The organism is Bacillus sp. FSL L8-0654 (assembly GCF_038629965.1).
Taxonomy (GTDB): Bacteria; Bacillota; Bacilli; order Bacillales; family Bacillaceae; genus Bacillus; species Bacillus safensis.
Genome location: NZ_CP152026.1, coordinates 805,795 through 860,934, shown reverse-complemented (window position 1 = coordinate 860,934; position 55,140 = coordinate 805,795). Strand labels below are relative to the sequence as shown.

Here is a 55,140-nt window from a genome sequence, read left to right as displayed (position 1 = left end):
ATAATCTTCTGCTATTTCCTCGCCATAAGATTCAAAAAACAGTTTGACTCTATGCTTTATCTGGTCTGCATGGTCTAATGAAAGATAATTCACGACCTCCCCTGTTTCAGTGCGAAAAAATCTACTGAGAGGCACACATGTATAAAGGGTATATGCGATATCCCAAAGCCTTGGACCAGGAGCAGCTACATCAAAATCAATAATCCCTACTGGTTTTTTATCCTTGAAAATGATGTTGTACATCGCAAAATCATTATGGCAAACAACCTCTATGTTGTTAGGCGTATTGTCCATTCGTTCCCAATCATCTGAAATGGAGAAGTCCTGAACAGCATCATGATAAAGCCTTAACATGCTCGCTATTTCTTTTAAAACATCGTGAGTACACATGTATTCTTTTAAAGGATCATGACCTGCCACGCCATCAATAAAGGACAATACCTCTCTACCTTGTTCATCAACCCCTAAAAACTTTGGAGCATAGGAGAAATTCTTTTTTTCTAAATGCTTTAGCAGCTTTCGTATATTGATATTGTCTGACTTTACTTCTCGACGAACCGTATCTCCAGAACGAAATACGTTCGAGACATTGCCACCTGTCAATAACTCCTCATGATCATTTTGTTTTTTCATAAATTCTCCCCTCAAACTGGGTCACCATGTTGATGTCAGCTAAAGATGTGTATGTACCCACAAATATTCATTTAGTTACTCAAAGGTAGTACAACTGTTTTATGTGAATGTGCTGCTCCATTTTGTTTCCTTACATGGTTAAATGTATCTTATCAAATGTTGCAAATCATCTAAAGATTATTCTGCCAAAAGAAGTACATACTCATTATTTTCTAATAGGTTCCTATTTTTTATCTAAATAACTCATTTAAACCACAAAAAAACGTTTTACCACGAGGGTGAAACGTTAGGTTCATGGAAAAACCAATCATGAAAATTTTAAAAGATACCGGTGGCCGGGGTCGAACCAGCACTCCGTGATAAATTATTCTAAAAAGGCAAGGTATACCCTCTTAAAGTAAAGCCCCTGTTAATGAAAAGAATTAAAGTTCTTCCTGATATATTTCTGATTTTATCGGCTTTAAACTCAAAGGTATTTTAAACTCATGAATACTTTCAATATGATTAAAAAAATGATCGATATCGTCATAATCCATTGACCATTCTTCTACCACCTTTAACTTTTTTAACTCGCTTGTTGGTTTAAATAAAAATTCACAGTGTAGTTGTTCCATGTGAGAATAATCATCTTCTTCATAAACTGTAAACTGACGTACAAAGTCAAAATGAAATAGTTCCTCTCCTGTAAAATCATAGACACCACACTGAAATAAAATTTCTTTATCTTCTTCGCCCTCAACTGTCTCCTTTGAAAAAGCCTTAAATGTTTCCCAAACCTTTTTTATATCATCGTTATCTTCACTAATGCTATCTTTAAGATAACTTTCAGCATTTTTAACCGTAATCATTACAACACCTCTTGTGTACAATTTATCCAATCCTTCTTCAATTATCCTGCCCCTTTAGTTTAATAATAAGACAACCATCAATAAAGTAAAAGTTAATCTCCTTAATATGTTCCTCTTAGCTAATTCACCCTTTCAGCAGTGAACGCGATTTGAAATAATTTTGTCGTATGAAGAAGCAGCTAAAAAACAAATAAAAAACGCCCTCCTACAATTTGTAGAAAGACGTTTTAAACGTTGATATTCCTTAATTCTTCTGTAATTGACGACAATAAAGAATATCTAAAACTAGATACCGGTGGCCGGGGTCGAACCGGCACTCCGTGAGGAACACGATTTTGAGTCGTGCGCGTCTGCCAATTCCGCCACACCGGCATGATCATTAAAGAGCGCATCTTATATTAAAAAACATGGTGCCGAGGGCCGGACTTGAACCGGCACGGTAGTCACCTACCGCAGGATTTTAAGTCCTGTGTGTCTGCCAATTCCACCACCCCGGCAGTCTTTTCAAAAAAGGCGACACCCGGATTTGAACCGGGGATAAAGGTTTTGCAGACCTCTGCCTTACCACTTGGCTATGCCGCCATTATTGGAGCGGAAGACGGGATTCGAACCCGCGACCCCCACCTTGGCAAGGTGGTGTTCTACCACTGAACTACTTCCGCACATCAACTGGGCTAGCTGGATTCGAACCAACGCATGACGGAGTCAAAGTCCGTTGCCTTACCGCTTGGCTATAGCCCAATAATAAAATGGGGCGATTGATGGGAATCGAACCCACGAGTGCCAGAGCCACAATCTGGTGCGTTAACCACTTCGCCACAACCGCCATAGATGTTATGAATCATATTAAGAAAATTGGCAGGGGCAGTAGGAATCGAACCCACACCGGAGGTTTTGGAGACCTCTGTTCTACCTTTAAACTATGCCCCTATGAAAATAAAAAATGGTGGAGGGGGGCGGATTCGAACCGCCGAACCCGGAGGGAGCGGATTTACAGTCCGCCGCGTTTAGCCACTTCGCTACCCCTCCACTTTTGAAAAACAGTGCCGGCAAGAGGACTTGAACCCCCAACCTACTGATTACAAGTCAGTTGCTCTACCAGTTGAGCTACACCGGCAAATAGTGGTGGCTCGGGACGGAATCGAACCGCCGACACACGGATTTTCAGTCCGTTGCTCTACCAACTGAGCTACCGAGCCAAGTATTCTTTTGAAAAATGGCGGTCCGGACGGGACTCGAACCCGCGACCTCCTGCGTGACAGGCAGGCATTCTAACCAACTGAACTACCGGACCATTTTGGTTGCGGGGGCAGGATTTGAACCTGCGACCTTCGGGTTATGAGCCCGACGAGCTACCGAACTGCTCCACCCCGCGACGATATAAAAGATATGGTGGAGGATGACGGGCTCGAACCGCCGACCCTCTGCTTGTAAGGCAGATGCTCTCCCAGCTGAGCTAATCCTCCGAATAAAAAATGCTGGTGTATATTCTATAAAAATGGTGACCCGTACGGGATTCGAACCCGTGTTACCGCCGTGAAAGGGCGGTGTCTTAACCGCTTGACCAACGGGCCCTTTATTATGTAAATTGTGGCGGAGAGCAAGGGATTCGAACCCTTGAGACGGGGTTACCGCCTACACGATTTCCAATCGTGCTCCTTCGGCCACTCGGACAGCTCTCCAAATTGGCTCCGCAGGTAGGATTCGAACCTACGACCGATCGGTTAACAGCCGATAGCTCTACCACTGAGCTACTGCGGAATGAAGAAAGCCTGGCGATGTCCTACTCTCACAGGGGGAAACCCCCAACTACCATCGGCGCTGAAGAGCTTAACTTCCGTGTTCGGCATGGGAACGGGTGTGACCTCTTCGCCATCATCACCAGACAATTTAGTGACAAAAGATATTATACTATGTATTGAAAATAAATCAAGAGATATTTTAAAAATGTTCTCTCAAAACTAGATAACAATGTTCATGCTTCACATTAGAATATAGGTTAAGTCCTCGATCTATTAGTATCTGTCAGCTCCACGTGTCACCACGCTTCCACCTCAGACCTATCAACCTGATCATCTTTCAGGGATCTTACTTCCTTGCGGAATGGGAAATCTCATCTTGAGGGGGGCTTCATGCTTAGATGCTTTCAGCACTTATCCCGTCCGCACATAGCTACCCAGCGATGCCCTTGGCAGAACAACTGGTACACCAGCGGTGCGTCCATCCCGGTCCTCTCGTACTAAGGACAGCTCCTCTCAAATTTCCTGCGCCCGCGACGGATAGGGACCGAACTGTCTCACGACGTTCTGAACCCAGCTCGCGTACCGCTTTAATGGGCGAACAGCCCAACCCTTGGGACCGACTACAGCCCCAGGATGCGATGAGCCGACATCGAGGTGCCAAACCTCCCCGTCGATGTGGACTCTTGGGGGAGATAAGCCTGTTATCCCCGGGGTAGCTTTTATCCGTTGAGCGATGGCCCTTCCATGCGGAACCACCGGATCACTAAGCCCGACTTTCGTCCCTGCTCGACTTGTAGGTCTCGCAGTCAAGCTCCCTTGTGCCTTTACACTCTGCGAATGATTTCCAACCATTCTGAGGGAACCTTTGGGCGCCTCCGTTACATTTTAGGAGGCGACCGCCCCAGTCAAACTGCCCACCTGACACTGTCTCCCTGCCCGATAAGGGCAGCGGGTTAGAAGGTCAATACAGCCAGGGTAGTATCCCACCGATGCCTCCACCGAAGCTAGCGCTCCGGTTTCCAAGGCTCCTACCTATCCTGTACAAGCTGTACCAACATTCAATATCAGGCTGCAGTAAAGCTCCACGGGGTCTTTCCGTCCTGTCGCGGGTAACCTGCATCTTCACAGGTACTATAATTTCACCGAGTCTCTCGTTGAGACAGTGCCCAGATCGTTGCGCCTTTCGTGCGGGTCGGAACTTACCCGACAAGGAATTTCGCTACCTTAGGACCGTTATAGTTACGGCCGCCGTTTACTGGGGCTTCAATTCGCACCTTCGCTTACGCTAAGCGCTCCTCTTAACCTTCCAGCACCGGGCAGGCGTCAGCCCCTATACTTCGCCTTACGGCTTCGCAGAGACCTGTGTTTTTGCTAAACAGTCGCCTGGGCCTATTCACTGCGGCTTCTCGGGGCTTTAACACCCTAAGAAGCACCCCTTCTCCCGAAGTTACGGGGTCATTTTGCCGAGTTCCTTAACGAGAGTTCTCTCGATCACCTTAGGATTCTCTCCTCGCCTACCTGTGTCGGTTTGCGGTACGGGCACCTCTCACCTCGCTAGAGGCTTTTCTTGGCAGTGTGGAATCAGGAACTTCGCTACTAAATTTCGCTCGCCATCACAGCTCAGCCTTTACGGGAAACGGATTTGCCTATTTCCCAGCCTAACTGCTTGGACGCGGATATCCAATACCGCGCTTACCCTATCCTCCTGCGTCCCCCCATTGCTCAAATGGTGAGGAGGTGGTACAGGAATATCAACCTGTTGTCCATCGCCTACGCCTTTCGGCCTCGGCTTAGGTCCCGACTAACCCTGAGCGGACGAGCCTTCCTCAGGAAACCTTAGGCATTCGGTGGACGGGATTCTCACCCGTCTTTCGCTACTCATACCGGCATTCTCACTTCTAAGCGCTCCACCAGTCCTTCCGGTCTGGCTTCACAGCCCTTAGAACGCTCTCCTACCACTGTTCGTAAGAACAGTCCGCAGCTTCGGTGATACGTTTAGCCCCGGTACATTTTCGGCGCAGAGTCACTCGACCAGTGAGCTATTACGCACTCTTTAAATGGTGGCTGCTTCTAAGCCAACATCCTGGTTGTCTAAGCAACTCCACATCCTTTTCCACTTAACGTATACTTTGGGACCTTAGCTGGCGGTCTGGGCTGTTTCCCTTTCGACTACGGATCTTATCACTCGCAGTCTGACTCCCAAGGATAAGTCATCGGCATTCGGAGTTTGACTGAATTCGGTAACCCGGTAGGGGCCCCTAGTCCAATCAGTGCTCTACCTCCGAGACTCTTACCTTGAGGCTAGCCCTAAAGCTATTTCGGAGAGAACCAGCTATCTCCAGGTTCGATTGGCATTTCACCCCTACCCACACCTCATCCCCGCACTTTTCAACGTGCGTGGGTTCGGGCCTCCATTCAGTGTTACCTGAACTTCACCCTGGACATGGGTAGATCACCTGGTTTCGGGTCTACGACCACGTACTCATGCGCCCTATTCAGACTCGCTTTCGCTGCGGCTCCGCATCTTCTGCTTAACCTTGCACGGGATCGTAACTCGCCGGTTCATTCTACAAAAGGCACGCCATCACCCGTTAACGGGCTCTGACTACTTGTAGGCACACGGTTTCAGGATCTATTTCACTCCCCTTCCGGGGTGCTTTTCACCTTTCCCTCACGGTACTGGTTCACTATCGGTCACTAGGGAGTATTTAGCCTTGGGAGATGGTCCTCCCGGATTCCGACGGAATTTCACGTGTTCCGCCGTACTCAGGATCCACTCTGGAGAGAACAACATTTCAGTTACAGGGCTGTTACCTTCTTTGGCGGGCCTTTCCAGACCTCTTCGCTTATATCGTTCCTTTGTAACTCCGTATAGAGTGTCCTACAACCCCAAGAGGCAAGCCTCTTGGTTTGGGCTGTTCCCGTTTCGCTCGCCGCTACTCAGGGAATCGCATTTGCTTTCTCTTCCTCCGGGTACTTAGATGTTTCAGTTCCCCGGGTATGCCTTCTCATACTCTATGTATTCAAGTATGGATACTACTCCATTACGAGCAGTGGGTTTCCCCATTCGGAAATCTCCGGATCAAAGCTTGCTTACAGCTCCCCGAAGCATATCGGTGTTCGTCCCGTCCTTCATCGGCTCCTAGTGCCAAGGCATCCACCGTGCGCCCTTTCTAACTTAACCATTTCTTACTTTAGAAAGAATCACTATGTGTGATGAACTTTGCATTGCATTCAATGTGAATGTATTACTTATTGTTATCTAGTTTTCAAAGAACAATCCTGTCTCGCTAGAGACATGTTTTGAAGGAATGATCCTTCAAAACTAAACAAGACGAAAACGCACGCTGCTCCATATATCCTTAGAAAGGAGGTGATCCAGCCGCACCTTCCGATACGGCTACCTTGTTACGACTTCACCCCAATCATCTGCCCCACCTTCGGCGGCTGGCTCCATAAAGGTTACCTCACCGACTTCGGGTGTTGCAAACTCTCGTGGTGTGACGGGCGGTGTGTACAAGGCCCGGGAACGTATTCACCGCGGCATGCTGATCCGCGATTACTAGCGATTCCAGCTTCACGCAGTCGAGTTGCAGACTGCGATCCGAACTGAGAACAGATTTATGGGATTGGCTAAACCTTGCGGTCTTGCAGCCCTTTGTTCTGTCCATTGTAGCACGTGTGTAGCCCAGGTCATAAGGGGCATGATGATTTGACGTCATCCCCACCTTCCTCCGGTTTGTCACCGGCAGTCACCTTAGAGTGCCCAACTGAATGCTGGCAACTAAGATCAAGGGTTGCGCTCGTTGCGGGACTTAACCCAACATCTCACGACACGAGCTGACGACAACCATGCACCACCTGTCACTCTGTCCCCGAAGGGAAAGCCCTATCTCTAGGGTTGTCAGAGGATGTCAAGACCTGGTAAGGTTCTTCGCGTTGCTTCGAATTAAACCACATGCTCCACCGCTTGTGCGGGCCCCCGTCAATTCCTTTGAGTTTCAGTCTTGCGACCGTACTCCCCAGGCGGAGTGCTTAATGCGTTAGCTGCAGCACTAAGGGGCGGAAACCCCCTAACACTTAGCACTCATCGTTTACGGCGTGGACTACCAGGGTATCTAATCCTGTTCGCTCCCCACGCTTTCGCTCCTCAGCGTCAGTTACAGACCAGAGAGTCGCCTTCGCCACTGGTGTTCCTCCACATCTCTACGCATTTCACCGCTACACGTGGAATTCCACTCTCCTCTTCTGCACTCAAGTTTCCCAGTTTCCAATGACCCTCCCCGGTTGAGCCGGGGGCTTTCACATCAGACTTAAGAAACCGCCTGCGAGCCCTTTACGCCCAATAATTCCGGACAACGCTTGCCACCTACGTATTACCGCGGCTGCTGGCACGTAGTTAGCCGTGGCTTTCTGGTTAGGTACCGTCAAGGTGCGAGCAGTTACTCTCGCACTTGTTCTTCCCTAACAACAGAGCTTTACGATCCGAAAACCTTCATCACTCACGCGGCGTTGCTCCGTCAGACTTTCGTCCATTGCGGAAGATTCCCTACTGCTGCCTCCCGTAGGAGTCTGGGCCGTGTCTCAGTCCCAGTGTGGCCGATCACCCTCTCAGGTCGGCTACGCATCGTCGCCTTGGTGAGCCATTACCCCACCAACTAGCTAATGCGCCGCGGGTCCATCTGTAAGTGACAGCCGAAACCGTCTTTCATCCTTGAACCATGCGGTTCAAGGAACTATCCGGTATTAGCTCCGGTTTCCCGGAGTTATCCCAGTCTTACAGGCAGGTTACCCACGTGTTACTCACCCGTCCGCCGCTAACATCCGGGAGCAAGCTCCCTTCTGTCCGCTCGACTTGCATGTATTAGGCACGCCGCCAGCGTTCGTCCTGAGCCAGGATCAAACTCTCCGAGGTATGCAGGATGCATATCACACATGCGTTGCTACACGATGTAGCGAACTTAGCATGTGATCATTTCCTGTCTCGCCAGTTTGACTGACTACCTATGAAGTTTCATAGGATTTTTTTATAAAAACTCGAATTAACAGGTACGTTTTGTCTTGTTTAGTTTTCAAAGATCATCTTCGTTATCGCTCAGAGGCGACTTTCTTAATATAACATTTGAGCACCGTGTGCGTCAAGCGTTTTTTAGAATTTCTTTTTGTCAGCTTTTCTTTCAAAGCAACTCAGTTGCTCGTTAGCGACGTTTAATAATATACCATCATAATATTCATGCGTCAATATCTTTTTTCACAAAATATCCTCGATGATAGATTTTTTGTCCCTTTGTCTCAATCGCCTCCACTTGAACAATTCCTTTTTCCACAAAGAAATCAATCATAACACTAAGGTCAGGCGTGAAATACTTTAGATCAGGGTGTGCAAGAAGCTCACCAAAAAGCCATATATCCTTCTGTTCCATGACATGACGCAAATGAGCGGCACCAATTTCCGCTTTTGAATGGATCAAAAAATCATTTGCTAAAAATAAAAGTTCCAAACGCTTATGCAGACTTTCATGGCTTTCAATCAGTTCTGAATAAAGTTTGTATACTTCCGGCTCCATATGACGCACTTGGTTCCAAACGGTCACTTCTGGGTGGAAGCCTTTATCAATTACTTCAATACGTGCTAAGTGATGCAGGGCATGCACAATGGAATTATATGCATCAAGGAATTGATTTGACTCAAAAAATGCTTTTCCTTCTATATATCTGCGAATGAGCTTGCCATATTCTAAACCGATTTTGAGCTTGCGGTTTGAAAACGGGAATGTACTTAGTTCATCAATTAAGTTGAAGATATATTCATTTCGATCAAACAGGACTTTTCCATTCAAAATCCAATCGATGATACGGCGGTTAGTGCCGAGGGTAATCCATTCCTTCAGTTGATCATCTGTTACAACATTTAAAGAAGCTGTTTGGTGATCGGATTCATAGTGCTTGATAAATAACGGCTCTTCCGCTTCTTTTACGATGACCAAAAGTGCTGCATCAAAGTTATCCGTCTCAGAAGATACTTTATGTCTTCTTTCTACTATAATCACAGCTAATGTGTCTGGATGGCTTGCTCTCTCTTGATAAATAGGACGGAGAAGATTTTCCATAGTGATTCCTCCAATACTCGGGTGTAAGGTTCTTCTCTAATGCTATGTATTTCTCCTCATAGAATCAAAATTCCTTCAATACATGAAAAAAGATCATTGAATCATTATAAGCAATTTATTCACAAAACTCTATAACTAATTCAAACGGAAAGGTAAAATGTGCTATATTGGAGATAAGGGGGACTAGGGATGGCGAAATACTCCAGTAAGATTAATAAAATCAGAACATTTGCACTTAGTTTGGTTTTTGTTGGCTTTCTGATCATGTATATCGGTGTGTTCTTCAAGGAATCGATCTGGCTGTCGACTTTCTTTATGCTGCTCGGCGTCTTATCGATTGGATTAAGTACAGCCGTTTACTTTTGGATTGGTATGCTTTCTACGAAGGCAGTACGTGTCGTTTGTCCAGGCTGTGAGAAGGAAACAAAAGTGCTTGGACGGGTGGACATGTGCATGCATTGCAGGGAGCCGCTTACACTTGATCCAGCATTAGAAGGTAAAGAGTTTGATGAATCCTACAATCGAAAAAAGTCATAAAAATAAGCTGACCATTTAAACGGTCAGCTTTTTCATTAATGATTTTCTTTTTTCGCACATTCTTGACAAGTACCATAGATCTCCAAGCGATGATGACTGACTTTAAAGCCCGTCACATGGGATGCAAGCTGTTCAACTTCATCAAGGCCAGGATAGTGAAAGTCCACAATTTTTCCGCAGTTTTCACAAATCGCATGGTAGTGGTCAGATGTCGCAAAATCAAATCGGCTTGAGGAATCACCATACGTTAATTCCTTTACTAATCCAGATTCCCGGAAGACTCGTAAATTGTTGTAAACCGTTGCGACACTCATATTTGGAAATTTTCCTTCAAGTGCTTTATATATATCGTCCGCGGTTGGGTGTGTCATAGAATTTACGAGAAACTCCAAGATGGCATGGCGCTGCGGGGTAATTCGAACACCGGTTTCTTTTAGAGCATCTAAAGCGTCTTTTAGTTCGTGAGCAGCCATTTCATCATGCACCTCTCTTCAAAAATATTCTTATATTATAATCTTTATAAATAGTGTACCCCCAGAGCCGAAACTTTGTCAATTACAATCCTCTTTTTTACCTATTCTTCTTTACAAAAAAGACCGGCATGATTGCCGATCTCATCCTGTGAGGATATTAAGCGTGAGCTTTCAATTCCTCAAGCGCTTCCTCTACGTGGTCTTTTACCTTTACTTTTCGCCATTCTTTCACAAGCGTGCCTTCTTTATTAATCAGAAACGTTGAACGCTCGATTCCCATATATTCTTTGCCAAAGTTCTTTTTCAGCTTCCATACCCCAAAGGCTTCAGACAATTTCTGTTCATCGTCTACAAGAAGAAGAAACGGCAAATCGTGTTTTTCTTTAAATTTTTGGTGCTTGTCCTGACTGTCTGGGCTTACGCCGATAATGACAGCATCTAATTCTGCAAAGCTTTGATAGCGGTCGCGGAAATCACATGCTTCTGTTGTACAGCCTGGTGTCATATCTTTTGGATAGAAATAAAGAACAATATGTTTTCCTTTAAAATCAGAAAGCTTTACTTTCTCCCCATTGTCACCGGTTAATTCAATGTAAGGTACTTGCTGCCCTACTTCGATTGTCATGACACAATCCCTCCAACCTATTTTTTAATTAGCCTATCCAATTTTGAAAGGATATTCAACTAAGGACGCTTGCATCGGCATGTTAAAATAATGATAGACGACGTGATACGTTGAGATAGGAGGCTATTTATGAAATTCACAGAATCAGAAAAATTACATCAAGAGGCGCTGGAGCACATTGTTGGGGGTGTCAACAGCCCGTCTCGTTCATATAAGGCAGTAGGCGGCGGTTCACCCGTTGCGATGGAAAGAGGAGAAGGCGCTTATTTTTGGGATGTTGACGGAAACCGCTATATCGATTATCTGGCAGCATACGGTCCAATTATTACAGGACATGCCCACCCGCATATTACAAAAGCCATCACGAAAGCGGCTGAAACAGGTGTCCTTTACGGAACACCAACGAAGCATGAAGTCACTTTTGCTAAAATGCTGAAGGAAGCCATGCCTGCTTTAGACAAAGTTCGTTTTGTCAATTCAGGTACAGAAGCGGTGATGACAACAATTCGAGTGGCTCGCGCATATACAGGCAGAACAAAAATCATTAAGTTTGCCGGATGCTATCACGGCCACTCTGATCTTGTGCTAGTGGCTGCAGGCTCTGGTCCTTCCACTTTAGGAACACCCGATTCCGCGGGCGTACCAAAGAGTATCGCCAATGAAGTCATTACCGTTCCATTTAATGATATTGACAGCTATAAAGAAGCATTAGATCGCTGGGGAGATGAAGTAGCAGCTGTCCTTGTCGAACCAATTGTCGGGAACTTTGGCATCGTAGAACCTAAGGACGGTTTCCTGCAGCAGGTCAATGACCTCACACATGAAAAAGGCGCACTGGTGATTTATGATGAAGTCATTACCGCTTTCCGCTTTATGTATGGCGGTGCACAGGATTTGCTTCAAGTAAAACCTGACCTCACTGCATTAGGAAAAATTATTGGCGGCGGACTTCCTATCGGCGCTTACGGCGGTAAAAAAGAAATTATGGAACAAGTTGCCCCGCTTGGACCAGCCTATCAAGCTGGCACAATGGCAGGAAACCCTGCATCCATTCTTTCAGGTATTGCCTGCTTGGAATTGTTAAAAGAAGACGGCGTTTACGAGCGTCTTGATCAGCTTGGCGCTATGTTAGAAGAAGGCATTTTAGCCCATGCCAAAAAGCATCAAGTAGATATTACAGTGAATCGCTTAAAAGGAGCGCTCACAATTTATTTCACAACAGAAACGATTGTGAACTACGAGCAGGCTGAAAATACGGATGGCGAAATGTTTGCCCGTTTCTTCAAATTAATGCTCGCGCAAGGCATTAACCTCGCTCCTTCTAAATATGAAGCTTGGTTCTTAACGATCGCACATACTGAAAAAGATATTTCTGAGACGCTGCAAGCAGTAGATCATGCATTTGCACAGCTGAAACAATCATAATGAAGTCCCAAACAGGCGTAAAAACATGCGCCTGTTTTTTTATTTACCAGCTCTTGTTTGTCAAAAGCGTGCGAATCTGTTACATTTCTTCTCAATACCTTCTTTTGATGTTTTCATGAACTTTCAAAAATCACTTGAATATTTCGGAAGACCGCTGTATATTACTTAGTTGTTTCATCAAAATATGAATGATAAATGACGAGTGATCATCTATTATCGAAAAGAAAGGAATGCAGGGACAAAACCAATGAAACTTGGAGCCCGTATTTTAAAAACTGGTATTGCCATTGTACTCGCGCTTTACCTGGCAACATGGCTTGGGTTGCCAACGCCCGTCTTCGCGGGAATTGCAGCTGTATTTGCTATCCAGCCATCTATTTATCGATCTTTTTTAACCATTGTTGATCAAGTGCAAGCCAATATTATTGGAGCAGCGCTTGCCATTACGTTCGGTCTGCTTTTTGGCACAGGACCAGTCATTATCGGTTTAACCGCCGTCATGGTCATCGCCATTAATTTAAAGCTGAAGATTGAACACACGATTCCGATTGCACTTGTAACCGTCATCGCGATTTTAGAAAGTGCAGGGGATCATTTCCTTTCCTTTGCCCTAATCCGAACAGCTACTGTGGTGTTAGGAGTTCTTTCTTCATTTTTAGTGAATTTAATCTTCCTGCCGCCAAAATATGAAACAAAGCTTGTTCATCACATTATGGAAAATACGGAGGAGATTTTAAAATGGATCCGTCTGAGCTCCAGACAGTCTACTGATCATTCCACATTAAAGGATGACATCGATCAAATAAAAGAACGCATGATCAAATTAGATCATATTTACTTGCTATACAAAGAAGAACGAAGCTATTTAAAGAAAACCACGTATGTCAAATCAAGAAAGCTTGTTTTGTTCAGGCAGGCCATTATGACATCGAATCGCGCTCTGTATTTGCTGAAAAAGCTTCATAAATTAGAAAATGAAATTCATTTGATGCCAGAGCATTTCAGGGAAAGCTTAACGGATGAAATTGATTATTTATTGTATTGGCATGAGCGCACCTTGATGAAATTCGTCGGAAAAATGAAGCCGCAGGACGATGAATTTCAAAATGAATGCTCTCTTCGCCTTGAGACGTTAACGAAATCATTTATTCAGCATCAGCAAAACCAAGAAAACGACTTGCTCGATTACAATATGCTGAATGTCATGTCCAGCATCATCGAATACCGTGATGAATTAGAGCATTTAGATACATTGATTACAAGCTTCCAGACGTATCACCCAAAAGATAGTGAAATTGAGACAGAAGAAAAAGAAGCATAAACAGAAAAGACCGATTCCTAGAATCGGTCTTAAATTGTTGACAAAGAGCTAAAATGATCTTGATTTTAGCTCTTTGTCATCTTTTCAGCGTGACCTGAAAACCTTTGCAGTCTAGGAAGAACGAGGAGCGGAGCGAATTGGTATTCGTGAGCACCGGCACGCAGGACTGACACCGAATGCGAGGGTTTACCTGCGCGCTGAGACCGATTCTGAGAATCGGTCTTATTTTATTTTCTTCATTTTAGGATCTAGTGTATCTCTTAATCCATCCCCCATCAGGTTAAAGCCTAGAACCGTCAGCATGATCGCTATCCCTGGGAAGAATAATGTCCAAGGGGCTTGAACGAGATAAGGTCTCGCATCGGCGAGCATTTTCCCCCATTCTGGACTTGGCGCCTGTGCACCTAACCCTAAAAAGCCTAAAGCGGCTGCCTCAATAATTGCGGTTCCGATTGCTAGCGTTGCCTGTACGATGACTGGCACCATACTATTTGGCAGAATGTGACGCAGTACGATGCGGCGGTGTGACATCCCCACCGCCTTTGCTGCCAGCACGTATTCTTCTTGTTTAATACTCAGCACTTTTGAACGAACGAGCCGTCCAAAGGTTGGGACATTAATAATCGCAATGGCAATAAGGGCATTTTGTAAGGAGGGGCCTAGAATGGAGACAATAGCAATCGCTAATAGAATGCTAGGAAAAGCAAGTAAAATATCAAACAATCTAGAGATCACAGCATCTAGCACTCTTCCGCCATAGCCTGCTATCAATCCAAGCAGTGTGCCTAAAATGACAGACCCGAGGACCGAGAAGAAGCCGACCCATAAGGAAATCCGTGCTCCATGCACAACTCTTGAAAATATATCTCTGCCGAAATCATCCGTACCAAACCAGTGTGCAGCTGAAGGGGCACTAAATCGCTCACCGAGTGATTGTTCATTGATTCCATAAGGAGCAATGAGCGGTGCAAAGATTGCTAGGATCAGAAATAAAAAGACAATCACACTGCCAATGACCGCCAGCTTATGCTGAAAGAACTGCTTCATTGATTCAAGAATCAATGATTGAGAGCGTTCATCTTTTGGCTGAGGTGGTTCAAGCTCTTTTTGTGCTTCCATATTGTCACTCTCCCTCCCTAATATTTAATCCTTGGATCAATGACCGCATACAAGATGTCCACAACGAAATTGATCAGGACAAATATAAGCGCAACGACAAGAATACCTGTTTGAATGACTGGGTAATCGCGATAACTGATGGCGTCATATATATACCGTCCGATTCCCGGCCAAGCAAAAATGGTTTCTGTTAAAATCGCTCCACCAAGCAAGAGGCCCGTCTGAAGACCAATAATCGTCAAGACCGGAATGAGCGCATTTTTCAGGCCATGCTGATAAATGATAAAAAATGAACGTACTCCTTTTGCTTTTGCTGTTCGAATAAAGTCGGAATGAAGCACTTCCAGCATACTTGCCCTTGTAATTCTCGCAATAATCGCAGCAGGAATTGTTGCGAGTGCTGTACTTGGTAAGATCAAATGCTTGATGCTGTCAGCGAATTGATCAAACCGGCCTTGCAAAAGCGTGTCCAGTGTATGAATATACGTGATCGACTCGACTGGATTCCTTACATCTTCTCGGCCTGTTGTCGGCAAAATACCTAATTCGATCGAGAACAGCCACTGCCCCATTAAGCCTAACCAGAAAATCGGCATGGACACTCCGATGAGTGCAATAAACATCGCGGCATAATCAAAGAAAGAATGCTTAAACCAAGCACTAATGATTCCGGCATTCACTCCCACCACAATCGCCAGCACCATGGCAAAAAAGGTCAATTCTAACGTCGCAAATAAGTAGGGCTTCATTTCCTGGGCAATAGCCGCTCCTGTTCGAATGGAAGTTCCTAAATCCCCTTTTAAAAGGCCAAGCATATAATGACCGTATTGAACGTACCATGGCTGATCTAAACCGAGCTGGATCGTTAATTGTTCTACTGCCTCTTTCGTTGCCCGCTGTCCTAAGATGACCTGCGCTGGATTTCCAGGTATAAAACGAATAATTGAAAACACGACCAATGTCATTCCGATGAGTACTGGGATGAGCATTCCTGCCCGCTTCATACAATAAGCAAACAAACAGCTTTCACCGCCTTTTTCTTTGTTTGAATCAGGGAGATACAAGATCTCCCTGATTTGCTTATTCGAAATACACGTCAGTTAAAGCTTCTGAACCAGTTGGATGCGGCTGATAGCCTTTTAAATCATTAGAAGCGGCAAGCATTGGAATCGAATGCACCAATGGAATCCAAGGCGCTTCGTCATGAATGATTTCCTGCGCTTTTTTATACAGCTCATTTCGTTTCTTTTGATCTGTGTCTGTTTGCGCTTCAATTAAAATGTCATGCATTTTATCATTTTCGAAGAATGTATAGTTGTTACCGCCAATGCTGTCTTTGTCCAGCAGAGTGTAGATGAAATTATCAGGATCGCCATTGTCCCCTGTCCAGCCTAATAAGAACACATCTGCTTCCCCTTTACTTGCTTTATCTAAGTAGGTTGCCCAGTCATATGTCACAATTTCTGCTTTGACGCCGACCTTTTCAAAATTTGACTGAATGACTTCTGCTACCTTCATTCCATCTGGCATGTATGGACGCGGTACAGGCATTGCCCAAAGCTTGATGCGAAAGCCGTCAGGGAAGCCCGCTTGTTTTAATAGTTCTTTCGCTTTTTCTGGATCATACGGATATGGCTCAATGTCGTCATTGTAGCCTTCTAAAGCTGGCGGCAATGGATTTTTTGCTGGCTCAGCAAGTCCGCCATAAAATGACTCAATAATCGATTCTTTATCGACCGCATAATTGAGTGCCTGACGAACGAGCTTGTTATCAAGCGGCTTTCTTGTGACAGTCAGTCCGATATAGCCTACGTTCATCGATGGTCTTTCAATGAGCTGGAGTGCTTTGTCGGTTTTAATGCCATCTAAATCTGACGGATTCACGCCATCCATTAAGTCGATCTCGCCTGTTTTAAGGGCATTTAAACGAGCAGAGTTTTCTGGAATGGAGCGGAAGATGATTTGATTCAGCTTTGGCTTATCCTTCTGCCAATAATCCTCGTTTTTTTCTAACACGATACGGTCGTTTTGCTTCCACTCTTTAAACTTGAATGGTCCTGTCCCCACTGGATTTTCTCTAAATGAATCGCCGCTTTTTTCAACAGCCGCTGGACTTGCGATGCCAAATGGTGACATAGCAATGTTTTTGAGGAATGTCGCCTGCGGGCGCTTTAGCTGAAATTCAATTTCATGCTCGCCTTTGACGATGATGTCTTTAATGACATGCCCTTTATCTTTTTTATAGCCGCCAAACATACCATAGTAAGGAAACTTTTCTGCGTCTCCATTCATCCAGCGCTCAAAATTGAATTTCACTGCTTCTGCGTTAAAGTCTGTGCCATCGTGGAATTTCACACCTTTTCTTAAGTAGAACGTGTATGACTTTCCGTCCTTTGCAACATCCCATTCTGTTGCGAGGCCAGGATGGATGGTCGTGTCTTTCTCACCGTAATTCAAGAGCTTTTCAAATATATTCTCTGTGACCTTGAAGGTTTCGCCTTCTGTTGTGGTGATTGGATCTAGTGAAGTGGAATCTCCTCCTCTGCCAAATACGAGGGTATCTTTTGTTGCCTTTTCTTCTGATGTCGGTGAAGATGAGCATCCCCCTAAAAAGAGCGCCAGTGCCAGCACAAAAATGAAACTACTGAATAACCATGTCTTCTTCATTGTGTTCCTCCTTTTGATATAAATAACACGCGGCTGCGTGCCCCGGTGCCTCCTCATACAAAGCAGGAACTGCTTTCAGGCATTTCTCCCATCTTTTTGGACACCTTTTGTAGAAAGGACAGCTGCCGCGTTCCGTCATTGGGGTCTCTTCTGCTGCCACATCTTGCGCCTCTAGTACGTGATCCATATGTGGAATGGATTTCAGAAGCAGCGACGTATAAGGATGAAGCGGGCTGTGAAACACATCTTCGGCAGGCCCCATCTCGACAATGCGCCCAGCATACATGACGGCGATCCGGTCGCTCATATATCTGACAACCCCAAGGTCGTGAGAAATAAACAGATACGTCAGAGAAAACGTCTTTTGCAATTCAAGCATCAAATTCAAAATTTGCGCTTGAACGGATACATCCAAAGCCGAAACTGGTTCATCGGCAATGACAAGACTTGGGTGCGTAATAAGTGCTCTAGCAATACCGATACGCTGCCTTTGCCCGCCGCTGAATTGATGCGCATAACGTTCTCCGTAGGAAGGATCAAATCCAACAATGTGCAGCATCTCTTTTACCCGTTTCCGTCTTTCTGCTTTCGTCCCATGCTGATGGACAATCAGCGGTTCCTCTAAAATATCTTTGATTTTCATTCTTGGATTTAAAGAAGCATATGGATCTTGAAAGATCATTTGAATGTCTTTTCTTAAGGAACGCATGTCTCGTTCTTTTAGAAGGGTGATCTCCTGCCCTTTTAATTGAATAGAGCCTGACGTCGGTTCAGTCAATCTCATTAGGCTTTTGCCAAGTGTTGATTTCCCGCAGCCTGATTCACCAACAATGCCAAGCGTTTCTCCTTCCTTCACGTGAAAGGACACTTGATTTAAAGCCAAAGTCGATTGTTTATGTTTAGAAAAAAAAGCGGCTGTGTCATACCGTTTTGTCAGCTGATTCACTTGCAAGAGTGGGTGAGTCAGTGTCTTCTCCTCCTTCCATTAGAAAACATGCCACGCGGTGATTCTGTTCAATGGATTGTAAGGCTGGATCTTTTTCAAGACATTGCGGCATTTGGTATGGGCAGCGTGGTGCAAATTGACAGCCGGACCGGATGGCCCCTGGCTTAGGCACATGACCTGCAATAGAGATGAGCTTTTCTTTTTTCTCTTTAAACGATGGAACTGAGGCGAAAAGACCTTTCGTGTAGGGATGCAGAGGTTTTTGAAAAATACGGTCAACGGTTCCTTCTTCTACAATTCGACCGGCATACATAATCATGACTCGCTGGCATATTTGCCGCACGACACCTAGATCATGGGTAATAAATAAAATAGCAGTATTCATCTCTTCGTTCAGCTTTTTGAGCAGACGAAGGATTTGCGCTTGGATGGTTACATCAAGTGCAGTTGTCGGTTCATCAGCGATCATGAGCTTTGGGTGACAAAGCATTGCCATCGCTATCATGACTCGCTGGCGCATGCCGCCTGATAATTCGTGTGGATATTTTCTAAGCAGTGATTCTGCTTGCTTCAATCCAACTGTTTGAAGCAGATCAATCGCCTTCGCTTTTGCTTCTTTCTGACCGATTGCTTGATGTGTGAAAAGGGCTTCCGTCATTTGTTTGCCGATGGTCATTAATGGGTTCAGAGAGGTCATTGGCTCTTGGAAAATCATCGAAATGTCATTTCCTCTTATCTCTCGCCACTGTTTCTCTGAAAGTGACAGCAGATTTTGCCCTTCGAAATGAACCTCGCCCGTTGTATCGGTTTGCTGATTCAGACCCATTAATGACATGCTTGTGATACTTTTCCCGCAGCCAGATTCGCCCACAATTCCTAACGTTTCCCCTTTTTGAATCGAGAACGATATGTGATGGACGATGGGTACTTTTTGCTTTTTCTGCTGAAACGCAATGGACAGCTGTTTGACATCTAGCAGCACGTCTTGTTCTTTCACATATTCACCACCCCGTCATACTTTTTAAAATTGTATTGAGACAAGCTGGGAAATATGTCATGTTTTTGACAAGCATAAAAAAGCCTATCCGCTAGAATCGGATAGGCTTCTACTAATTTAAAGTTTGAATGGTAAATAAATGACGATAGTGGCTGTCTCGGTTCATTAATTCTTCGTGTGTTCCTTTTTCCACAATTTCGCCTTGTTCCATGACCACAATTTGGTCAGCATGTGTAATGGTTGATAATCTGTGTGCGACAATAAAGGTTGTGCGATCCTTCGCCAGCTTTTGCATCGCTTCTTGAATGTAATGCTCACTTTCTAAATCAAGTGCAGACGTCGCTTCGTCTAAAATCAAAAGCGGTGGATTTTTAAGAAATACCCTTGCAATGGAAATCCGCTGTTTTTGTCCGCCTGACAGCTTCACGCCCCGTTCTCCTACTTTCGTGTCATATCCTTCAGGAAGAGACATAATAAAATCATGCGCATTTGCCGCTTTTGCAGCCGACACGATATTTTCAAAAGGTGCTTCAGGGTCACCAACCGCAATATTTTCTTTAATCGTGCCACTGAATAGGAATGTATCCTGCAGCACCATTCCGACTTGATTTCGAAGACTTCTTGCTTTGTACTCTTTGATATCAATGCCGTCAATTTCAAGTGACCCGTTTGTGACATCATAAAACCTTGGAATTAAGCTGACGAGTGTCGACTTCCCTCCACCGCTCATTCCTACAAGCGCAACCGTTTGTCCTTTTTCTACTTTCAAGGAGATATTGTGCAGAATCTCTTCCTGCGTGTGTTCATACCGAAACGACACATTTTTAAACTCTACCTCTCCTTTTAAATGATTGGCTTCTTTTGCATTCGGCCGGTCTGTGACCTCATATGGCTCATCAATAAACTCAAAGATCCGATCCATTGATGCAACGGACTGGGTTAACGTCGTGGATGAGTTAATGAGACGGCGAATCGGATTGTACATCCGGTCAATATAGCCGACAAAGGCGATCATGGTCCCGATCGACAGCGATCCGTTAATTACTGTATAACCCGCAAATGCAATGATTAATAGCGGTGCAATGTCAGTGATGGTATTGACGACAGCAAATGTTTTGGCGTTCCAATTCGTATGGTTGATTGCTTTGTTTAAGAAATTTTTGTTTTCATCATGAAAATTCTCTTGTTCATATTCTTCAATTGCAAAGCTTCGAATGACCGGCATTCCTTGTACCCGCTCATGCAGGTGCCCTTGCACTTCAGCCAGCGCCTGTGACCGCTCTTTTGTCAGCTTACGAAGCCGTCCGTAAAAATACTTTACTGCAAACGCGTATAGCGGAAAAATAATGACAGACACGATGGTGAGCTTCAGATCCAGTGTACACATAATAGCGATCACGATCAGTACAGTCATCATATCCAGCCAAATGTTCATGAGCCCTGTGATGACAAATTCCTTTGTCTGCTCCACATCGTTGATCACTCTTGAAATAATTTCTCCTGTTCTCGTGTTGGCATAATAACGAAGACTTAGCTTTTGAATATGCGAGAACAGCTTCTCTCGAATATCAAATAATACCTTACTGCCTGTCCACTGTGCGTAGTATTGTCTATAGTATTCAACAGGCGGTCTCAACACTAAAAATAATACGAGCATGATTCCCATTATGATCAGTAGAGTTGATGTCTTTTCTTCAGCTGACCCCGAGCCTTGAATGACATCATCAATGACGTACTTTAAAAGCAGAGGCAAGGTTAAGGGAATCGAGAACTTAATCATTCCGATGACCATTGTCAATGCAATCTGTTTTTTATACGGTGTTACAAAAGCCATGTAGCGTTTAATGACCCCCATGTAAATCTCCTTCCCAATCTATCAGTGCCTCTTATCCGTACGCAGTCAAAAACCTGTTAGCCTAAAAAGCCAAACAGGTTTTTCGATGCTCTTGCTTATTTTGTATAATGTAAAAAACGTTCATACCACATATCCACAAATTCAGGAGCAAACGGACCTTTCCGCTGGTGAATCCAATGCAGTAATGTATTCAGATGCTCTCTTAAGATACTATCGATTTCTTTTGGATAATTCATCTGCCTCTTATGATCTGCATATTCGTCCTCATCCAAAATATTGTACGTCATGTCTGGAAAGACTTTGACGTCTAAATCGTAATCAATATACTTAATTGCCTCATCATCTGTCGCAAAAGGAGAGCTGATGTTGCAGTAATAATATACCCCATCATCTCTAAGCATCCCAATTACATTAAACCATTGTTTTGCATGGAAATAGCAAATAGCCGGTTCTCTCGTCATCCAAGTACGGCCGTCGGATTCAGTCACCATTGTACGGTCGTTTGCACCAATGATACACAATTCCGTTGCTTTCAGAATGGTGGTTTCATTCCAAATCCTGTGGATCAAGCCATTATGTTTATAGCTTTGAATTTGGATGGTTTCTCCTTCCTTGGGATAGCCCATATTTTCTCCCCTACTTTCTATAACAAACAAACCTAACAGTCCAAAGACCTAATTTCCCAACTAAACATGTCTCTATTATATTATACCGTTACATCATTAAAAAATGAAATGAAAAAGCCATTCAACCCAATTGAACGGCACACTGACTTACATCACGCTAGAACTCTTTTCCATCTGTTTATATGAGCTGATGACTTCTTCTGTCTGTTTTGTAAACAAGGTTTGCACTTTTTGCAGTTCCTCACGTTTCTGTTTGATCTGATCACAAAGCCTATGCCACTCTTCTTTTTTTTCATCCTGCAGCAATTGTTTTTCTGTTTCTAAGCATAGATCGAGTTCTCCCTGCACATCGAGCAGCTGATCCATGAGCTGCATTTGTTCTTTTACAAGCTGATCGAAATCAGACATCTAACTCCTCCCTTTTCATCGAATCCACTTTTTGTCTGTATACCATTTCTTGAAAGAAGGAAGAAATCCTTTGACTGTTTATGTAGAGGTTTTACAGGTTTTGTCGGATGGTGGTGAGAGGCAAAAAGAAAAGCACTTCATTCGTATATGAAGTGCTTTCCTTTGTTTCAGTGATTAGCTGTTTTGTTGTTTGTTTTGCTCAGCTTTTTGGTTGTATTTTTTTACTTGCTGTGCGTCAGTCTCACTAGCAAATTCAGTACCAAATTGACCGCCTTGTGCAGAAGCTTGGTTTTGTTTCTTCACTTGTTGCGCGTTTGTTTTGTTTTGTTGTTGATCCATCATTATCACCTCCACGCACATTAATTTGTGCAGAAGGTGTACATCCTATTCATGATTTTTTTAAACAAGCAAAGAACGTCCGCCATCCACAATAATCGTCTGGCCTCTAATCATGTCTGCTTTGCCTGATACAAGGAATTCCACGCTGTCGACCATGTCTTTAATTTCCACCATTCGGCCGGCAGGTGTATTTTTCTTCGCATCTTCTAAAAGCTCTTCACGGTTCGGGAAGTGCTTGAGTGCATCGGTATCGATCGCGCCGCCTGATACAGCGTTGACGACGATATTTTTTTGTGAAAGCTCCACTGAAAGGTAACGTGTCAAAGCCTCTAGTGCTGCTTTTGATACGCCGACTACTGTGTAATTTTCAAGGTAGCGAATAGAGCCAAGAGAGCTAATGCTGACGATATGTCCGCCGCCGTTTTTCTCCATTAGTTTCGCCGCTTCTTGTCCGCAAAATAACAAAGCTTTCGCATTGATATTCATCGTCCAGTCCCAATGATTTTCTTCAAGGTCCATAATTGGACGCTGAACACCTGATGCCGCGTTGTTCACAAATACATCTAAACGGCCAAAGGTTTCGTCAATTTGCTGAAACATGTCTTTGATTTTCTCAGGCTGGCCTACATTGGCTTTGACAACCAATGTTTTAACGCCCATCGCTTCAATTTCTTCCGCTGTTTCAAGTGCGGCTTTTTTGCTTCTCGCATAGTTAATGACAATGTCATATCCTTTTTCAGCGAGGCGAAGGGCAACTTCTTTCCCTACCCCTCTGCTGCTTCCTGTAATTAATGCACATTTACGTTGACTCATTATGGTTCATCTCCTGATTTGAATAGTTTTCGTTCATTCGCTTCACACTAATAGGAAAGTTCCTATTAGGAGGTTACATTCATGTATGTCGGACGCGATTTAAGCCAGCTTGGCATGATGTCCAAGGATCAATGGAAAGATACTGAGCTTGCTTACTTTCATCATGCTTTCCAACAAATTTTACCTTATTTGAATGAAGAAGGGCAATCTAAGTATCGAGAAATCATTTCTGAAATCGAAGACCGCGGGGGTCTGCACCGAAATGATGCTGATTATACCCACGGTACAACGGTTAAATATGACTAGGCTGCTCAAGTGCCAGCTTCCAAATTTTTTGGTGTGAGACTGGCAAAGCATATGCCTCAAATTCTTCTGTTGTGACTTTCTTCAGCATCGTGTCATCAGATACAGAGGTAACTCGTCCAAAGAAAACAGAAATATTCCAGATGAGGTGGGTAAATACATGCTGAATGGTGCCTTCTAAATCACCAAGCTCCGCTTGTACACCTGCCTCCTCTTTTAAGAAATCAATCAGCTGCTCTTTTTCCGTTTTTCTTCCCTTCATGGTTTCCATATTAGGGAATTCCCATAAATTCGCAAGGAGGCCTGTACTTGGCCGCTTATGAATATATAGGTTGCCTGCGTCATCAAATAACACCGCTGCTGCCATTGATTTTGCAGTCGGCTTTTTCTTTTTGCTTTTCACTGGGAGCTCATGCTGAACGCCTTCCTCAAGTGCCGAGCAATGCATGTTCACAGGGCAAATGAGGCAGGCAGAGGATGTTGGGGTACAAATGAGCGCACCAAGCTCCATCAGCCCTTGATTAAATTCTGACGGCTTTTCCCGGGAAATGAGCTGATCGACCGCAAATTCGAAAATGTTTCTCGTTTTTGGTTTTGCAATATCATCCCATATGGACAAAATACGAGAAATGACCCTCATCACGTTGCCGTCTACCGCAGGATACGGCTTGTTATAGGCAATACTCAGAACTGCGCCGCTCGTATATGGGCCTACACCTTTGAGCTTTGAAAATTGCTCTTTCGTATCAGGCACCACGCCACCGTAGGATTCATATACTTCTTTCACAGCTGCCTGTAAATTACGCACTCTTGAGTAGTAGCCAAGACCTTCCCATGCTTTCATGACCTTTTCTTCATCAGCTAAAGCGAGATCCTTCACCGTCGGAAATTGCTCCATAAACCGGTTGAAATACGGAATGACCGTATCTACTCTCGTTTGCTGGAGCATGACTTCTGATACCCAGACGCGGTATGGATCTTGATTTTCACGCCACGGCAGTGTTCGTTGTTCTTTTTCATACCAATCAATTAAATCATGCTGAAATCCCGCAATATCTTTGCGGTCCAGCTTTTCTTGAATGTCTTTCATATCTATACTCCTTCTCATTGGACCGAGGGCTAACGTTCTGAATAGAACCTTATTTGTTGTATACTGTTTGTAGATACGTTAACATGTTACATTAAATCGGGATAAAGCAAAAGTGATTTTGCACATAGTCTTGATTGGAGACGTATACTTTGTATGATTGTTCCTAAGCATGACAACTAGGAGGTAATCAATTGGACACTGGTACTCATGTAGTAATGGGCATTTCTCTTGGGGGACTTGCACTTTTAGATCCAGCCGTCAGCGCAGATCCACACATGGCACACGCCGTGATGATCGCGACCATCGCCGGCTCCCAAGCACCAGACATTGATACTGTGCTAAAACTAAAAAATAATGCGGTTTATATAAGAAATCACCGAGGATTTACACATTCCATTCCGGCTGTACTGTTCTGGTCATTGCTGATTCCGGCTGTGATTTTCCCATTTGTGCCGGGGGCGAATTTACTTCACCTTTGGTTATGGACACTATTAGCCGTTGTACTTCATGTGTTTGTAGATATATTTAATGCATACGGCACACAGGCCATTCGTCCATTTTCAAAGAAATGGGTAGCACTTGGGATCATTAATACGTTTGATCCGTTTATCTTCTTTACACACCTTGTCGCCATTGTCGTTTGGGCGATTGGCGGACATCCCGGCTATACGTTTATTACGCTGTATGCCGTGATTTTCTGTTACTATATCGTCAGGGTCATCATGCAGCTTCAAATTAAACGTCAGCTGCGTGCACGATTCGATGAAATTGAAGAGATTATCATTTCGCCTACAATGAAGTTCAGACAATGGCGCATCGCCGTGAAATGTAAATCCTCTTTCCATGTTGGGCGAAGCATGAATGGAGAAGTCGTCATTTTAGACACCTTTAACCGTGTGCCGGTCCCTGATACTGAAATTATGAAAATTGCTAAGCAAGATGAAAACATTTCAGCCTTTCTCTCCTTCTCCCCTGTCTACCGGTGGGAAGTGGATAAATACAAGGATCATTATGAAGTGCGGTTCATTGATTTGCGCTACCGCAGCAAAGGTCATTATCCTTTTGTCGCAATCTGCCATATCGACATGGACCACCAAATCAAAAATTCCTATACCGGCTGGATTTTCAGTGAAGAAAAACTGCAAAAAAAATTAAGACTCGGCTCTGTGTGAGCGAGTCTTTTTTTGTACTTCACTTTTACAACTTCGTCATATATTCCACAATAAACTCCCAAAATCCAGGTCCTTCTTGGTAAATCAGCCGGTCTATTTTTTCGATGAGTTTGATATAGAGTTCTTGTTCGAGGTCTTCTCTTTCTTGATATGCCGTGTTTTGTAGTTTCTTTTTGATCATGGGTGTGAAGGTTTCAATGAGTTCTTCCATTTCTCCATTGGTCATTTTGTCTTCGTGCACGGACATCTCCCCCTGTTTCTTCTTTTAGTTTGTTGAGTGCTTTTTTGTGAATGTTTGAGATGTTTTGTCTTGTTTCGCCGAACTGATCGGCTATTTCTTTCATCGTTTGGCCTTCGACATAGATTTGGGTTAGGACCATTTTTTGTTTGTCTGTGAGCTGCTGGTAGGCCTTGTACAATGTTTGGTCTTGCAGATGCTCCCCTAGGTCTTGCTGGTTGAAGAGCACAGCTTCATACGTATCTGTTTGAACATGGTCTTTCACTTCTTGTGTATCAGGATGATCAAGTATGAGCGGAAAACGCTGCTGTTTCTTTTTTACTCGTTTGTCAAAGTCGACTGAAAAGATGCGTATCATTGTGGAGATATACTTGATGATGCGGATTTTCTGATAGAACTGTTTGAACTCGGAATCTAGTTTTTTGGCATTTTCCTCGTTTGGCTCTTCCATGACTTGCCGGAGCAGCTGCTCGTTTTTCGGGTTGCTTAAAAACTGCTGAATGAGCGGGTGATCAATGATTTCCTTCCATTTTGCTTTCAATAACAGCCGATAATCCATGTGCATCCTCCCCTTTGTTCCCTCTACTAGCATTAAGTGGACAAAAGTTAAAAAAAGTAAACTTCGTGAAACGGGTCTAATGATTCATTTTCTCCCCCTCTGCTTTCCTTTTTCTTCTTTCATACCACTTATATAGAAGACGAGCATCCGCTGGGAGGTGAGACAAATGGAGCCCTTTTTTTCAGAGGAATGGCTGAAGCAGCTCGGTCAGGCTGGCTTCCCTGCCATTTTGACGGTTTACTTGCTGACACGCTTTGAACGAAAGTTTGATGAATTAAGCAAGCTCATCCAACGATTAGTCGCTGCTCAAAAAAATGATGAATCAGATTGACATCTGCCTGATTCGTTTCACCTTATGAAAACGAGGGCGAAATGAAAGGCCTTTTGTCACCTCACACAATACGATGTTGAAAGGGGATTTTATCATGAGTGAAAAGCAAAATGGAATACCACAGCCGATTCGAGGAGAAAAAGGAGCAACGGTCAAAATTCCACGTAATCTCGAGCGGGACAGACAAAATCCAGATATGCTCACGCCGCCAGAAACCGATCATGGAACGGTCTCCAACCTGAAATATTCTTTTTCTGATACACACAATCGTTTAGAAAAAGGCGGCTACGCCCGTGAGGTAACAGTCCGTGAACTGCCGATCTCTAAAAGTCTTGCATCTGTTAATATGCGGTTAAAGCCTGGTGCGATTCGTGAGCTTCACTGGCATAAGGAAGCGGAATGGGCGTACATGATTTATGGGGAAGCCCGGATTACATCGGTTGATGCAGAGGGGCGCAATTTTACAGAGGATGTGACTGAGGGTGATTTGTGGTACTTCCCTTCTGGCCTGCCGCACTCTATCCAAGCACTTGAACCGGGAGCTGAATTCTTGCTTGTGTTTGATGATGGGGCATTCTCAGAAAATAGTACGTTCCAAGTAACCGATTGGCTTGCCCACACGCCAGAGGAAGTCGTGCTCAAGAACTTCGGTATGACAAAAGAGCAGTTTGACAAGCTGCCAGAGAAAGAAAAGTATATTTTCCAAAAAGGAATTCCTGGTTCCCTTGAATGTGACAAGGTGAAAACAGAGCAAGGAGAAGTCCCGAATTCCTTTAAATATGAGCTGTTAAAACAGGAGCCGATTACATCAAGCGGCGGACAAGTGTGGATTGCGGACTCTACCAATTTCAAAGCATCTAAAACGATTGCATCCGCTCTTGTGAAAGTTGATCCAGGTGCCATTCGTGAGCTGCACTGGCATCCAAATACGGATGAATGGCAATATTTCATTTCTGGAAAAGCACGAATGACGGTATTTGCTTCTGATGGACATGCGAGAACCTTCAACTATCAGGCCGGAGACGTTGGATATGTCCCATTTGCGATGGGGCATTATGTAGAAAATACAGGCGACGAACCACTTTATTTCTTAGAAATCTTTAAGAGCGATCATTATGCAGACATTTCACTCAATCAGTGGCTTGCGGTCACACCGAAACAGCTTGTTCTTGATCATTTAGATCAAGGTGAAGACTTCTTAAAACTGCTTGATACTGAAAAACATCCTGTGATCGCTGCGCCTAAAAAAGAGGATTAACATATAACTTCCTGCAAAAAGGCTGTCCTTTTTGCAGGTATCTTCATGTAAAGGAGTGTTTGTTCACCTATGCAGCAATCTGTTCACGCTTTATGGCAAGGGCTGAAATGGCTCATGGCGGCGTCGGCTGTCTGTTACATATTTTTGTTGTTTTGTGTACTGTTCTTTCATTTAACGGGTGCTTTTTATCAATCGATTTTATCGATGCTTTTATTTATGGGCATCTATGTGGTACTTGGGATATCCTTTGAGCATGTGGAACATGTGCTCATGAGGGTTGTGAGAAAGTGCCGTTCCAAAAAACGCTCCATCGTTTTCTATGCCATTTCCATTCATCTCTTGTTTATTTGGGGGGCTGTCTATTTATCTGATGAATTGGTAGGCGGCATTTTACTGTCTACTTCTGAGGAAATTCTCTTTGCCCTCAGTCTTTGGTTGTTTCATTTTTTGTTTGATTATGCGACTTTTTCGTTTGAGAAAGAAGCTTAGTGATTTGCTTCATATGATGGATATCGTGTTCGATCAGCGCTTGGAAGATAAAAAAACACCACTTATGATGAAAAGTGGTGTTTCTTGTGTTTTCTTCGCGCATATAGGATCGCACCAATCAAACTGACGAGTGAAATTAACGCGAGAATTCTGATATAAGGCGGATAGTAGGTTAGCACAATCTCGTTTTTACCTTTTTCTATTGGAAAACCGATAAAGGCGTAATTGGCTTGTTCAATATCGGTCTGCTTTCCGTTTACCGTGAGCTCCCAGCCTTTTTCATATGGTACTGGGAGAACCATATAATCATCGCCGCGTTTGTTATCATATGAAATCGTAAAGCGGTTGTTTTCGAGCTTTACTTGCTGGCTGCCATCATCCTGTTTTTCTTTTTCATATGCCTTTTCTAGGATGCGGTAAGGCTCTTGATACAGCCTCAGTTGATTGAGTTCATATGTCCCTTTTGGTACTCGAATGGAAAGGATTTTTTCCGCAGGGACTCGAATCGTCACTTCATTGACGCCTGTTTTGTAGATGGATGTATTGCTTTTTCGTGAGGTGACGTAGTTGTCAACGGATAACTGAAATCCTTCGTTACGGTCTGTCCGCTTCACATAAAAGCTCACATACACATCCCCAGCGCGGGCCATATCATCTGGCAGCGTGATATTCAGACCGCCTGTTTCTCCGTATACATCAAGCACGCCATGTTCATATATGGCTTGTTCGGTATGAATGTTTGTATCCTTGACTCGATCTGGCGCATGCTCAATTTCAGCGTTTCCTTTTTTGTCTAAAATCACACCTTGCAGCATCGCATGCTCCCTATCAAGTGCTGAGGCATCCTTTAAGGATTCTTCTGAATAAACGGTGCTTGTTGTTCTTGCAAATGGCAGCGGCCGTGTATTTTCATACACTTTATAATGCTCGCTTTCCAATATTGGCTTAAAATAAGCTGGCGGTGAGTAAGGCATCGTATTGTCTCTCATATAATACTTTCCGTAGGTCAGGCTGTATAAATTCGCCCTGTCCCCCATTGTTGCATAACGGCTGACACTTTCACGTCCCATATCGATTTGCAGGTCATTCCAATAAAAATTGAGCAAATGTTTATTTAATATACTTGAATACGCACTCATGCCTTGAAAGTCTTCAAATAACGGGGTATTGTTGCGCACACCATTCATCCAATCAATCCGGGCAAGCGGATCTTTTGAGGAGCGGCTTTGAATCTGCTGAATGAGCTTCATTTGCTCATGTCCAGCATATGCCTCACTATTCAGATACGTTTCTGATACGCTCTTAATATTGCTTCTTTCAGATAAATAGCCCTGCTGATACACGCCTGCTGTCAGTAAGCTGACAACGATGAGCACAACTGAAAAGAAACGAAGGTGCTGACGTTTTTCCGCATGAATCATAAGGAAAAACAAGCTGATCACAAGCAGTCCTATGCCTGTAAATACAACAACATCCATATTTCCCTTTGCTCGTTCTGATAAGATGACTGCGAGAAGAAACACGATCCAAGCGCCTAAGACCGCACGCTTTTTCCACTTCCACTCGATTTGCGAGAAATGCTTGATGGTGATGGCTACGACCGCTCCAACTGTAAAGGCAAGAATGTATTCAAACCTGTATTGCGGTGCTGAAAAACCATTAAACACGCTCGCCATCTTTGGACTGTAGTGAAAAACAATGAGCAGAACGCTGATCGATGTAAACATGAAAAACCACCTGTTCCGGTAAAGCGGAACGAGGAACATACAAATGAGAAAAATCACAGGTAATAAATACACCCTGCTTGTAAACAGCAGATGATCATGCAGATCAAACCAAGGTATAGATTGATCATATGGCGGTCTTATATTATGAAGAAATCCATAGACAGACGGGACAAAAAAGGCAGCACTGATACCAAAGGATAACAGCGTAGAGACTGCCAGCGTCCAGAACACCTTCCACCCGTTCTCCTCACTTCGAAGCTTGATGATATATCTGAAGACAAGATAGATCGCTAAAAAGATAAAATGAATATAAGCAAAGTAAAAATTGTTGATAAGCATCAGGCTGCAACTCGCAATAAACCAAGCCGGCTTACCTGTTTTGAAAATCCGTTCAACCCCAAGTACAAGCAGCGGGAGCCACATCATACTGTCGGTGAAAAACTCCCAAAACGTTTGATGCCGAAAATACACAATAGACAATCCGTAAATTGCGGCTCCTGTTAATGCACTCAGCCTATGCTGAACCATTGAAAGAAGCACACGGTAAGCGATGAACAGAATGAGCGTCAGCTTGATCACACTCAGCCAAATGACGGCATTTGCCCAGAAATGGATGTCCGTTGACTGGATAAGATGAAGTGCATTCATCAGCCAGACGACAGCGACCGTGACCATAAAGACAGTCGACGTTGTGAAATAATAACCTAATTGCGTATATGTACCGCCGCCTAGACCGAATTGATAGGAATAAAAGAAGTTCCCTTTGACGTATTCATCGTACAGCAGCTTTTTAAATGGGAGCATTTGTGAGATCCCGTCTCCATCTCCTGTCATATACCGGCCCTGCGTATATTCATATAAGAAAAAGGAGTGTCCTAATAAAGCGAGAATGAGGCACATTCCTATCATTATCCATCTACGTTTCATCATCTAAATCCTTTCCACAAAAGATCCACTATTCTTTGAAACAAAACAACCCAGCAAGCGATTCGTGCTTGCCGGTTATTTGACTCCACGTTATTTAAATAACTGTGTTAACACTCGGTCTTGTTCCTTTGAGCTTGTCTCTTGTTCCATCACATTTGATTCCTGGATTAAATAATGCGGCCTCTTTTTCGTTTCATAATAAATACGGCCAATATATTCTCCAATCACGCCTAGACTCAAAAGCTGGACACCTCCGAGGAACAGCACAGCCGATATCAAAGTAAAATAACCCGGCACCATAATGCCTGTTCTGACGATTTGAATAAAGGTGGCTACGATGTAAATCAATGAGAGAAATAAGATCAGTATGCCAGTATAAAAACAAATTCGCAGCGGGCGGTTGTTAAAGGAAATGACGCCATCTATGCCATAGTTAAATAATTTCTTCAGTGACCATTTTGTATCACCATGCTGTCTTTCTACATTTTCATAATAGATGACCTTTTCTTCAAACCCAATCCAGCAAAAAAGCCCTTTCGAAAAACGATTTCCCTCTTTCAGCTGGAGAAGTGCATCGATGGCTTGGCGTGAAATTAAACGGAAATCCCCGACGCCATCACGCAAGTCCACTTCTACTACCTTGTTCATCACCTTATAGTACATGGATGACAGGTAAGAGCGCAGCTTGCTGTCACCTTTACGATTCCGTTTGGCAATGACTTGATGATAGCCTTCTTCATACCCTCTGACAAAGTCCTGAATTAAATACGTCGGGTGCTGCAGATCGGCGTCCATAATAATCGCAGCTGCTCCTTTTGCATGTTCAAGACCTGCCAAAATAGCGGCTTCCTTTCCAAAGTTACGCGAAAAGGAAATATATTTAACCTTTGCACTTTTGCGAGAGAGCTCTCTCATGTATTGAAGCGTGTTGTCTTTGCTTCCATCATTTACAAAGATGATTTCAAAGTCATAATGAAAATCGCGAAACTCTTCCTCGAGTGCCTCAAAGATTCGTCTGATGTTTTCACCTTCATTGTAAGAAGGAATTATAACAGAGAGCAGTTCCCGTTCCATATCGCACCTTCTCTTCACTTTTTTCACATAGTCTGATATGTTCATTATTCCTTTTTTGTCAGAAAACGAAACCCTTTTTTATTATCCATAAATTACATGTCTCTTCAATCGTTTCATTATATCAGAGTTTTATTTCCAGTGATTTTCAGCAGGATGAATTTAATGTAATTTTAAGTTTAATCATTGTAAAAAGCCTGTAATTTCGATCACAGACTGGGTATTGTTTCATAAAGTTATTTGTTCGTTTGTATATTTTCCTTATTATTGAAAAAGATGAATGGAAGTAAAAGGGCAACCTTTTAATGAAGCAGCCCTCGATTGTTTTGTTGCAGATGCTCGTTTGCCTTTGATTGTTTATTTTGAAATAAATGCAGCTGCGCTCCGTAGCTCTCGATCCACTCTTGAACAATTCGTTCTGTTGTTTCCTGTCCTTTATACTTGCGGCCAGCCTTTGCATAAGTCGTTTCAAAATCACTCCAAAGCAGCTCTACCCATGTACGGGCTTCGTCATATGTCAGCATATTGTTTTTTTCCATAAGTTGTTCTGTTAATCGCTCAAAGTATTGTTCCATGCCTGTTCCTCCTTCATCTAGCAGAATGTGCCTTTTTAAAAAAACTTCTTTTTTCATATACTACCCTTACGTCTTCAAAAGACGCAAATGATTTGTATTGTTTGGAGGGAATCGATATGCGTAATAAAGCAAAAGGCTTTCCAAATCAGGTAAATCACAAGTTTGAAGGCGAACCAGGCGCTACAGATGCTTATGCGTCTAAACGGCCGAATGGTGAAACGAATACACGTCCACAGGAACGTATGAGGGCATCAGGGAAACGCTAATTTTTCCAAAGGGAGTGCTTGAGATATGAGTTCAAATGGGAAATCGTATATGGCAGACTTTGTTCAATTAAGGACAACCGCTTACCCTCAACCATGGGCAAATGCAAAGCATTCTGCCTCTCAGGTCAACGGAGAAACGCAGCAAACGCAGCACGACATCGTACTTCAGAACAACGTCCGTAAACAGCGTTCTAAGTAAAGAAAAGGACTGATCACTTGGGATCAGTCCTTTTGCGTCAGCATTGAAATCGGCAGGGCATCTTCTTTATTTGGAGCCGATACTCTGTATCCCCACGCAAAAACGCCATTTAAATATTCTACATAAAACTCTTCTTCTGTGTCTTTAATTTGATAAGTTGTTTTCGTTTGAATCGAAGCTGGATTTAATAAATAGGCTTTTGCCATATCGATTTTCCGCTCTAAAACTGCGTATTCATTCACAATGCCAAGCTGTTCAGCCTTTCGTGCTTTTTCAGAAAGGGCGGCAATCTCCTGCTTCAATTCGTATTCTGTCATCTCACTATAGCGTTTTTCCATCTGTCATTCCCCTTTGTCTAAAACGTGATCAATTGTATCAAGATCAAAGCCTTTTCTGAACAAAAATTGCTTTACTTTCATCTTCTTTTCAAATGATCCGTCATATCCTACCTTGCGTTTTGCCTTCTCCAGCATATAAAGGAGGGCTTCTTCTTCCTTTTCCTCTTCTTGTCCATCATAGGCTTCTTGAAGGGCTTTATCAATGATCTCAAACGAAAATCCCTTTCGCTGCAGCTGCAACTTGATGCGCTGCTCGATCTCTTTTGCAGAACGATTTTTTTCTTTTTTGACAAGCTTGAGAACCTGCTTTACAGCTTCCTCCAGCTGTAAGTCATCAGGGTATTGGGATAGCGCCTGTTCAATCGTGTCATCGTCTATCCCCTTGAGCTTCAATTCTTTTTTTAGGACGGACGGTCCTTTGCTGTTCGTTTTTCGGTGGGTGCTGACATAGGCTTCTGCAAATTCAAGATCATTTACATACTTATAATGCTTCAATTTGTGTATAATTTCACTAATAGCAGGTGCAGGGATTTCTTTTTTCGTTAAATAATCGGTGACTTCTTTCACTGATCTCATGCGGTAGGATAAATAATCAACGGCCTGCTGAAATCCTTTTTTCACTGAATCACCGAATTGAATCTCAATGATATCTGCTTCGTCCAGCTCTTTTCCTTTTTTCAAATCGTGCTGGACGAGCACATCCAAATCAACGCTAAAGGCGTACTTTTCATCAAGAAAGATGTTGACCCGCTCGGTATTGTTTTTCTGAGCAGAAATTTTTGTAATATAGGGCATCCTGTGATCACTCCTTTTCCAAAACAGTCAGGATGTTTCTTCTGATTCAAAATCGTGAAAGATATAGGTATGTATATGAGAGGAGAGATGTCAATTGAATATCGCCATTACCGGAGGAACCGGTTTTATCGGCCAGCATGTCACAAAAGTGCTCGCTGCTGAGGGACATCATCTATATATTTTAACAAGAAATCCAAAGGAATCCGAACAAAATCATTTACATTATGTTCAGTGGCTGACTGAAGGTGCTGCACCTGAGCATGAATTGCCTGCCATCGATGTATGGATTAACCTTGCTGGAAAATCCATTTTTACACGCTGGACAGACAAGGCAAAAGAAGGCATCCTCTCCAGCCGTCTCAAATCAACACAAGAGGTAAGACGCATTATAGAAGCGCAGGAATCAAAGCCATCTGTGCTGATTCAAGCAAGTGCTGTCGGAATTTATGGCACATCTCAAACAGGAGATTTTACGGAGGAATCACATCCTACAGATACTGATTTCTTAAGTCATACATCAAAGCTTTGGGAAGCTGAGGGACAAAAGATTGAAGCACTCGGCATTCGTACAGTCTACACCCGCTTTGGCGTCGTGTTAGGCGAAAAAGGGACACTGCCACTGATGACACTTCCTTACAAGCTGTTTGCCGGCGGGACAATCGGCTCTGGCTCGCAATGGGTTTCATGGGTTCATGTTGAGGATGTGGCACATCTCATTGCTTATGCGATTCATAATGACGACCTCTCAGGCCCGCTCAATGTGACATCACCGAATCCTGTTCAAATGAAACAGCTTGGACAAACCATTGCTTCTGCCCTTCACCGCCCCCATTGGTTGAAGGTGCCATCTTTTGTGATCAAAACGGCCCTTGGTGAAATGTCATTACTTGTTTTAGAAGGTCAGCGTGCTCTGCCAAAAAAAGCACTGCTCTCTTCTTATGACTTTTTGCACCCTGAACTAAAAGAAGCGATTTTGCATTCTAAGGAATAAATGTTGTCAAAAACACCCATCCTATTAGAAATGATATGAGGGGGCGATTTTGATGAAGAAAAAAGAACACCAGCCAACTTCGAAGCTGAAGAAAACCCAGGAAGTCCTGTATCAGCAGGAATTCAAAAAAGCGGAAAGAGCAGCAGAAAAAAGAAACAAATAAGACGGATATTCCCCTCCAACAAGCACATAACTAAAGTGATCTTGTAAAGGAGGGAAAGGCTTTGAAAAAAGACCAACACAAAAAATCCAACCACGAGCTCGCGGCACAAGAGACGGATGGCGAATATGTTGAATTTTCCAAAGAACTTGCAGATCCGAATGACGTAAAAGCAATGGCACGTATGAAAGCGGCCGATCAGCGCGCCAAAAAACAATAAGTAAAAAAGCAGACCTTATTCAGCGGTCTGCTTTTCTTTTATTTGATTTCAGTAAGAAGACTTGATGCTTTCTGGCGTGATTTTTCCTCTGGCACCTCTTCTGGATAACCTATATGAAGGATCGCAGCAAACCGTTCGTTTTCCTTTAATCCCATGTCTTGTTGAAAGCCTTTGTCGTATAAAATACGTCCGCTCTTCCAAACCATACCGATTCCTTGATCCCACGCAAGCAGCTGAAGATTTTGAATAAGTGCGCTGACGGCGGCAAAATCATCATTTCTCACGACAGGGTTCTCGTCTTCTTTTAGCACAACAAGTAAAAGCGCTGGAACCTTAGAAAAGTATTCTCTGTATTGATTGATTTTTTCTTCTTTTGCATCTGGGTTGTTGCGCTGAAAGAAAGCAATAAAACGCTCTACAAAAGTCGCTTTCGCTTCATCCGTCACCGCATATAAAAAGCGCCACGGCTCCGTGATTTTATGGTTCGGTGCATAGACTGCATCCTCTAATAGCGGCTGAAGCTGCTCAATCGTCACCGGTATGTCTTTGAATTTTCGAATCGATCGTCTATATCTGACAGCGTCTCGAACTGTTAACGCTTCTGTTTGTTGTTTCGTTTCTGGCATATATGTCATCCTTTCAATCAACTTAATTGAAATTGATTCTCATTCACATTATAAACGTCATCGCGTGCAGTTGCAAATCAAGTATCCCTCCTCCCCGTCTAAATAGTTGTTTGACTTTTTCAAGTAATGTTACAATCATATTACGTTTTAAACAAATTTTGAGAAAAAAGCCAAGATGATGAAATGATTTTCAAGTATTCCCATTTTGTCTGATCTGGTTTTTTTGTCAAAAGGCTTTCAACCATGATTGGAAGGGAGGCTTCTGGATGGAATGAAAATCAATATTGGACAAATCATTAAACTCTACCGTTATAAACAAAATATGACCCAATCTGAATTGGCAGAAGGAATTTGTTCTGTCTCTCATTTAAGTAAAATTGAAAATGGCTCAAAGGAGGCCAATCAAGATACGATCAATTTGCTGCTTGAACGGCTTGGCATCAGCCAAGAAAAGCTGTCACAAAAGGCGCGTCATCTGCTGTCACTTTTGGATGAGTTTCAAATGAATATGTATTTCTATGCTCTCGATCAGGCTGAACAAAATGCAGAAATGATCATTCAGCACGAGGAGCAGTTCTTTTCGCTCGATTTAGGTATTCAGTATCATTTGTCCTTATTTCAATTTTATTTATTAACGGATAAACAGCCGCTTGCCTTAAAAACACACCGCGTGCTCAAAAAATTCGAAAAAACCTTTATTGAAACGGAAAAAGAAATTTTTGAATATCTTGACGGCATTCATCAAATTAAAATTGGTCAGCTTGAAGATGGGCTCAAAAAGCTTGAAAGCTGCTTTTCCTACGCTTCAGTTGAACAAAGTGATTTGTACTATCACTATGCAAAAGCACTTGGAAACATGGGACAGCTGGGTGATGCGCTTGAAGCGACACATCAAGCGATGGATTTATATAGACAAAAGAACAATTTCAAGCGGATTATTCACTGTACACTCATTCACGGCGTGATCTCACTTGAACTAAAAGCCTATCAAACTGCGAAGAAATATATAAAGGAAGTGATTTTGCACACGTCCCTTCATCCTGATGCCTATATTAAAATGTCCGCTTATTTTTATTACGGGGTGCTCTTAAAACGTGAAGGTGATTTCTCTTCAGCTGTGCCTTATTTACTAGATTCACTCAATTACTTTAATCAAGAACAGATAGAAGATCGTTACTGTGAAACGCTATATGAAATTGCGACACTATACGCTGAATATGACCGCAAAAAAGCACTTCCCTACATACACGAGCTGTTAAAACAGCCTCGTATTCAGCCAAACTGTTTATATATGATCAAAATCTATAAATTGATGATTGAGGAAAACCCTCTTGATTTGAAAACCTATTTGGTCGAAGCAGCCCTTCCTTACTTTGAACACAATGAGCTGCACAGTGAATATTTGTTTGCTCTTAGGACCTTACTTACCTATGCAGGTGCTGAGCTTGATGAGCAGGCCTATAAGTCCTATACAAAGAAATTGCTCGATCATTTAACAGTATATCTTCCCTATTACAAAAAAGCATGACCTTCTGCCGATCGAAGGTCATGCTTTTTCTATTTATTAAATGGTCTCTTGTTGATCTGTGTCATGATGGTTCACCCGTTTGACAGAATGAATATACCGTCTTTTTGCAAAGAAATCGTACGCATGCTGTCCAAAGCCAAGCCAGATGCTGAGCACGATGAATGGGACCGTTCCCCATAAAGCAGGGATATGGCAGGCCATACGCAGCCAAGTATAAATCCCTGAATTCTTTTGATTTTTGGCTAGGGAAATAGACACAATTCGTTTTTCCGCCTTCTCTTCACTGATTTTATTCAGCCTGAGCAGCTGCGAGTGTCTAAAGGATTCAAAGTGAATCCGATTTTTCCAATCGAGTGATCTTAACACATCAATCGTTTTTGCACATGCAGGGCTTTGTCCGTCATAAAACACAAGCAGCCTCAGTGATTTAATGGAACGCTGTTCTCTTTTTTTCGATTCAGCGAGCTTCTTTTTTTCTTGATCGAGATAAATGATTTTTTTCATAAATTGATCGCCTGTCCTTTTCCGTCATTTTTTTAGTTCGTTCAAAGGAGATTACAACTAGATTACTATAGTTGCTGGGCCTCTTGTATTGGGAAAAAGCCAACCGTTGTGCGTTATATGAGCCTTTGGATAAGGGCAAAATCATTGATTTCATGGCATATATGAGGTTTTTCAACTAAAAGTGGTTGGGAAAATCGTGGTGCTTTGCGGTTTTCTGCGGTATTTGATAGAATTCTGCGGTTTTCTACATCTTTATGCGGTGGTTTTGTAGGTAAAACGCAAAAACAAGATAAAAAAAGACTACTTCCCATTGCGGCGAAGTAGTCTTTTGGTTTATATTTTTGCCAAAACTTCTACTATTTCTTTCTCAATATCTTTCCATAAGTAGCGGTCTGTCGTATAGTGATGTGCGGCTTCTTTCGCAAATACTTGAAAAGCTTCTTCATAATCAGGTGCATCTTTGTCCGGTTTTTTCTCGTCGACAAAGCGCTGCGCCTCTGCTGAGCGAGGTCCCCATTTGCCCACTTCATTCCCGTCCTGATCAATGATGACGATAATCGGAATCGATCTTGCGGTCCCGTTCGTTAAATACTGATCCATCAGGTCTAGATGCTCATCCCGAATGAAATAGCGCGCATCAATGAGTGCTTCATTTGCAATACGCATGAAAATTGGAACATTGACCATCGCATCTCCGCACCAGTCCGCTGTGATGACAAGAGCTCTGAGCTTTTTCTTTTGCAGCTTTTGAAGCAGCTCTTTTTCTTTTTGATGAATTGCATACTGGTTGTACACCGTGAGCAGATTTTCCCGGTTTTTCTCCATGTTGTGTACATATGTACGTTCAGCTAATCCCTTTGTAAACCATTCATTTAATGTCATATGAACATCCCCCTTACCCTTCAACTTTACCACTTTTGCTATTCTTTTGTCTAAAAAAACCTTCACCTAGTGAAAGGTAAAGGTCTTTTGGTTTATGGACGGCGCTTTCGATTTGGGTCCATCCCGATCAGCTTGGTGACAAGTACCATTGTGACAGGCAGTGACGTATTCTTTTTATACGCTAAATATTTCCCGCGCCATTCAGGCTTATATTTCTGTTTAAATGACCGTAAACCGCTGAAGCTGTACATGTATCTGACATTGTTGAAAATAACACTGGCCAAACGCTCCGTGAGAAAGGACTGATGGAACGTCCCCACATTCGATAAAGGTGCCATTCCCATGTTAAACGATTTGTAGCCTCTTTCTTTCGCCCATTGAAACAGGTGGATAAACAGCGCATCCATCATCCCGTTCGGTGCATCATGCATATGACGCATTAAATCGATGGAAATCTCCCCTTCTTGATACATCGGCATCAATGATACAAAGGAAATGATCTGCCCTTGCTCATCCTTTAGAATTGCAATCGGTGCTTTTTGAAGATAGTCTTCTTGAAAATAACCGAGCGAAAATCCTTTTTCTTTTTTCTTTCCGAGCCAGCTGTCAGAGATCTGCTTTAAGGTTGAGATCAACTCATTTGAAAAGGGAGGTTCCAGCATTTCAAAGGTGTAGCCTTCTCGTTCAAATTTATTCGCCACAGCTCGTAAATTTGATTTTTTCTTACCTGACAGAGTAAACGTTTCTAAATCGACCATGGCTTCTTCCCCAAGCTTAAAGAAGTGAAAGCCTAAGTCATGATAAAGAGCCATCCCTTCTCGTTCTACTTGATAAAAAGCGACGCGGTAGCCGGCTTTTTCTGTCTCCTGTAAAAACTCTTCAAGTACAAGCGGATAAGACGCCTCACGTCCAGATGGATCTCCGAGCACAATGACGCAGCGGCCAATTCGCCCAAACTGAAGCATTGCTTCTCCATCACTTGAGAAAAATAGTTTTTTGTCGCCTAAAAAGCCAAGATGACTGAGGGCATTTCCGCCCTTTTCTTCTAAAAACGTTTTTAGTTTTTCCTCATCTGCTTTTTCTCCAATCGGAAATGCTTTCTTATTAAAGATCAATTTACTAATGAAGAAGAAAAGCGGTACGCCGATGAGAGCGATCATGCTTGTCATCGTGATATGCCGTTCATTATGCACCAAGTAATCCTTACTCAAGAAATGCCCAATTTTTGTCCAAATAAAGTTGCCAATAACATTATAGTTAAAGAGCACGAATAAATAACCAGCGGCAGCCGCCACAAACTGATACAAGGAATAAGGTGCCTGCTGCTTTACAAATTGATTTCGAAGAGAGAAAAACACAGCCATGATGACTGGCAAAATAAAAATCAGACTGAGGTTAAACCCCTTTAACAAAGTAAACACAAAACCGCCTGCTAAAGAGATCATTGTCAGCACGTACGATCTTTTCGTTCTTTTATACACTTCAATGGACAAAATCATCAGAATGATTCCGAACATTAAAGAAAGACCATTAAATCCTGATAACAGAAAGCGCGGAATGCTGGTAATCACACCTAATCGATCGACTGGAAGCACAACAGATGCCATGATAAGCAAGCCGCTTCCAAAGGTTAAAATCGATAAAGATCCGTACAATAAACGGATTAATAAAGCACGGTGCAAAACAATTAAAACGTTCGTCGTTTCAATGGCAGGTGCCATTTTCGGATTGCCTTCAAGACGTCTAAGCGTCGTTCCCGTTAAATCGTAAGCAGCTAGACAAAGCCCTAAGATAAACGGGAAAATCGAGTACACGAAGCGGTACAAGACGAGCGCCGTCAGCACCATCTCTTTATCAAAACCAATGTATTGCATGCTCAGTAAAAAGATAAGGTCAAACGAACCAAATCCGCCCGGAACCATACTGATTAAACCGCCGATTGACGCAATCGCAAATACACCTAAGACTATTCGGACATCGACATTCATCCCCATAGAGACGACAGCCATGTACATGACAAGTCCAGCTGCCAGCCATTCTAAAAACGATGCACCGATATAAGCGTAAATTGGATGCTTCAGTCCATTTTCACCGCTCTCGATCGAGCTTTTTCGAATGGATGCCATGACGATATAAATCGGTACAATACAGGCAAAGATAATGACAAATGCCCATAGCCACGGCTCCTGGCTGATAATACTTTCAACAGGAAGCACCCTGACCAAGATCAAATCACTGAAAATAGATAAGCCCAAAAGGACAGAGGAAGTCAAAAGGGCAATGCCTTTCAGCAATTTTTTCGTATCTGTTATGTACTCCTTATAGAGAAGCGTTCTAAGCCCTGCTCCTGATAGACCGCCAAATCCAAGAACACTGTTAAAGGAGTTCGCAATCCATGAAATGCGTATCGTTTTCCAGCCGCTGATGGGCATATCAAGGCTTTTTCGTAAAATAAAATCATATAAGGACATCGATAAAACCGCGACAAGTCCAAGAAAGACAAGAATAAACAAGTCCATTCGGTTCAAGCTGTCAATAATATAAAACGTCTTTTTAATGGAAAGTCCGCTCAGCTCCTGCTTCGCGACAAAAATCAAGACAAGGATAATGACGATCGGAAAAAGCATTTTTAAGATCGTCATACCCGTTTTTTTGTTCCACATGTTTTTCCCAACTTTCTAGGTTGCTTCATTATTTCAACTGAACATTATTATACAACAAATACCACTTGATTCATGCAGTTTAACATTCAAAAGCTTGACGAACCTTTCAATTAGAAGTAAAAATCAGTAATATAAAGAAAAAGAGCCGCTTAAAGGAAGTGAACAAGCGTGGAATATAATATTCATGACACCACCGTATTAAAAGAAGAGATTCTATCTCCAGAAGAAAAAAAGACATGGGTTCTTTATATGAAAGTGCTCACAGCTGCAGGTCTTGGAGATGTTTCTGAATGGATGAAGCTTGATATGAGTATGCCTCAAATGAAGGTGCTCATGCTGCTCAATAACCATGGCTCTCTCAAAGTATCTGAAATCGCTGAAAAAATGGGCGCTTCTTTGTCCAATATGACAGGTCTGCTTGACCGGTTAGAACAGTCTAACTTTGTCGTGCGAAAGCACTCTGAGCGTGACCGGAGAATCATTGTCGTAGAACTGACTGAGGAAGCGAAAAATATCTTCAGAAGTATTTATCAAAAAGGACACGAAAAAATCAAAAATTCCCTGCAGCGGCTCAATGACGAGGAAAAAGAAAAAGTCAATGAAGGCCTTGCTATCTTAGAAAAAGCACTGCGTCCTGAACGCGGCTAAACATGAAAAGGGAAAAAGACGGTCACTTGTTGTCCGTCTTTTTTGTTTCTTCTACTTGTCGATCTGGGGTGAAAAGATTTTTACGAATCACTTCCCTGTCATCCCATAAAAGATAGGCTAAGCCAATGATGAGGAAAAAAATGATGATCCACGTACCGCCAGGAATCAGCTGTTCAAGTTCCTCAATCGTTCTTTCTGAGCCTAAGCTGTTACTATAGCGTATCTCAAAAAGAGCATACTTCGCTATATAAAACAATGCCGCCATACAGATAAACATGGCGCCGACAATTCTTCTTCCAGACATGCGTTTACTCCTTTAATTCCACTGATTTCTTTTGATTAATTCCGTGATATGGGCAAGGTGATGCTTTGAATGCCAGACGTACATTCCTGCTGCATCATATAAGGACACCGTTTGTTGATCGGCAGGGTGATAATAAGAAGCGTTGAAGTCCTCCTCTGACATTCCCCGCAGTAAAGTGACCCACCTGCGATGCAGACTGCTGATCAAAGGCAGGGATAAACTGATGGGCGCCTTGCTGTCAGGAAGTGAGGCAAATCCCTCCTGATCATATGGACGTATGTCAGGTGTATCTTCTGTGAGAGCAAGTTTGAATCGTAAGTATGCATTTAGATGGCTGTCTGCTACGTGGTGAATGAGCTGACGAACAGTCCATCCTCCCGGGCGATAAGGTGTATCAAGCTGAGCATCTGTCAGCGGTGCAGTCACCGCTTCATACTCTTCGGGGATTGCAGCCAGCTGTTCAATCCATGCTTCAAGCTGTGCTTTCGTTTTTGTTTCAACCGGTTCATATAAGCCAATCGGATATTGTAATGACGTCATACGCTTTCTCCTCTCTCAAATCCTTCAAGCACAAATTTTCCAATCATCTTTCCTTGCTCAAGCGTTTGATGTGCCTGCTTCAAGTTAGCAGCATTGATCGGACTGAGAACCTTTGTTAAGGTATGCGTTATTTTTCCCTGCTCAAATAACTCACCCGCCTCTGTCAAAAGCTCATGCTGTTTGATCATGTCCGCTGTTTCATACATAGGACGTGTAAACATGAATTCCCATACAAATGCCGCACTTTTATTTTTGAGTAATTGAATGTCTAGGTTTTGCTGATTTTCGACAATGGTACAAATCGTGCCTTGCGGTTTTATCGCTTCTGCCATGCCTTTGAAATGTCCATCTGTATCATTTAAGCATAAAATAAAATCCACTTCGCCGATTCCTTTTTCCTCGAGCTGCGCTAAAAGCGGCTGGTGATGATCAATGATATGATCGGCACCTAATGACAGACACCACTCTTTTGTTTCTGGTCTTGATGCGGTAGCGATCACGTTTGCCTTCGCTAATTTGGCTAGTTGAATGGCGATAGACCCAACACCGCCTGCACCACCAATGATCAGCAAGGTTGAACCTTCAGCATTCCGCTTCATATGCATCCGGTCAAATAAAGCCTCATAAGCCGTAATTGTTGTAAGGGGCATCGCGGCTGCTTCTGCAAAGGACAGATTGGCAGGCTTTTTCGCCACAATACGTTCATCCACAAGCTGATATTCACTATTCGATCCTTGACGCGTAATATCTCCCGCATAGTATACGTGATCACCTGGCTGAAACAATGTACACGCTTCGCCCACTTCAACAACCGTACCGCTTGCATCATAGCCAAGAATTTTCAGTTTTTCTTCCTTCTGATCCTTCGGTGATCTCACCTTTGTATCAACTGGATTCACTGACACAGCCTCTATCTTCACGAGTACATCCCTTCCAGACGCCTTAGGCTTTTCGACCTCCTGATCCATCAGGCTTTGCTCATGCTCAATCGGCAAATACTCCAATAGTCCAACTGCTTTCACTCGCTCGCACTCCCTTTCTCTATTCTTTCTTTCCACATTTTATCATAATTTTCTGATGTTTATGGCTGGATCAAACGAGTGATGGCACATTTATGACCTTTTCAGGGCCTTTCGCTCCCTCGCCATATATGAAGGACGTGTCTTTTGCAAAGAAGGAACATAAGTGAACCAGCTGTTGGATTTAAAAAATAGCTGAACGTAGTAAAACTGGATGTGTTGCAGGAAAACAATGATGATGAAAAAAGTAATGAAAAAGAGGTTAGACATATCTGCTATCCCCTGGATCCATTCGTTTATAAAAAACACCACAAAACTGATCATCATCAGCTGTTCAAGCCTTTGCACGATCTTGGTCAAGCCATGTCCTCGTTTTGATAGATCACCAGACTGATGCTTTCTGATTTTTCTCGATTTATAAAACCAAATGATACTTTCCGCTAAGTTATGAGTGATAAAAAGTACAATGAGCGCAATGAATAAAGGCGATGGGTGATAAAAAATTGGGACTACAAATGGGATCACAAGAAAATAAATGGTAATACATGTGTGTCTGACTGATAAGAGAAATAGGTCTTTTTCTATAGATGTTTTCATGTGTTTCACCTCCATATGTACTACGTTTCAATTGCCAAAATGTTCCCCTTCGCTATCAAAAAAAGGATGCCCCAAGAAGGCATCCTTTTCATGGATCAAACTTAAAAAGCAGCGCTTAGTACGACTGGACCTTGCGGAAGCTTGTTATCCTTTTTTGGTTCAAGGGTCACAGCCACGGTATCCCATGATTCGCTTGCTTCTTTTTCAGATAACGCATAGGTGACGGTTCCTTCCCCTTTGTTATCTGTTTTAAAGGCACCGGCTGGAACCGGCTGATCTCCTTTAATGAGCCACACTTGATAAACAGCAGATGAATCAAGCTGACCCTTTAAGCCGTCTGCACTCACCACAAGTTCTTTTTTGCCGTTATGCTCTATCACTGAAAAAGCACCCGTCGTTTTTGGTGATGCGGCCGATGCCAGTGATTTTGTGGCAACAACCCTGACAGGTTCTTCCGCCTGTTCTTTTCCATTCGATAAGAAATACACATTTCCAGCTGCTGATATGAGAAGCAGTGCCGCAACGAGCGGTAAGAGCCACTGGTTTCGTTTCTTTTGCAGCGGTTTAATTTCGTTTGGCTCAGGTGCAGCCTTGAGCTCTTTTTTTTGGCTATTCTTTTCTTCGACTGTCTCCTCTTCAAACACCTGGGATAAAATACGGTCTTTCATCCCTGCCGGAGGTATTTGGTCTTCGGCTAGAAATGGAATGTCAGACATGAGCGATGTCAATTCTTCAAGCTCTTCTTTGCAAGCTGAGCAGTGCTTGATGTGCGCTTCAAATTGCGTTTTTTCTTCTCCTTGTAAATGCCCATTAAAATAATCAATTACTTGATGTTTACACTGATTCATGCCTCTTCCTCCTTTCCACCGAGCGACAGTTTCGATCGCAAATGCTTCAGTGACAATCGAACCCTTCCCTTTACCGTACCAATAGGGATGCCCAGCTTTTCGGCGATGCTCTTTTGTGTCATCCCTTTAAAATAAACATCTTCTATAATGGTTTGCTGTTCTTTTGACAATGTAGATACTGCTTCACGTATGTTCTGTTTTTCCTCGTTCCATTCCACTTCTTTTGATACATCTTCTTGATGATCAGCTAAATATTCAATATGCTCATCTTCCAAAGCCGTTTCATTCCGATGCTTTCTTAAAAGGTCAATGGCCGTGTTGCGTGACATCATGAATAACCATGAGGAGAACTTCCCTTTATCGGTATGATATTCTCCTATGCCGCGCCAGAGCTTGATGAAGACCTCTTGAAGTACTTCCTCCGCGAGCTCACGGTTGCCAGTCATTTTATAAATAAACGAATATAACACACGTTCATAACGATCGTACAGCACTTCAAGCGAGGGCTTGTGACGATCATATTTGATCTTGTGATACAGCTCAAAATCTTGCAATGTGTCCATGGTCATCTCCTTCCTTTTTCATGAGAAAGAGCATGCGCATCCATCATGAAATCCTTCACGTATTGCTAATCACTCGATTTGCTGAAATAAGCCTACCTTGTACTTTACTCTTTTTTCAAGGAGAAAAAAAGAGCGCTGAAAAAGGAAGTGTGCTCCTCATGAGAATGTACTTACTTTACGACATAACAGACCATTTGGATCACTCCTAGTACAAAAGTCAAGAATCCATGTGTGACCACTCTCTAATCGGCTGATTTTAGCAAACTCTCGTCTCAATTGAGGTAGAACGCATTCTTTCCTCATGTCATAATAGGGTGTAAATTGGAGAAATTGGAGTGTCTGTATATGATGGTGACGATTGTTCTTTTTTTATTAGCAGGTTTAGCAGAAATTGGCGGCGGCTATTTGGTATGGCTTTGGCTGCGTGAAGCAAAACCTGTCAGCTTCGGGATCGCCGGCAGTCTTATCTTGGTTGCATATGGCGTCATTCCGACCTTCCAGCAGTTCCCGACTTTCGGACGGGTTTATGCTGCCTATGGCGGTGTATTTGTCATTCTTGCTGTGCTTTGGGGCTGGTGGGTCGATCGAAAAACTCCTGATCTATATGACTGGATGGGTGCTTTGATCTGTTTGGCTGGAGTCAGTGTGATGTTATTTGCGCCTCGCAGTTAATGGACCCATATAAAAAGTGCTGCCCGCATCGCTTGTGGGCAGCACTTTTGCTATGTTATTTGAATGATTTAACGAGCTCCAGCTGTTTGTAATTCTTTGTTTTTCTCTTTAAAGCGTTCGTTATGAGAGGAAACGTACGCCACTTTTTCAGCTTCTGGTTCGATGTAAAGCTTCGCGCTATTCAGTGCATTGACTCCATCAACAAACGTACCGGCAATTAAGCGGACCTTGCTTTTATGTGTACACAAGTCGCCTACCGCATAGACGCCCGGTAAATTGGTTTCCATTTTTTCATTGACTTCAATTAGTCCCCATTCACCTTGCTTGAGACCCCATTCTGATAGCACACTTAAATCGCCTTTCATCCCATGATTGACGATCACAGCATCTGTTTCTATTCGTTCTTTTTCACCTGTCTCTATGTTTTGAATGGTGACAGCAGCAATTTTGTCGCCTTGACCATGCAGCTCTGTCAGTTCATGCGGGGTTAAAATTCGTTTGCAAGATGCCTTCATGTTGGCGACGTTTTTCTCATGTCCGCCAAACATGTCACGGCGATGCACGACGGTGACACTTTCAGCAATCGGTGCAAGGGCATTAGCCCAGTCAACCGCTGAGTCGCCGCCTCCAGAAATAACAACCCGCTTCCCTGCAAATGTCTTGAGCTCCTGGACAGTGTAATAAAGGTTTGTCACTTCATAGCGGTCTGCATGCTCGATTTCAAGTTTCCGCTGAACTGGAATGCCGTGACCCATCGCTAATATGAGGGTCTTTGTCAAATGACGATCACCATTTTCAGCCGTCAGCAGAATATGATTATGTTCATCTCGCTCGAATGACGTGATTTTTTGATTCAGTGCAATCTCTGGTTCAAATGTTTTCGCCTGTGTTTCCAGCTGCTGTATCAGCTGTTCTCCTCTTGTTGGCGGCAAACCGCCGACATCCCAAATGACCTTTTCAGGATACAGAAGGATTTTCCCGCCAAGGCTTTCGTTGTACTCAAGTACCTTCGTCTTTAAGTCCCGCATCCCACTATAAAAGGCGGTGTACATGCCTGCTGGACCGCCGCCAATAATGGTGACGTCAAACAATTCAAGCTGATCTGTCATTTGAGTCCCTCCAGTTTTCCATCGAATGATCTATTTTTCAGTGATATTGATTCTCATTATCATATGTACCTATTGTAGTCTACTCTAGTGAAGGGAATCAATAGCTTTCTGCAAAAAAAGAACAGGACGAGCGCTCACTCGTCCTGTCATCCATCACACAATGGTTAAACCAAGGTCTTTTAATTCAAGAGAAACAAGTCTTGCAATCGCATCTGCGCCTTCTTTTGTAAAGTGCGTGCGATCCTCTATGCCTGTTGACAGCATAAAGTAAGAGGTCGTTTTCTCTATACCGGAAATTTGATAAAACTGAAGGCTTGCCGTATTTAAATCAACAAGAAGGACTTCTTCTTCATCAGCTAGTTCTTTCATAGCGGCACAGTAATCAGGAAAATCATTGATAAATTCTCCGTCTTTTTCATGAAAACGGCCGACTGGCGTGAGTAAAAGTGGTGTTGCCCCTTTTGCTCTTGCTCCATGAATATATTGAGACAGGTAGCTTTTATACGTCGTGAAAGGATCTGTATGCCGCTCAGGCTTTTCCTTGGAAGCATCATTGTGCCCCATTTGTGTGAAAAGCCAGTCTCCTGGCTGAATGTCAGCCAATATGTCATCAAGGCGTCCTTCTTCAATGAATGTTTTTGAGCTTCTTCCACCAATGGCACGGTTCTCGACGTTCACCCCATGCGCTGTATAGCGGTGTAAAAACTCTCCCCATCCTCCTTGAACAGGACGATCTGGATAAGATGAAACGGTCGAATCACCAGCTAAATAGATGGTTGTCATGTTCATACGCCTCCCTTTTTCATTGAGCCACTTCACCCGAGCGATACGGACTTTCCTAGTGGCTGCTGAAAAGATATGAAACAATCAGCATCGCTATTTCAATTATTCTCTTTTTAATGATCAAAACCCTGCTTACCGGTAGTTGTGAATGTGTTAAATATGCGGCGGAAGTTCTATTTTTGATTCCACTGCTTGATGTAACGCCTGAAGCATGTAGCCAATTCCTTTATATGGAGCCAGCGGATAATTCGCTTTTTGATGAGGCTGTAATAAAGGGTCAATCACTTTTCGATATTTCTTTCCACCTAGTACCACCAGTTCATCATATGCGAAAAGATTTTTTTGATGAAATTGCTGGCTCAGTTCTTCTCGTGTGATCTGTTCAGCATGCGGTGTACCAAAAGCCACATCATAATTTTCATGTATGATATCATCTGCCTTTAAGAATCCGTGCTTCGCTGATAAGATCATCCAGTCTGAAAAGAACGTTTGGGCATAGCTTTTCGTACGCTGATGCAGCGGACTTAAATAAACGAGGTTCGCCGGCTGGCTCCCTGCTTCTGGATCGACGTCCCAAATTTTCTTCGCGCCACATGGAATGATACAAACTCGCTTCACTCAGGTTTTCTCCTTCCTTTTTCGATAGATCTGATACATGATACAGCCTAGCGCTGTGCCAAGTGTATTTAAGAGAATATCATCAATATCGCTGCTTCTTGTAATGATACCAGATTGCGAGAACATCCATTGGAGCAATTCGATCAAGGTTGACAGGAGAAAGCCACCAAGAACCGCCTTTTGCCAGCGCATGGTTCGAAAGGCTTGATAAAGAAAAAAACCGAGTGGCACAAATAACAATATGTTGCCTGCTAAATTTAAAAAGACAAGATTTGGATAACCGTGATGGTAGGCGTGAAGGTTTTGATAAATGGACTGCAAAGGCATGAGGTTAACACTCACCTGATCCCTTGGGGCGGAAAAACGATTTGGAAAGACCGTCAAATATAGTAAAACATTCGTATAAATAAACAGACAGGCAAGGACCAATTCTGCCCGCAAATAGATAAAACGATTGTGTTTTTTTGCCTGTCTGTATCTCATATGTAAATAGAGCGGGACGAGCAGGAGAAAATAAACAATGGAAAATATAGCACTGGATGTCATACAGAGAGCTGCCCCTTTCTCATATGATGATGCTTGACCATATTTACAGCTTATTCAGGCTTTCCTGCATCTATTCATCACTTATTCTCACATTCAATGAAGAGAAAACCATATTGACAAATCGTCATTTTCTCGCTAAACTGAATGACATTCAGTCATTTAAGGCCGGTGATGATATGTCGAAACGAGAAAAGATTATGCTTGCTGCGATTGATGCGTTTAAAGAAAAAGGAATCGAAAAGACGACCATTTCGGATATTGTGAAAGCAGCAGGAGTAGCGCAAGGAACGTTTTATTTATATTTTCCTTCAAAGCTTTCCGTCATGCCTGCTATCGCTGAACATTTGATCGCACAGATGGTGCCTGCGATCGAAAAGGAATTAACTCAGCATGCAGATGTCCTCGATCAAGCAGATGCGCTTGTTGAATTCATTTTCGCTTTTACAAGGCAATATCGTGATGTCCTTGCCCTGACCTACTCAGGCTTAGCCGCCACCGAGCATTTAAAGGAATGGGAAGATATCTATGAGCCAATTTACAAATGGGTCGCTGCTTTTTTAGAAAAAGCAAAGCAGGACAAAAGGGTCCGTGCGAATTTGAACTGTCAATATGCAGCCAAATTCATTATCGGTTTACTTGAATCTTCTGCTGAGCAAATGTACTTATTTACGGAAACAGATACAGAAGAGGTTCTGATTCAAAAGCGAGAGGTGAAGCAATTTCTTCTTTACGCACTTGGCATAGAAACACCTTAACTTAGTACAGCACTTGCTGTACGCTCTTTTTTGGCTTGAAAATGACGAATCGTCAGTTTTGGGAGGAAGTAAAATGAAAAAAAGCTGGATGTATGTCGCACTCACTTGTTTATTTGAATTACTTTGGGTGTTTGGTTTAAATAGAGCTGATGCTGTGTGGGAATGGGCGATCATTATCTGCCTGATCCCAGTTGATTTTTATTTTTTAATGAAGGCCTGCGAGAAGCTGCCGACAGGGACCGTGTACGCCGTGTTTGCCGGAGTTGGAACGATTGGGACTTCTTTGATGGATTATGCGCTGTTTGGCGGTTCGTTTTCATTAGAAAAGCTCTTATTTATGGGCATTTTAATCCTCGGAATTATTGGACTGAAAGTATCTGATGGAGATGCACATGAGCAGAAAGGAGAAGCGGTATAACATGGGCTGGTTTTTTGTACTGTTGGCCTCTGCCTGCGAAATCGGGGGAACCATTGGCCTCAATATGTTTAGTAAGAAAAAACAAATCACGACAGGCATTTTATTTGTCGGCGGATTTGCCTTATCCTTTTTGTTTTTATACGCCTCGTTCTCTTCCGTTCAAGTATCCGTCGCTTATACGGTCTGGATCGGACTTGGAACAGCGGGCTCTGTCTTGTTTAATATGATTCTATTTAAAGAGCCGAAAAACATGATTCGTATTCTCAGCTTGCTGCTGATTGTGATTGGTGTGGTTGGGCTGAAGCTGTTTGCGTAATTGAGTCACAAGAAAGAAAAAGTTTATGATGGTATTAGCCATTACAGTAGCAATAGAAAAAGCAATGGAGTTGATTTTCCATTGCTTTTTAAGTTAATTTATATACTTTTCTTGGTACGCTTTAAATTGTTCTTCGTATTTTTGCAGCTTTGCCCCATCAACTTTTGAATTTAATTTCGGTTTTCGCTTTCCAATCACCATCACATCTTTATCTACAATAGGACTTGATAAAAAGATGTATGGCGCAAAACGATCACACTTCGTATTTGGGAGGGTTACGGATAACCTGGCATATTCTTCTGTCGGGAATTGGTTCGAAATTTCAAGTTCCTTGAGTCCCACTAATTCCGATATCGGCTCTAAAGACTCGTCCTTCACTTTTATATTTGATAAACACAGATATGTTAAATTCTTGAGGTATCTTAAAGGTTGAAGAGTATTTAAGTTTAATGAATTAAAAAGACCGCCTGACAATTCTAACCATTCTAAATCAGTTTTTTTCTGCAAAGGGGCTATGTCATTCAACTTTGAAAAATCTGTTATGGATAAAGTTTTTAAAAAAGTGTTTTTTGATAAATCCCATAAACTTTGTGCCTTTGTATTCCATTCAAGTGCCAATACCTCAACATCTTTAAGAGAACTGATGATTGATAAATCTTCTACTCTCAGTTCACGCATATAGAGCATTTTGGGATTAACTAAGCTCAAGATCGTATTGAATTCCTTTTGGTTCACTTTGTAAATCCACAATTTCGTCAGATTAGAAAAAGATTTCAACCTTTCAATATTTTTTGTTTTTCCTGTGATTAACAACTCAGTGGAATTTTCATCTACATTGGCTAAATCATGAGCAACTTCTGGTCGTTTATCATGATGAAAAATATATTGGGGGTCTTCTTTTCGCAAGCTTTTACCTCCACACCTATAATTAAGGAATATCTAAATAAATTTTATCAGTATTTTGGAGTCAACACATGATTATCTTTAGCACTTTCTGATATTCCTTCTGAAGAAACAGGGAAAGGATAAAAACTAGATGATCTTCTTTGGTCGCCAATCTTGATTATGACCTCTGTTTTCGATCCATTTTATCAAATCTTTATCATCTAAACATTAGAGACTATCTGCTAGGCAGCGGACTTCTTAGTAGATAATAAAGTTAGTAAAACGACTATATATAAACAAATAAAAGAACTCTAATTCATATACGAATTAGAGTCCTCATGATATAACTGATTTTATTTTTCCACCTTAAAATCGAACCCGCTAATTTATTTCTCGTTTAATGGGTGTCTTGCTGCTCGAGCAAGAGATCCATTGCGTAAATCGATTCGCCCTTCTCATCCAATAAAAAGTACACAATCAAAGGCTCTCCAAAAGCTGCTGTCTGCTGCGTAAACAAAACACAGGTGAATTTTTCAATACCAATTGGAAGCTTTCTTTTTAATAAAGGGTGAAGAATAGGCGAAGCCCGAATTGTATCTACATCAACTTCCCAACGTTCGTTTTTTAAAGTTGGATAATGCTCTGATAACAATTGGTGTAACATATCGGTCGTGAGCGCTGCTTTTCCATTGCATCCATCATTTATTATGTTGGTGTTATACATCCGATGGCTGCTCACCCTTTGAAGCGTTGATTCGTATTCCTTTTAAGACAAATCGTTTCTGACCATCAAGTGTACAGGTGATCAATGTCAGTTCATTTTTCCCACGATCCTTTAGTACATCCACATCCGTCGGTTCAATCGTAGCTGAGCTGACAATTTTATATTCGTATGTTTCAGCTTGATGATGTAAGACAACTTTTTCTCCTTTAGGCACCTCTGGCAGCTGACGGAAAAGACGATCGCCTCTATACCCTCTATGCCCTGCAATCGTGAAATTCCCTTCACCTGGCATTTGATGAGATTTAATTTGAGTCAGTGCTATACCTAAATTTTCTTTTGATGTAACAGGAAGCACTTTTTCGTTTAAATCAATTGACGGGATCTCTAGCTCCATCACATCTCGCAGGTCTTCTTCTGACACAGTTAAATGTGGAATAGAAGAAAGGGCATCACTGTCATTTTCTTTAATCATCTTTAATGCCTGTTCCATTGCTGCTGTCTCTTGAGAAGTTCGCCACTCATATAGAAAAGGAACGGAGGTGAGCATCAGCCCCGTGACCACCAAAAAGCTGCCTAATAAGGTTCTTTTTTTCATCAATACACTCGTTCCTTCCTTCTACTGAATGGTTCTTCTTCTGACAACAAGAAGAACAGTTCCAGAAGCTACTAGTAAAATCCCTGCATACATCAAATAACGCAGCCATTCTTCACCAGTCTTTGGCAGCTCACCGTTTGAGTCATGAGGCGGATGCTGATCCCCTTTATCTGAGGCTGGAGGATTCGTGTGGTCCTCTTCATTCTTCACTGGTGCATTTTTCACAATCATTGTCTTGATCTCCACTTCGCCCATTTGAATTGTAAAAGCGAGCGGTTTCTTTAAAGCTACATAACCATCCGGTGCTTTCGTCTCTGTGAGTAGATACTCTCCAGGTTTAAGCCCTTTGACAATGGCTTCTCCGTCTTTTCCTGTTGTCACAGATTTTATGGTTTTCCCGGCTTTTGTACGAATGTCAAAGGATGCCCCTTTTAAGGTTCTATCTGTCTGCTGATCTACCTTTATGATACGCAGACTTCCTAAGATCAAGTGATTCTTCGCTGTTAAGTGAAGCGGCTTCTGCTGATTTTTCTCAATTGTGAACAGGATCGGCTTATCATCCAATTGATAGCCATGAGGTGCTTTCGTTTCAACGAATTGATATTGTCCCGGTTTTAAATCATTGATGTGAAGCTTTCCTTTTTGGTCCGTTACAAGTGATTTCTTCAACGTTTTTCCTTCTTTACTCAGAAGAGCAAACTCTGCATTTTCCAGCGGGTGTCCCTCATCATCCACTTTGGTCAGTTCCACTGCTCCCGGCGTCAGTTTGTTAATCATTTCTACTTTTGCTGGTTTGTCTTGACC

General features: G+C 42.8%; 58 protein-coding genes, 16 tRNA genes, 3 rRNA genes and 1 pseudogene (2 of these 78 cut by a window edge). 19 read left to right on the top strand and 59 right to left on the bottom strand.

Features of this window, described 5'->3' with window-relative positions; all coding sequences use genetic code 11:
• The 22 genes from MHH65_RS04310 to MHH65_RS04205 form a co-directional block, all read right to left on the bottom strand.
• Positions 1–633 carry the 5' portion of a phosphotransferase gene (locus MHH65_RS04310; RefSeq protein WP_098677261.1) on the bottom strand. It extends 162 nt beyond the left edge of the window, so only the first 633 of its 795 coding nucleotides appear in the window; it begins with the start codon at positions 631–633; the stop codon falls past the left edge of the window.
• A 422-nt stretch (positions 634–1,055) separates the two neighbouring features.
• A complete protein-coding gene (locus tag MHH65_RS04305) occupies positions 1,056–1,481 on the bottom strand; it encodes a hypothetical protein (RefSeq protein WP_041116888.1) in 426 nt (141 codons plus the stop codon).
• A gap of 290 nt (positions 1,482–1,771) precedes the next feature.
• Positions 1,772–1,853: transfer RNA gene (locus tag MHH65_RS04300), tRNA-Leu, on the bottom strand.
• 36 nt (positions 1,854–1,889) lie between these two features.
• Positions 1,890–1,978: transfer RNA gene (locus MHH65_RS04295), tRNA-Leu, on the bottom strand.
• A 14-nt stretch (positions 1,979–1,992) separates the two neighbouring features.
• Positions 1,993–2,063 (bottom strand) — tRNA-Cys (locus MHH65_RS04290).
• A gap of 5 nt (positions 2,064–2,068) precedes the next feature.
• Positions 2,069–2,143, bottom strand: a tRNA-Gly gene (locus MHH65_RS04285).
• A 7-nt stretch (positions 2,144–2,150) separates the two neighbouring features.
• Positions 2,151–2,222: transfer RNA gene (locus MHH65_RS04280), tRNA-Gln, on the bottom strand.
• 9 nt (positions 2,223–2,231) lie between these two features.
• Positions 2,232–2,307 (bottom strand) — tRNA-His (locus tag MHH65_RS04275).
• 30 nt (positions 2,308–2,337) lie between these two features.
• Positions 2,338–2,411, bottom strand: a tRNA-Trp gene (locus tag MHH65_RS04270).
• 14 nt (positions 2,412–2,425) lie between these two features.
• Positions 2,426–2,510: transfer RNA gene (locus MHH65_RS04265), tRNA-Tyr, on the bottom strand.
• 15 nt (positions 2,511–2,525) lie between these two features.
• A tRNA-Thr gene (locus MHH65_RS04260) sits at positions 2,526–2,598 on the bottom strand.
• A 6-nt stretch (positions 2,599–2,604) separates the two neighbouring features.
• A tRNA-Phe gene (locus MHH65_RS04255) sits at positions 2,605–2,680 on the bottom strand.
• An 18-nt stretch (positions 2,681–2,698) separates the two neighbouring features.
• Positions 2,699–2,775 (bottom strand) — tRNA-Asp (locus MHH65_RS04250).
• 4 nt (positions 2,776–2,779) lie between these two features.
• Positions 2,780–2,856 (bottom strand) — tRNA-Met (locus MHH65_RS04245).
• A gap of 15 nt (positions 2,857–2,871) precedes the next feature.
• A tRNA-Val gene (locus tag MHH65_RS04240) sits at positions 2,872–2,947 on the bottom strand.
• A 33-nt stretch (positions 2,948–2,980) separates the two neighbouring features.
• A tRNA-Glu gene (locus tag MHH65_RS04235) sits at positions 2,981–3,055 on the bottom strand.
• Between the two features lie 17 nt (positions 3,056–3,072).
• Positions 3,073–3,163: transfer RNA gene (locus tag MHH65_RS04230), tRNA-Ser, on the bottom strand.
• Between the two features lie 4 nt (positions 3,164–3,167).
• Positions 3,168–3,242, bottom strand: a tRNA-Asn gene (locus MHH65_RS04225).
• Between the two features lie 9 nt (positions 3,243–3,251).
• Positions 3,252–3,367: ribosomal RNA gene (gene rrf, locus MHH65_RS04220) — 5S ribosomal RNA — on the bottom strand.
• Between the two features lie 109 nt (positions 3,368–3,476).
• Positions 3,477–6,407, bottom strand: a 23S ribosomal RNA gene (locus MHH65_RS04215).
• 182 nt (positions 6,408–6,589) lie between these two features.
• Positions 6,590–8,138 (bottom strand): 16S ribosomal RNA (locus tag MHH65_RS04210).
• The 16S, 23S and 5S rRNA genes sit together here with 16 tRNA genes alongside, the layout of an rRNA operon.
• Before the next feature lie 316 nt (positions 8,139–8,454).
• Positions 8,455–9,333: a nucleotidyltransferase-like protein gene (locus tag MHH65_RS04205; protein WP_065215158.1), complete on the bottom strand. Its 879-nt coding sequence runs from the start codon at positions 9,331–9,333 to the stop codon at positions 8,455–8,457.
• 189 nt (positions 9,334–9,522) lie between these two features.
• On the opposite strand from MHH65_RS04205, the gene MHH65_RS04200 reads away from it, so the two are divergent.
• Positions 9,523–9,870: a YgzB family protein gene (locus MHH65_RS04200; protein ID WP_024425201.1), complete on the top strand. Its 348-nt coding sequence runs from the start codon at positions 9,523–9,525 to the stop codon at positions 9,868–9,870.
• Between the two features lie 35 nt (positions 9,871–9,905).
• On the opposite strand, the gene perR is transcribed toward MHH65_RS04200, so the two are convergent.
• Both perR and bcp read right to left on the bottom strand, forming a co-directional pair.
• Positions 9,906–10,343, bottom strand: coding sequence for a peroxide-responsive transcriptional repressor PerR (gene perR, locus MHH65_RS04195; protein WP_012009347.1), 438 nt, complete (start codon positions 10,341–10,343; stop codon positions 9,906–9,908).
• Positions 10,344–10,500: 157 nt separating this feature from the next.
• On the bottom strand, positions 10,501–10,968 hold the full coding sequence (gene bcp / locus MHH65_RS04190) for a thioredoxin-dependent thiol peroxidase (protein ID WP_268413778.1): 468 nt from the start codon (positions 10,966–10,968) through the stop codon (positions 10,501–10,503).
• Between the two features lie 129 nt (positions 10,969–11,097).
• Between bcp and MHH65_RS04185 the strand changes: the two genes are divergently transcribed.
• Together MHH65_RS04185 and MHH65_RS04180 are read left to right on the top strand one after the other, a co-directional pair.
• Positions 11,098–12,393, top strand: a complete 1,296-nt coding sequence (locus tag MHH65_RS04185) for a glutamate-1-semialdehyde 2,1-aminomutase (RefSeq protein WP_075622604.1) — start codon at positions 11,098–11,100, stop codon at positions 12,391–12,393.
• A 247-nt stretch (positions 12,394–12,640) separates the two neighbouring features.
• Entirely contained in the window at positions 12,641–13,714 is a 1,074-nt protein-coding gene (locus MHH65_RS04180) for an aromatic acid exporter family protein (RefSeq protein ID WP_034284217.1), read from the top strand.
• Between the two features lie 222 nt (positions 13,715–13,936).
• Here MHH65_RS04180 and MHH65_RS04175 read toward each other — a convergent pair whose 3' ends face one another.
• The 10 genes and pseudogenes from MHH65_RS04175 to fabL form a co-directional block, all read right to left on the bottom strand.
• Positions 13,937–14,833, bottom strand: coding sequence for an ABC transporter permease (locus tag MHH65_RS04175; protein ID WP_025093464.1), 897 nt, complete (start codon positions 14,831–14,833; stop codon positions 13,937–13,939).
• Between the two features lie 17 nt (positions 14,834–14,850).
• Positions 14,851–15,852: an ABC transporter permease gene (locus tag MHH65_RS04170; protein WP_061110605.1), complete on the bottom strand. Its 1,002-nt coding sequence runs from the start codon at positions 15,850–15,852 to the stop codon at positions 14,851–14,853.
• A gap of 61 nt (positions 15,853–15,913) precedes the next feature.
• The gene (locus MHH65_RS04165; protein WP_061110602.1) at positions 15,914–17,500 is read right to left on the bottom strand and encodes an ABC transporter substrate-binding protein; all 1,587 of its coding nucleotides are present in this window, start codon (positions 17,498–17,500) and stop codon (positions 15,914–15,916) included.
• Entirely contained in the window at positions 17,475–18,452 is a 978-nt protein-coding gene (locus MHH65_RS04160; protein ID WP_120208556.1) for an ABC transporter ATP-binding protein, read from the bottom strand. Before MHH65_RS04160 ends, MHH65_RS04165 begins: the two co-directional genes overlap by 26 nt.
• On the bottom strand, positions 18,421–19,443 hold the full coding sequence (locus MHH65_RS04155) for an ABC transporter ATP-binding protein (protein ID WP_268413776.1): 1,023 nt from the start codon (positions 19,441–19,443) through the stop codon (positions 18,421–18,423). The genes MHH65_RS04160 and MHH65_RS04155 overlap by 32 nt, the downstream gene beginning before the upstream one ends.
• 112 nt (positions 19,444–19,555) lie before the next feature.
• On the bottom strand, positions 19,556–21,298 hold the full coding sequence (locus tag MHH65_RS04150) for an ABC transporter ATP-binding protein (protein WP_268413772.1): 1,743 nt from the start codon (positions 21,296–21,298) through the stop codon (positions 19,556–19,558).
• A 95-nt stretch (positions 21,299–21,393) separates the two neighbouring features.
• A complete protein-coding gene (locus tag MHH65_RS04145) occupies positions 21,394–21,924 on the bottom strand; it encodes a DUF402 domain-containing protein (protein WP_024425209.1) in 531 nt (176 codons plus the stop codon).
• A 147-nt stretch (positions 21,925–22,071) separates the two neighbouring features.
• Complete coding sequence (locus tag MHH65_RS04140) at positions 22,072–22,332, bottom strand: YgaB family protein (RefSeq protein WP_025093469.1); 261 nt, start codon at positions 22,330–22,332, stop codon at positions 22,072–22,074.
• Positions 22,333–22,506: 174 nt separating this feature from the next.
• A pseudogene (locus MHH65_RS04135) lies at positions 22,507–22,656 on the bottom strand (gamma-type small acid-soluble spore protein); the annotation flags it as partial.
• Between the two features lie 75 nt (positions 22,657–22,731).
• Complete coding sequence (fabL, locus tag MHH65_RS04130; protein WP_024425211.1) at positions 22,732–23,484, bottom strand: enoyl-[acyl-carrier-protein] reductase FabL; 753 nt, start codon at positions 23,482–23,484, stop codon at positions 22,732–22,734.
• 81 nt (positions 23,485–23,565) lie between these two features.
• On the opposite strand from fabL, the gene MHH65_RS04125 reads away from it, so the two are divergent.
• Complete coding sequence (locus tag MHH65_RS04125; RefSeq protein ID WP_342497896.1) at positions 23,566–23,790, top strand: hypothetical protein; 225 nt, start codon at positions 23,566–23,568, stop codon at positions 23,788–23,790.
• Here the strand turns inward: MHH65_RS04125 and mutY are convergent.
• Positions 23,777–24,877 (bottom strand): A/G-specific adenine glycosylase, encoded by a 1,101-nt coding sequence (gene mutY / locus MHH65_RS04120; protein ID WP_335351035.1) that lies wholly within the window; start codon positions 24,875–24,877, stop codon positions 23,777–23,779. The two genes, MHH65_RS04125 and mutY, sit on opposite strands and share 14 nt — an antisense overlap.
• 191 nt (positions 24,878–25,068) lie before the next feature.
• Between mutY and MHH65_RS04115 the strand changes: the two genes are divergently transcribed.
• The gene (locus MHH65_RS04115) at positions 25,069–26,049 is read left to right on the top strand and encodes a metal-dependent hydrolase (RefSeq protein WP_034623275.1); all 981 of its coding nucleotides are present in this window, start codon (positions 25,069–25,071) and stop codon (positions 26,047–26,049) included.
• Between the two features lie 25 nt (positions 26,050–26,074).
• On the opposite strand, the gene rsoA is transcribed toward MHH65_RS04115, so the two are convergent.
• Positions 26,075–26,296, bottom strand: a complete 222-nt coding sequence (rsoA, locus tag MHH65_RS04110) for a sigma-O factor regulator RsoA (protein ID WP_029707333.1) — start codon at positions 26,294–26,296, stop codon at positions 26,075–26,077.
• Positions 26,244–26,846, bottom strand: a complete 603-nt coding sequence (locus tag MHH65_RS04105) for a sigma-70 family RNA polymerase sigma factor (protein ID WP_098676621.1) — start codon at positions 26,844–26,846, stop codon at positions 26,244–26,246. The genes rsoA and MHH65_RS04105 overlap by 53 nt, the downstream gene beginning before the upstream one ends.
• Positions 26,847–27,012: 166 nt before the next feature.
• Here MHH65_RS04105 and MHH65_RS04100 point away from each other — a divergent pair, with 166 nt between their 5' ends.
• From MHH65_RS04100 to MHH65_RS04090, 3 genes are all read left to right on the top strand, one after another.
• Entirely contained in the window at positions 27,013–27,177 is a 165-nt protein-coding gene (locus MHH65_RS04100) for a YvrJ family protein (RefSeq protein WP_098676622.1), read from the top strand.
• 94 nt (positions 27,178–27,271) lie between these two features.
• A complete protein-coding gene (locus MHH65_RS04095; RefSeq protein WP_098676623.1) occupies positions 27,272–28,435 on the top strand; it encodes an oxalate decarboxylase family bicupin in 1,164 nt (387 codons plus the stop codon).
• Between the two features lie 69 nt (positions 28,436–28,504).
• Positions 28,505–28,924 carry a regulatory YrvL family protein gene (locus tag MHH65_RS04090; protein ID WP_024425804.1) on the top strand — a complete coding sequence of 140 codons (420 nt, stop codon included), beginning with the start codon at positions 28,505–28,507 and terminating at the stop codon, positions 28,922–28,924.
• A gap of 62 nt (positions 28,925–28,986) precedes the next feature.
• Here the strand turns inward: MHH65_RS04090 and MHH65_RS04085 are convergent, their stop codons facing one another.
• The 3 genes from MHH65_RS04085 to MHH65_RS04075 all read right to left on the bottom strand — a co-directional run bounded on the left by MHH65_RS04085 (position 28,987) and on the right by MHH65_RS04075 (position 33,224).
• Positions 28,987–31,581 carry a YfhO family protein gene (locus MHH65_RS04085; protein WP_098676624.1) on the bottom strand — a complete coding sequence of 865 codons (2,595 nt, stop codon included), beginning with the start codon at positions 31,579–31,581 and terminating at the stop codon, positions 28,987–28,989.
• 87 nt (positions 31,582–31,668) lie between these two features.
• Positions 31,669–32,652, bottom strand: a complete 984-nt coding sequence (locus MHH65_RS04080; RefSeq protein ID WP_024425218.1) for a glycosyltransferase family 2 protein — start codon at positions 32,650–32,652, stop codon at positions 31,669–31,671.
• Positions 32,653–32,951: 299 nt separating this feature from the next.
• The gene (locus MHH65_RS04075) at positions 32,952–33,224 is read right to left on the bottom strand and encodes a YfhJ family protein (protein WP_024425219.1); all 273 of its coding nucleotides are present in this window, start codon (positions 33,222–33,224) and stop codon (positions 32,952–32,954) included.
• A 116-nt stretch (positions 33,225–33,340) separates the two neighbouring features.
• On the opposite strand from MHH65_RS04075, the gene MHH65_RS04070 reads away from it, so the two are divergent.
• Both MHH65_RS04070 and MHH65_RS04065 read left to right on the top strand, forming a co-directional pair.
• Entirely contained in the window at positions 33,341–33,490 is a 150-nt protein-coding gene (locus MHH65_RS04070) for a small, acid-soluble spore protein K (RefSeq protein WP_003217849.1), read from the top strand.
• Positions 33,491–33,515: 25 nt separating this feature from the next.
• A complete protein-coding gene (locus tag MHH65_RS04065; protein WP_008360604.1) occupies positions 33,516–33,689 on the top strand; it encodes a YpzG family protein in 174 nt (57 codons plus the stop codon).
• Positions 33,690–33,712: 23 nt separating this feature from the next.
• Here MHH65_RS04065 and MHH65_RS04060 read toward each other — a convergent pair whose 3' ends face one another.
• Positions 33,713–34,027 carry a YfhH family protein gene (locus MHH65_RS04060; protein ID WP_098676625.1) on the bottom strand — a complete coding sequence of 105 codons (315 nt, stop codon included), beginning with the start codon at positions 34,025–34,027 and terminating at the stop codon, positions 33,713–33,715.
• Between the two features lie 3 nt (positions 34,028–34,030).
• Positions 34,031–34,822 (bottom strand): recombination regulator RecX, encoded by a 792-nt coding sequence (gene recX / locus MHH65_RS04055; protein WP_024425808.1) that lies wholly within the window; start codon positions 34,820–34,822, stop codon positions 34,031–34,033.
• A gap of 94 nt (positions 34,823–34,916) precedes the next feature.
• Here recX and MHH65_RS04050 point away from each other — a divergent pair, with 94 nt between their 5' ends.
• From MHH65_RS04050 to MHH65_RS04040, 3 genes are all read left to right on the top strand, one after another.
• Positions 34,917–35,813 carry a TIGR01777 family oxidoreductase gene (locus MHH65_RS04050; RefSeq protein WP_098676626.1) on the top strand — a complete coding sequence of 299 codons (897 nt, stop codon included), beginning with the start codon at positions 34,917–34,919 and terminating at the stop codon, positions 35,811–35,813.
• Between the two features lie 52 nt (positions 35,814–35,865).
• Positions 35,866–35,976 carry a YfhE family protein gene (locus MHH65_RS04045; protein ID WP_017358836.1) on the top strand — a complete coding sequence of 37 codons (111 nt, stop codon included), beginning with the start codon at positions 35,866–35,868 and terminating at the stop codon, positions 35,974–35,976.
• Between the two features lie 61 nt (positions 35,977–36,037).
• Positions 36,038–36,193: a YfhD family protein gene (locus MHH65_RS04040; protein ID WP_024425223.1), complete on the top strand. Its 156-nt coding sequence runs from the start codon at positions 36,038–36,040 to the stop codon at positions 36,191–36,193.
• A 38-nt stretch (positions 36,194–36,231) separates the two neighbouring features.
• On the opposite strand, the gene MHH65_RS04035 is transcribed toward MHH65_RS04040, so the two are convergent.
• Entirely contained in the window at positions 36,232–36,819 is a 588-nt protein-coding gene (locus MHH65_RS04035; RefSeq protein WP_044334458.1) for a nitroreductase, read from the bottom strand.
• Between the two features lie 271 nt (positions 36,820–37,090).
• Here MHH65_RS04035 and MHH65_RS04030 point away from each other — a divergent pair, with 271 nt between their 5' ends.
• Entirely contained in the window at positions 37,091–38,347 is a 1,257-nt protein-coding gene (locus MHH65_RS04030; protein WP_024425225.1) for a transcriptional regulator, read from the top strand.
• Positions 38,348–38,383: 36 nt separating this feature from the next.
• Here the strand turns inward: MHH65_RS04030 and MHH65_RS04025 are convergent, their stop codons facing one another.
• The 3 genes from MHH65_RS04025 to mprF form a co-directional block, all read right to left on the bottom strand.
• Positions 38,384–38,851, bottom strand: coding sequence for a DUF393 domain-containing protein (locus tag MHH65_RS04025; protein ID WP_024425226.1), 468 nt, complete (start codon positions 38,849–38,851; stop codon positions 38,384–38,386).
• A gap of 333 nt (positions 38,852–39,184) precedes the next feature.
• On the bottom strand, positions 39,185–39,733 hold the full coding sequence (locus MHH65_RS04020; RefSeq protein WP_024425227.1) for a thioredoxin family protein: 549 nt from the start codon (positions 39,731–39,733) through the stop codon (positions 39,185–39,187).
• 92 nt (positions 39,734–39,825) lie between these two features.
• On the bottom strand, positions 39,826–42,396 hold the full coding sequence (mprF, locus tag MHH65_RS04015; RefSeq protein WP_025093478.1) for a bifunctional lysylphosphatidylglycerol flippase/synthetase MprF: 2,571 nt from the start codon (positions 42,394–42,396) through the stop codon (positions 39,826–39,828).
• Between the two features lie 168 nt (positions 42,397–42,564).
• Here mprF and MHH65_RS04010 point away from each other — a divergent pair, with 168 nt between their 5' ends.
• Entirely contained in the window at positions 42,565–43,044 is a 480-nt protein-coding gene (locus MHH65_RS04010) for a MarR family transcriptional regulator (protein ID WP_024425228.1), read from the top strand.
• Positions 43,045–43,066: 22 nt separating this feature from the next.
• On the opposite strand, the gene MHH65_RS04005 is transcribed toward MHH65_RS04010, so the two are convergent.
• From MHH65_RS04005 to MHH65_RS03985, 5 genes are all read right to left on the bottom strand, one after another.
• Positions 43,067–43,348 (bottom strand): hypothetical protein, encoded by a 282-nt coding sequence (locus tag MHH65_RS04005; RefSeq protein ID WP_216100189.1) that lies wholly within the window; start codon positions 43,346–43,348, stop codon positions 43,067–43,069.
• A 12-nt stretch (positions 43,349–43,360) separates the two neighbouring features.
• Positions 43,361–43,888 (bottom strand): YfiT family bacillithiol transferase, encoded by a 528-nt coding sequence (locus MHH65_RS04000; RefSeq protein WP_087977893.1) that lies wholly within the window; start codon positions 43,886–43,888, stop codon positions 43,361–43,363.
• Complete coding sequence (locus MHH65_RS03995) at positions 43,885–44,910, bottom strand: zinc-binding alcohol dehydrogenase family protein (protein ID WP_025093480.1); 1,026 nt, start codon at positions 44,908–44,910, stop codon at positions 43,885–43,887. Before MHH65_RS03995 ends, MHH65_RS04000 begins: the two co-directional genes overlap by 4 nt.
• Before the next feature lie 695 nt (positions 44,911–45,605).
• Positions 45,606–46,352: an anti-sigma factor gene (locus MHH65_RS03990; protein WP_111927641.1), complete on the bottom strand. Its 747-nt coding sequence runs from the start codon at positions 46,350–46,352 to the stop codon at positions 45,606–45,608.
• Positions 46,349–46,915 (bottom strand): sigma-70 family RNA polymerase sigma factor, encoded by a 567-nt coding sequence (locus MHH65_RS03985; protein ID WP_098676632.1) that lies wholly within the window; start codon positions 46,913–46,915, stop codon positions 46,349–46,351. Before MHH65_RS03985 ends, MHH65_RS03990 begins: the two co-directional genes overlap by 4 nt.
• 345 nt (positions 46,916–47,260) lie before the next feature.
• Between MHH65_RS03985 and MHH65_RS03980 the strand changes: the two genes are divergently transcribed.
• Entirely contained in the window at positions 47,261–47,587 is a 327-nt protein-coding gene (locus tag MHH65_RS03980; RefSeq protein WP_098676633.1) for a YnfA family protein, read from the top strand.
• A gap of 68 nt (positions 47,588–47,655) precedes the next feature.
• Here the strand turns inward: MHH65_RS03980 and MHH65_RS03975 are convergent, their stop codons facing one another.
• The 4 genes from MHH65_RS03975 to MHH65_RS03960 all read right to left on the bottom strand — a co-directional run bounded on the left by MHH65_RS03975 (position 47,656) and on the right by MHH65_RS03960 (position 50,643).
• Positions 47,656–48,696 (bottom strand): NAD(P)/FAD-dependent oxidoreductase, encoded by a 1,041-nt coding sequence (locus MHH65_RS03975; protein WP_098676634.1) that lies wholly within the window; start codon positions 48,694–48,696, stop codon positions 47,656–47,658.
• Between the two features lie 153 nt (positions 48,697–48,849).
• The gene (locus MHH65_RS03970) at positions 48,850–49,479 is read right to left on the bottom strand and encodes a rhamnogalacturonan acetylesterase (protein WP_024425819.1); all 630 of its coding nucleotides are present in this window, start codon (positions 49,477–49,479) and stop codon (positions 48,850–48,852) included.
• A gap of 153 nt (positions 49,480–49,632) precedes the next feature.
• Positions 49,633–50,097, bottom strand: a complete 465-nt coding sequence (locus MHH65_RS03965) for a DUF6884 domain-containing protein (RefSeq protein ID WP_098676635.1) — start codon at positions 50,095–50,097, stop codon at positions 49,633–49,635.
• Positions 50,098–50,643, bottom strand: a complete 546-nt coding sequence (locus MHH65_RS03960; protein ID WP_098676636.1) for a VanZ family protein — start codon at positions 50,641–50,643, stop codon at positions 50,098–50,100.
• Positions 50,644–50,819: 176 nt separating this feature from the next.
• Between MHH65_RS03960 and MHH65_RS03955 the strand changes: the two genes are divergently transcribed.
• From MHH65_RS03955 to MHH65_RS03945, 3 genes are all read left to right on the top strand, one after another.
• Entirely contained in the window at positions 50,820–51,398 is a 579-nt protein-coding gene (locus MHH65_RS03955) for a TetR family transcriptional regulator (protein WP_024425822.1), read from the top strand.
• Between the two features lie 73 nt (positions 51,399–51,471).
• Complete coding sequence (locus tag MHH65_RS03950) at positions 51,472–51,816, top strand: SMR family transporter (RefSeq protein ID WP_003217798.1); 345 nt, start codon at positions 51,472–51,474, stop codon at positions 51,814–51,816.
• Position 51,817: 1 nt separating this feature from the next.
• Complete coding sequence (locus tag MHH65_RS03945) at positions 51,818–52,132, top strand: multidrug efflux SMR transporter (protein ID WP_003217878.1); 315 nt, start codon at positions 51,818–51,820, stop codon at positions 52,130–52,132.
• Positions 52,133–52,225: 93 nt separating this feature from the next.
• Here MHH65_RS03945 and MHH65_RS03940 read toward each other — a convergent pair whose 3' ends face one another.
• From MHH65_RS03940 to MHH65_RS03925, 4 genes are all read right to left on the bottom strand, one after another.
• Positions 52,226–53,038 (bottom strand): leucine-rich repeat domain-containing protein, encoded by an 813-nt coding sequence (locus tag MHH65_RS03940; RefSeq protein ID WP_268413741.1) that lies wholly within the window; start codon positions 53,036–53,038, stop codon positions 52,226–52,228.
• A gap of 376 nt (positions 53,039–53,414) precedes the next feature.
• Positions 53,415–53,741, bottom strand: coding sequence for a hypothetical protein (locus MHH65_RS03935; protein WP_098676638.1), 327 nt, complete (start codon positions 53,739–53,741; stop codon positions 53,415–53,417).
• Entirely contained in the window at positions 53,734–54,336 is a 603-nt protein-coding gene (locus MHH65_RS03930; RefSeq protein ID WP_024425825.1) for a class D sortase, read from the bottom strand. Before MHH65_RS03930 ends, MHH65_RS03935 begins: the two co-directional genes overlap by 8 nt.
• Positions 54,337–54,357: 21 nt before the next feature.
• A protein-coding gene (locus MHH65_RS03925; RefSeq protein WP_340719355.1) for a SpaA isopeptide-forming pilin-related protein crosses the window boundary here: on the bottom strand, positions 54,358–55,140 show its end. 5,370 nt of this gene lie beyond the right edge of the window; 783 of the gene's 6,153 nt are visible here — the last part of the coding sequence; the start codon falls outside the window, past its right edge; its stop codon occupies positions 54,358–54,360.

Bases quoted from the DNA above. Each gene is read 5' to 3' on its own strand.
- MHH65_RS04305 (WP_041116888.1), bottom strand. From the start codon at position 1,481: ATGATTACGGTTAAAAATGCTGAAAGTTATCTTAAAGATAGCATTAGT.
- MHH65_RS04205 (WP_065215158.1), bottom strand. From the start codon at position 9,333: ATGGAAAATCTTCTCCGTCCTATTTATCAAGAGAGAGCAAGCCATCCA.
- MHH65_RS04200 (WP_024425201.1), top strand. From the start codon at position 9,523: ATGGCGAAATACTCCAGTAAGATTAATAAAATCAGAACATTTGCACTT.
- perR (WP_012009347.1), bottom strand. From the start codon at position 10,343: ATGGCTGCTCACGAACTAAAAGACGCTTTAGATGCTCTAAAAGAAACC.
- bcp (WP_268413778.1), bottom strand. From the start codon at position 10,968: ATGACAATCGAAGTAGGGCAGCAAGTACCTTACATTGAATTAACCGGT.
- MHH65_RS04185 (WP_075622604.1), top strand. From the start codon at position 11,098: ATGAAATTCACAGAATCAGAAAAATTACATCAAGAGGCGCTGGAGCAC.
- MHH65_RS04180 (WP_034284217.1), top strand. From the start codon at position 12,641: ATGAAACTTGGAGCCCGTATTTTAAAAACTGGTATTGCCATTGTACTC.
- MHH65_RS04175 (WP_025093464.1), bottom strand. From the start codon at position 14,833: ATGGAAGCACAAAAAGAGCTTGAACCACCTCAGCCAAAAGATGAACGC.
- MHH65_RS04165 (WP_061110602.1), bottom strand. From the start codon at position 17,500: ATGAAGAAGACATGGTTATTCAGTAGTTTCATTTTTGTGCTGGCACTG.
- MHH65_RS04150 (WP_268413772.1), bottom strand. From the start codon at position 21,298: ATGGGGGTCATTAAACGCTACATGGCTTTTGTAACACCGTATAAAAAA.
- MHH65_RS04145 (WP_024425209.1), bottom strand. From the start codon at position 21,924: ATGGGCTATCCCAAGGAAGGAGAAACCATCCAAATTCAAAGCTATAAA.
- MHH65_RS04140 (WP_025093469.1), bottom strand. From the start codon at position 22,332: ATGTCTGATTTCGATCAGCTTGTAAAAGAACAAATGCAGCTCATGGAT.
- fabL (WP_024425211.1), bottom strand. From the start codon at position 23,484: ATGAGTCAACGTAAATGTGCATTAATTACAGGAAGCAGCAGAGGGGTA.
- MHH65_RS04125 (WP_342497896.1), top strand. From the start codon at position 23,566: ATGTATGTCGGACGCGATTTAAGCCAGCTTGGCATGATGTCCAAGGAT.
- mutY (WP_335351035.1), bottom strand. From the start codon at position 24,877: ATGAAAGACATTCAAGAAAAGCTGGACCGCAAAGATATTGCGGGATTT.
- rsoA (WP_029707333.1), bottom strand. From the start codon at position 26,296: ATGTCCGTGCACGAAGACAAAATGACCAATGGAGAAATGGAAGAACTC.
- MHH65_RS04105 (WP_098676621.1), bottom strand. From the start codon at position 26,846: ATGGATTATCGGCTGTTATTGAAAGCAAAATGGAAGGAAATCATTGAT.
- MHH65_RS04100 (WP_098676622.1), top strand. From the start codon at position 27,013: ATGGAGCCCTTTTTTTCAGAGGAATGGCTGAAGCAGCTCGGTCAGGCT.
- MHH65_RS04095 (WP_098676623.1), top strand. From the start codon at position 27,272: ATGAGTGAAAAGCAAAATGGAATACCACAGCCGATTCGAGGAGAAAAA.
- MHH65_RS04090 (WP_024425804.1), top strand. From the start codon at position 28,505: ATGCAGCAATCTGTTCACGCTTTATGGCAAGGGCTGAAATGGCTCATG.
- MHH65_RS04085 (WP_098676624.1), bottom strand. From the start codon at position 31,581: ATGATGAAACGTAGATGGATAATGATAGGAATGTGCCTCATTCTCGCT.
- MHH65_RS04080 (WP_024425218.1), bottom strand. From the start codon at position 32,652: ATGGAACGGGAACTGCTCTCTGTTATAATTCCTTCTTACAATGAAGGT.
- MHH65_RS04075 (WP_024425219.1), bottom strand. From the start codon at position 33,224: ATGGAACAATACTTTGAGCGATTAACAGAACAACTTATGGAAAAAAAC.
- MHH65_RS04070 (WP_003217849.1), top strand. From the start codon at position 33,341: ATGCGTAATAAAGCAAAAGGCTTTCCAAATCAGGTAAATCACAAGTTT.
- MHH65_RS04065 (WP_008360604.1), top strand. From the start codon at position 33,516: ATGAGTTCAAATGGGAAATCGTATATGGCAGACTTTGTTCAATTAAGG.
- MHH65_RS04060 (WP_098676625.1), bottom strand. From the start codon at position 34,027: ATGGAAAAACGCTATAGTGAGATGACAGAATACGAATTGAAGCAGGAG.
- recX (WP_024425808.1), bottom strand. From the start codon at position 34,822: ATGCCCTATATTACAAAAATTTCTGCTCAGAAAAACAATACCGAGCGG.
- MHH65_RS04045 (WP_017358836.1), top strand. From the start codon at position 35,866: ATGAAGAAAAAAGAACACCAGCCAACTTCGAAGCTGAAGAAAACCCAG.
- MHH65_RS04035 (WP_044334458.1), bottom strand. From the start codon at position 36,819: ATGCCAGAAACGAAACAACAAACAGAAGCGTTAACAGTTCGAGACGCT.
- MHH65_RS04030 (WP_024425225.1), top strand. From the start codon at position 37,091: ATGAAAATCAATATTGGACAAATCATTAAACTCTACCGTTATAAACAA.
- MHH65_RS04025 (WP_024425226.1), bottom strand. From the start codon at position 38,851: ATGAAAAAAATCATTTATCTCGATCAAGAAAAAAAGAAGCTCGCTGAA.
- MHH65_RS04020 (WP_024425227.1), bottom strand. From the start codon at position 39,733: ATGACATTAAATGAATGGTTTACAAAGGGATTAGCTGAACGTACATAT.
- mprF (WP_025093478.1), bottom strand. From the start codon at position 42,396: ATGTGGAACAAAAAAACGGGTATGACGATCTTAAAAATGCTTTTTCCG.
- MHH65_RS04005 (WP_216100189.1), bottom strand. From the start codon at position 43,348: ATGTCTGGAAGAAGAATTGTCGGCGCCATGTTTATCTGTATGGCGGCA.
- MHH65_RS04000 (WP_087977893.1), bottom strand. From the start codon at position 43,888: ATGACGTCATTACAATATCCGATTGGCTTATATGAACCGGTTGAAACA.
- MHH65_RS03990 (WP_111927641.1), bottom strand. From the start codon at position 46,352: ATGAATCAGTGTAAACATCAAGTAATTGATTATTTTAATGGGCATTTA.
- MHH65_RS03985 (WP_098676632.1), bottom strand. From the start codon at position 46,915: ATGGACACATTGCAAGATTTTGAGCTGTATCACAAGATCAAATATGAT.
- MHH65_RS03980 (WP_098676633.1), top strand. From the start codon at position 47,261: ATGATGGTGACGATTGTTCTTTTTTTATTAGCAGGTTTAGCAGAAATT.
- MHH65_RS03975 (WP_098676634.1), bottom strand. From the start codon at position 48,696: ATGACAGATCAGCTTGAATTGTTTGACGTCACCATTATTGGCGGCGGT.
- MHH65_RS03970 (WP_024425819.1), bottom strand. From the start codon at position 49,479: ATGACAACCATCTATTTAGCTGGTGATTCGACCGTTTCATCTTATCCA.
- MHH65_RS03960 (WP_098676636.1), bottom strand. From the start codon at position 50,643: ATGACATCCAGTGCTATATTTTCCATTGTTTATTTTCTCCTGCTCGTC.
- MHH65_RS03955 (WP_024425822.1), top strand. From the start codon at position 50,820: ATGTCGAAACGAGAAAAGATTATGCTTGCTGCGATTGATGCGTTTAAA.
- MHH65_RS03950 (WP_003217798.1), top strand. From the start codon at position 51,472: ATGAAAAAAAGCTGGATGTATGTCGCACTCACTTGTTTATTTGAATTA.
- MHH65_RS03945 (WP_003217878.1), top strand. From the start codon at position 51,818: ATGGGCTGGTTTTTTGTACTGTTGGCCTCTGCCTGCGAAATCGGGGGA.
- MHH65_RS03935 (WP_098676638.1), bottom strand. From the start codon at position 53,741: ATGTATAACACCAACATAATAAATGATGGATGCAATGGAAAAGCAGCG.
- MHH65_RS03930 (WP_024425825.1), bottom strand. From the start codon at position 54,336: ATGAAAAAAAGAACCTTATTAGGCAGCTTTTTGGTGGTCACGGGGCTG.